Annotated in this window: 46 protein-coding genes, 1 pseudogene and 1 riboswitch (1 of these 48 running past the window's edge); of the genes and pseudogenes, 37 read left to right on the forward strand and 10 right to left on the reverse strand. The window is 38.9% G+C overall.

Going from position 1 to position 57,671, the window contains the following annotated elements; translation table 11 throughout:
* A pseudogene (locus BM163_RS06255) lies at positions 1-194 on the reverse strand (IS5/IS1182 family transposase); the annotation flags it as partial.
* A 315-nt stretch (positions 195-509) separates the two neighbouring features.
* Positions 510-676, forward strand: a riboswitch (M-box (ykoK) riboswitch).
* Positions 677-882: 206 nt separating this feature from the next.
* On the opposite strand from BM163_RS06255, the gene mgtE reads away from it, so the two are divergent.
* The 3 genes from mgtE to BM163_RS06270 all read left to right on the forward strand — a co-directional run bounded on the left by mgtE (position 883) and on the right by BM163_RS06270 (position 4,080).
* Positions 883-2,244 carry a magnesium transporter gene (mgtE, locus tag BM163_RS06260; RefSeq protein WP_089801304.1) on the forward strand — a complete coding sequence of 454 codons (1,362 nt, stop codon included), beginning with the start codon at positions 883-885 and terminating at the stop codon, positions 2,242-2,244.
* A gap of 259 nt (positions 2,245-2,503) precedes the next feature.
* Positions 2,504-3,130 carry a YczE/YyaS/YitT family protein gene (locus BM163_RS06265; protein ID WP_089801306.1) on the forward strand — a complete coding sequence of 209 codons (627 nt, stop codon included), beginning with the start codon at positions 2,504-2,506 and terminating at the stop codon, positions 3,128-3,130.
* Positions 3,131-3,165: 35 nt separating this feature from the next.
* The gene (locus BM163_RS06270) at positions 3,166-4,080 is read left to right on the forward strand and encodes a diacylglycerol/lipid kinase family protein (RefSeq protein ID WP_089801307.1); all 915 of its coding nucleotides are present in this window, start codon (positions 3,166-3,168) and stop codon (positions 4,078-4,080) included.
* A gap of 49 nt (positions 4,081-4,129) precedes the next feature.
* On the opposite strand, the gene BM163_RS06275 is transcribed toward BM163_RS06270, so the two are convergent.
* Positions 4,130-5,776: a GGDEF domain-containing protein gene (locus tag BM163_RS06275; protein WP_089801309.1), complete on the reverse strand. Its 1,647-nt coding sequence runs from the start codon at positions 5,774-5,776 to the stop codon at positions 4,130-4,132.
* A gap of 208 nt (positions 5,777-5,984) precedes the next feature.
* Between BM163_RS06275 and BM163_RS06280 the strand changes: the two genes are divergently transcribed.
* The 11 genes from BM163_RS06280 (at position 5,985) to BM163_RS06330 (ending at position 23,942) form a co-directional block, all read left to right on the forward strand.
* Complete coding sequence (locus BM163_RS06280) at positions 5,985-6,995, forward strand: LacI family DNA-binding transcriptional regulator (RefSeq protein ID WP_089801310.1); 1,011 nt, start codon at positions 5,985-5,987, stop codon at positions 6,993-6,995.
* A 51-nt stretch (positions 6,996-7,046) separates the two neighbouring features.
* On the forward strand, positions 7,047-8,765 hold the full coding sequence (locus BM163_RS06285) for a methyl-accepting chemotaxis protein (RefSeq protein WP_089801312.1): 1,719 nt from the start codon (positions 7,047-7,049) through the stop codon (positions 8,763-8,765).
* A 398-nt stretch (positions 8,766-9,163) separates the two neighbouring features.
* On the forward strand, positions 9,164-10,480 hold the full coding sequence (locus BM163_RS06290) for an ABC transporter substrate-binding protein (protein ID WP_089801314.1): 1,317 nt from the start codon (positions 9,164-9,166) through the stop codon (positions 10,478-10,480).
* A 66-nt stretch (positions 10,481-10,546) separates the two neighbouring features.
* Positions 10,547-11,449 carry a carbohydrate ABC transporter permease gene (locus tag BM163_RS06295; RefSeq protein WP_089801316.1) on the forward strand — a complete coding sequence of 301 codons (903 nt, stop codon included), beginning with the start codon at positions 10,547-10,549 and terminating at the stop codon, positions 11,447-11,449.
* A gap of 12 nt (positions 11,450-11,461) precedes the next feature.
* The gene (locus tag BM163_RS06300) at positions 11,462-12,310 is read left to right on the forward strand and encodes a carbohydrate ABC transporter permease (protein WP_089801318.1); all 849 of its coding nucleotides are present in this window, start codon (positions 11,462-11,464) and stop codon (positions 12,308-12,310) included.
* Positions 12,311-12,338: 28 nt separating this feature from the next.
* Entirely contained in the window at positions 12,339-12,971 is a 633-nt protein-coding gene (locus BM163_RS06305) for a YesL family protein (protein WP_170243639.1), read from the forward strand.
* A gap of 25 nt (positions 12,972-12,996) precedes the next feature.
* Entirely contained in the window at positions 12,997-16,149 is a 3,153-nt protein-coding gene (locus BM163_RS06310) for a hypothetical protein (protein WP_089801322.1), read from the forward strand.
* A 170-nt stretch (positions 16,150-16,319) separates the two neighbouring features.
* Positions 16,320-20,051, forward strand: a complete 3,732-nt coding sequence (locus BM163_RS06315) for a carbohydrate binding domain-containing protein (RefSeq protein WP_089801324.1) — start codon at positions 16,320-16,322, stop codon at positions 20,049-20,051.
* A 172-nt stretch (positions 20,052-20,223) separates the two neighbouring features.
* Positions 20,224-20,604 carry an ArsR/SmtB family transcription factor gene (locus tag BM163_RS06320; protein WP_089801326.1) on the forward strand — a complete coding sequence of 127 codons (381 nt, stop codon included), beginning with the start codon at positions 20,224-20,226 and terminating at the stop codon, positions 20,602-20,604.
* 4 nt (positions 20,605-20,608) lie between these two features.
* Positions 20,609-22,729: a heavy metal translocating P-type ATPase gene (locus BM163_RS06325; protein WP_089801410.1), complete on the forward strand. Its 2,121-nt coding sequence runs from the start codon at positions 20,609-20,611 to the stop codon at positions 22,727-22,729.
* A gap of 283 nt (positions 22,730-23,012) precedes the next feature.
* Complete coding sequence (locus BM163_RS06330) at positions 23,013-23,942, forward strand: hypothetical protein (RefSeq protein ID WP_089801328.1); 930 nt, start codon at positions 23,013-23,015, stop codon at positions 23,940-23,942.
* Between the two features lie 144 nt (positions 23,943-24,086).
* Here the strand turns inward: BM163_RS06330 and BM163_RS06335 are convergent, their stop codons facing one another.
* Positions 24,087-24,581: a hypothetical protein gene (locus tag BM163_RS06335; protein ID WP_089801330.1), complete on the reverse strand. Its 495-nt coding sequence runs from the start codon at positions 24,579-24,581 to the stop codon at positions 24,087-24,089.
* Positions 24,582-24,815: 234 nt separating this feature from the next.
* Between BM163_RS06335 and BM163_RS06340 the strand changes: the two genes are divergently transcribed.
* On the forward strand, positions 24,816-25,541 hold the full coding sequence (locus tag BM163_RS06340; protein ID WP_089801332.1) for a GntR family transcriptional regulator: 726 nt from the start codon (positions 24,816-24,818) through the stop codon (positions 25,539-25,541).
* A gap of 93 nt (positions 25,542-25,634) precedes the next feature.
* On the opposite strand, the gene BM163_RS06345 is transcribed toward BM163_RS06340, so the two are convergent.
* Complete coding sequence (locus tag BM163_RS06345; protein ID WP_089801335.1) at positions 25,635-26,201, reverse strand: NADPH-dependent FMN reductase; 567 nt, start codon at positions 26,199-26,201, stop codon at positions 25,635-25,637.
* 1 nt (position 26,202) lies between these two features.
* A complete protein-coding gene (locus BM163_RS06350) occupies positions 26,203-27,267 on the reverse strand; it encodes an LLM class flavin-dependent oxidoreductase (RefSeq protein WP_089801412.1) in 1,065 nt (354 codons plus the stop codon).
* 447 nt (positions 27,268-27,714) lie between these two features.
* Between BM163_RS06350 and BM163_RS06355 the strand changes: the two genes are divergently transcribed.
* From BM163_RS06355 to deoC, 6 genes are all read left to right on the forward strand, one after another.
* Complete coding sequence (locus tag BM163_RS06355) at positions 27,715-29,019, forward strand: pyrimidine-nucleoside phosphorylase (RefSeq protein ID WP_089801414.1); 1,305 nt, start codon at positions 27,715-27,717, stop codon at positions 29,017-29,019.
* A 95-nt stretch (positions 29,020-29,114) separates the two neighbouring features.
* Positions 29,115-29,282: a XapX domain-containing protein gene (locus tag BM163_RS06360; protein ID WP_089801337.1), complete on the forward strand. Its 168-nt coding sequence runs from the start codon at positions 29,115-29,117 to the stop codon at positions 29,280-29,282.
* Between the two features lie 106 nt (positions 29,283-29,388).
* Entirely contained in the window at positions 29,389-30,567 is a 1,179-nt protein-coding gene (deoB, locus tag BM163_RS06365; protein ID WP_089801416.1) for a phosphopentomutase, read from the forward strand.
* A gap of 38 nt (positions 30,568-30,605) precedes the next feature.
* A complete protein-coding gene (locus tag BM163_RS06370; protein WP_089801339.1) occupies positions 30,606-31,424 on the forward strand; it encodes a purine-nucleoside phosphorylase in 819 nt (272 codons plus the stop codon).
* Positions 31,425-31,505: 81 nt separating this feature from the next.
* Entirely contained in the window at positions 31,506-31,928 is a 423-nt protein-coding gene (gene cdd / locus BM163_RS06375; RefSeq protein ID WP_089801341.1) for a cytidine deaminase, read from the forward strand.
* On the forward strand, positions 31,921-32,592 hold the full coding sequence (gene deoC / locus BM163_RS06380) for a deoxyribose-phosphate aldolase (RefSeq protein WP_089801342.1): 672 nt from the start codon (positions 31,921-31,923) through the stop codon (positions 32,590-32,592). The genes cdd and deoC overlap by 8 nt, the downstream gene beginning before the upstream one ends.
* 104 nt (positions 32,593-32,696) lie before the next feature.
* On the opposite strand, the gene BM163_RS06385 is transcribed toward deoC, so the two are convergent.
* Complete coding sequence (locus BM163_RS06385; protein ID WP_170243638.1) at positions 32,697-33,485, reverse strand: Nif3-like dinuclear metal center hexameric protein; 789 nt, start codon at positions 33,483-33,485, stop codon at positions 32,697-32,699.
* Between the two features lie 273 nt (positions 33,486-33,758).
* Between BM163_RS06385 and BM163_RS06390 the strand changes: the two genes are divergently transcribed.
* A complete protein-coding gene (locus BM163_RS06390; protein WP_089801346.1) occupies positions 33,759-35,303 on the forward strand; it encodes a response regulator in 1,545 nt (514 codons plus the stop codon).
* 92 nt (positions 35,304-35,395) lie between these two features.
* Here BM163_RS06390 and BM163_RS06395 read toward each other — a convergent pair whose 3' ends face one another.
* Genes BM163_RS06395 through BM163_RS06405 form a run of 3 tightly spaced genes read right to left on the reverse strand, consistent with a single transcriptional unit; the run spans position 35,396 to position 39,677 of the window.
* On the reverse strand, positions 35,396-36,994 hold the full coding sequence (locus BM163_RS06395) for a glycoside hydrolase family 43 protein (RefSeq protein WP_089801349.1): 1,599 nt from the start codon (positions 36,992-36,994) through the stop codon (positions 35,396-35,398).
* 18 nt (positions 36,995-37,012) lie between these two features.
* Positions 37,013-38,155: a family 8 glycosyl hydrolase gene (locus BM163_RS06400; protein WP_089801351.1), complete on the reverse strand. Its 1,143-nt coding sequence runs from the start codon at positions 38,153-38,155 to the stop codon at positions 37,013-37,015.
* 49 nt (positions 38,156-38,204) lie between these two features.
* The gene (locus BM163_RS06405) at positions 38,205-39,677 is read right to left on the reverse strand and encodes a GH39 family glycosyl hydrolase (RefSeq protein WP_089801353.1); all 1,473 of its coding nucleotides are present in this window, start codon (positions 39,675-39,677) and stop codon (positions 38,205-38,207) included.
* Between the two features lie 230 nt (positions 39,678-39,907).
* Between BM163_RS06405 and BM163_RS06410 the strand changes: the two genes are divergently transcribed.
* The 13 genes from BM163_RS06410 to BM163_RS06470 all read left to right on the forward strand — a co-directional run bounded on the left by BM163_RS06410 (position 39,908) and on the right by BM163_RS06470 (position 55,487).
* Entirely contained in the window at positions 39,908-40,180 is a 273-nt protein-coding gene (locus BM163_RS06410) for a hypothetical protein (RefSeq protein ID WP_089801354.1), read from the forward strand.
* Positions 40,170-40,721: a hypothetical protein gene (locus tag BM163_RS06415; RefSeq protein WP_089801356.1), complete on the forward strand. Its 552-nt coding sequence runs from the start codon at positions 40,170-40,172 to the stop codon at positions 40,719-40,721. Before BM163_RS06410 ends, BM163_RS06415 begins: the two co-directional genes overlap by 11 nt.
* A 37-nt stretch (positions 40,722-40,758) precedes the next feature.
* Positions 40,759-41,460, forward strand: a complete 702-nt coding sequence (locus tag BM163_RS06420) for a YesL family protein (RefSeq protein WP_089801358.1) — start codon at positions 40,759-40,761, stop codon at positions 41,458-41,460.
* A gap of 25 nt (positions 41,461-41,485) precedes the next feature.
* Positions 41,486-43,246, forward strand: coding sequence for a sensor histidine kinase (locus tag BM163_RS06425; RefSeq protein WP_089801360.1), 1,761 nt, complete (start codon positions 41,486-41,488; stop codon positions 43,244-43,246).
* Positions 43,247-43,529: 283 nt separating this feature from the next.
* The gene (locus tag BM163_RS06430) at positions 43,530-45,230 is read left to right on the forward strand and encodes an extracellular solute-binding protein (RefSeq protein ID WP_229675492.1); all 1,701 of its coding nucleotides are present in this window, start codon (positions 43,530-43,532) and stop codon (positions 45,228-45,230) included.
* A 219-nt stretch (positions 45,231-45,449) separates the two neighbouring features.
* Positions 45,450-46,430 carry an ABC transporter permease gene (locus BM163_RS06435; protein WP_089801362.1) on the forward strand — a complete coding sequence of 327 codons (981 nt, stop codon included), beginning with the start codon at positions 45,450-45,452 and terminating at the stop codon, positions 46,428-46,430.
* A 12-nt stretch (positions 46,431-46,442) separates the two neighbouring features.
* Positions 46,443-47,372, forward strand: a complete 930-nt coding sequence (locus BM163_RS06440) for a carbohydrate ABC transporter permease (RefSeq protein WP_089801364.1) — start codon at positions 46,443-46,445, stop codon at positions 47,370-47,372.
* Positions 47,373-47,440: 68 nt separating this feature from the next.
* Positions 47,441-49,486, forward strand: coding sequence for an alpha-glucuronidase family glycosyl hydrolase (locus BM163_RS06445; protein ID WP_089801366.1), 2,046 nt, complete (start codon positions 47,441-47,443; stop codon positions 49,484-49,486).
* Between the two features lie 12 nt (positions 49,487-49,498).
* Positions 49,499-50,572, forward strand: a complete 1,074-nt coding sequence (gene uxuA / locus BM163_RS06450; protein ID WP_089801367.1) for a mannonate dehydratase — start codon at positions 49,499-49,501, stop codon at positions 50,570-50,572.
* Positions 50,566-51,411, forward strand: coding sequence for an SDR family oxidoreductase (locus BM163_RS06455; RefSeq protein WP_089801369.1), 846 nt, complete (start codon positions 50,566-50,568; stop codon positions 51,409-51,411). The genes uxuA and BM163_RS06455 overlap by 7 nt, the downstream gene beginning before the upstream one ends.
* Positions 51,412-51,556: 145 nt before the next feature.
* Positions 51,557-52,870 carry a xylose isomerase gene (gene xylA, locus BM163_RS06460; protein ID WP_089801371.1) on the forward strand — a complete coding sequence of 438 codons (1,314 nt, stop codon included), beginning with the start codon at positions 51,557-51,559 and terminating at the stop codon, positions 52,868-52,870.
* Between the two features lie 126 nt (positions 52,871-52,996).
* Positions 52,997-54,490 carry a xylulokinase gene (gene xylB, locus BM163_RS06465; protein ID WP_089801373.1) on the forward strand — a complete coding sequence of 498 codons (1,494 nt, stop codon included), beginning with the start codon at positions 52,997-52,999 and terminating at the stop codon, positions 54,488-54,490.
* 16 nt (positions 54,491-54,506) lie between these two features.
* Positions 54,507-55,487: an endo-1,4-beta-xylanase gene (locus BM163_RS06470; RefSeq protein WP_089801376.1), complete on the forward strand. Its 981-nt coding sequence runs from the start codon at positions 54,507-54,509 to the stop codon at positions 55,485-55,487.
* Positions 55,488-55,685: 198 nt separating this feature from the next.
* On the opposite strand, the gene thiD is transcribed toward BM163_RS06470, so the two are convergent.
* Positions 55,686-56,480: a bifunctional hydroxymethylpyrimidine kinase/phosphomethylpyrimidine kinase gene (thiD, locus tag BM163_RS06475; protein ID WP_089801378.1), complete on the reverse strand. Its 795-nt coding sequence runs from the start codon at positions 56,478-56,480 to the stop codon at positions 55,686-55,688.
* A 414-nt stretch (positions 56,481-56,894) separates the two neighbouring features.
* Here thiD and BM163_RS06480 point away from each other — a divergent pair, with 414 nt between their 5' ends.
* Both BM163_RS06480 and BM163_RS06485 read left to right on the forward strand, forming a co-directional pair.
* The gene (locus BM163_RS06480) at positions 56,895-57,152 is read left to right on the forward strand and encodes a hypothetical protein (protein ID WP_089801381.1); all 258 of its coding nucleotides are present in this window, start codon (positions 56,895-56,897) and stop codon (positions 57,150-57,152) included.
* Positions 57,153-57,671, forward strand: partial view of a tripartite tricarboxylate transporter permease gene (locus tag BM163_RS06485; protein WP_089801383.1) — the start only. Its footprint extends 828 nt past the window's final position; the window shows 519 of its 1,347 coding nt (coding positions 1-519); it begins with the start codon at positions 57,153-57,155; its stop codon lies off the right edge, out of view. It begins immediately after the preceding gene.

Genomic DNA, 57,671 nt, shown 5'->3' on the forward strand with positions numbered 1-57,671 from the left:
TATCTTATAAAAACAGAAATAATCATAGCAGCGTAGTTAAGCTCCTCCGGAGCTCCAAGACGTGATTTTTTACTTACCTCACGGTAAATGTGGTCAATATCAATGACCGAAATAATAGCGTCATATCGTTGGGTAGGTTCCATTGCATATAATTCATTAATGCTAAATAAACTCTCTTGTCGTATAATAGGCATAGGGAGTTCTCCTCCAGTCTTTTGGTTTAGTTTGGTTACTTACCATTATACAAGACTTGGGGAGGTACTTCCTTTTTTATGCTTCAAAACCATTGGGCCGCAAGGCCTCAGAATTATGAAATTCATTCAATTAGAAAAGATTTAAACTTATTCTATGTTTAATTTAACTTTTATTTAACTCCTCGTGTAAAATTAAAACAGCATTTAACTTATTTGGCTGTAAGGATAGCAGTGGCAAAAGAAAAGTCAATGACTTAGTCATTGTACGATTTGACAAGAGGTTCCATCCCCTTTAGAATGAACGTGTCAAGATAAGTTATACCTCGTTAGGTGAGGCTCCTGTGCAGGAGATACGCTGCTGCCCAAAAACGTCCAAAGACGCCAATGGGTCAACAAGAATCATCGACATAAGGTGATTTTTAACGTAGCTGGATAATGTCCTATGCCGCACAGTGCTAAAGCTCTACGAATGGAGGCGTTTATTTAGTTTAGTCTAAAACCTGTCTCCTATATGAGATGGGTTTTTATTATGGACTTGAAAATGGAGAAAAAAGGAGTGAAGATGCTGTGGATAGTTATTCAAGTTATCAAGATGACGCTGAAATATATAGGTATAATATTGAAGGCTTCCCTCATTTGATTCACTCTAAATGTATAGCCTTCTAAATAATGAAGGGAGTACGATAGTATGATCGCATTCGATGAAGTAAACCGTACAGATTATGCCACGGACGTATTACAAGCACTAAAGCAAGGTGATAAAAAGACGTTTCGTGAATTGTTTTTAGATTTACATCCAACAAATCAATTAGAGATTTTTGTTCAACTCAACCGACAGTTACGACAAAAGTTATATGAGTTAATGACAGGTAATGAATTTGCAGAAGTGTTTATAGAGTTAGAACTTGAGAAGCAAAAGTTAATAATTAATGAGCTCACCGATCAATACATGAAGGAGCTTTTTGACACAATTCCTACAGATGACGTAGCAGACTTTCTAGCTGAACTTGATAAGGCAGAGAAAGATAAGATACTGCATGCAATGGCGCCAGAGCGAGAAATGATCATTCGTGAACTACTCAGTTACCCAATTGAAACAGCTGGGGGGTTGATGGCGAAGGAGTTCATTACAGTAAGTAAAAATGAAAAGGTTAGTGAAGTCATTGATAATCTCCGTTTTCAAGCACCTGACGCTGAAACGATTTACTATTTATATGTATTAGATGAACAATCTAAACTTGTTGGTGTTGTGTCTTTGCGGGATTTAATTATTTCACCTGCCTTTGAGACTATTGACAATATTATGGGGACAGATATTGTGTCTGTCACAACCGAAATGGATCAGGAAGAAGTTTATAAAATTATGAAACGATATGACTTTTTAGCTGTGCCTGTTGTAACCAAAAAAGGAGAGTTAACTGGTATCATCACTATTGATGATATGATGCATGTAATGGAAGAAGAAGTAAATGAAGATTTTGATGAGTTTATCGCTGCTAAAGGTGGTACAGATATTAATATCAGTTCATTTGCAGCAGCTAAAAAAAGAGCGCCATGGATTGTGATGCTGATATTCTTTGGTTTTTTAACAGGTGGTGTTATAGGCTCATTTGAAGAAGCTTTAGAGGAAATGGTGATTCTGGCAGTGTTTATTCCATTAATTATGGATTCAGCCGGTAATGCAGGAACACAATCGTTAGCGGTTGTCGTGCGTGCAATTGCGACAGATTCATTTGAAAAACGTGGGCTACTTTCTGCGATTCGTCGGGAACTTGGAACAGGCCTATTGCTTGGTGCTATTACGGGCACAGTTTTACTTATTGTCATCCCGATCGTTTATGGAAGTTTTGCTCTTTCGTTAATTGTTGCTTCATCACTTTTCATCACGCTTAGCTTTTCTACCATCACGGGCGCTGTTGTTCCAGTAATTATTACAAAGTTAAAATTAGACCCGGCGATTGCTTCAGGCCCATTTATTACAACTTTAAATGATATTTTAGGTCTCATCGTCTACTTTACGATTGCCACGACATTTATGGCATATTTGTAAGTGATGAAATATTAGCATATATTATTTAAGTCGCATAGACAAAAGCTCTCTTAATAGCATAAGAGGGCTTTTTGCATGGTTGTTTGAGGGTTAAATAAAGACCACTCATCTACTCAGTCATAGGTTATCTGCATAAGCTCTTTTTAAGAGACTTCGAGAAGGACAATAGTTTCATATAATTTCTAAGCAGAATTCCTAGTTAAATTATGGTATAGTTTAATAAGAAATAGATAGATAAAAGAAGAAAAGAGGCGACGAGATGTCATTAATACATAAACGAATAATCGGCATGCTGGTAGGTAATTTATTATTGGGTATCGCAATTGGTATTTTAAGAATTGCTGAGCTTGGAACAGATCCCTTTGCAACGATGAACTTAGGGGTAAGCTCAACCATTGGTTTAACTTTTGGTTTTTATTCTGTTATTTTTAATTTGCTGTTGTTTGTTTTTCTCTTTATTAATAGTCGCGAACTCATTGGGTTTGGTACATTTATAAACATGTTTCTATTAGGGTATACCGCAGACCTTATTGTTTATGGCTATGAGACACTCGCCTTAAATGGTTTTGATTTAGGTGTGCGCTTTATTCTCGTCTTTGTGGGAGTCTTCATATCATCTGTAGGGTTATCGTTATATGTAACGGCTAATCTAGGTGTATCACCTTATGATGCGCTACCGTTAATTCTCCAAGAACTAACAAACAATAGAATTCCTTTCGGAATAGCTCGTTTGATCGTTGATGCTACGGCTGTTGTGATTGGCTTTTTATTTGGTGCGGTTGTTGGCTGGGGGACGTTAATTGTCGCTGTCTCGTTGGGGCCATTAGTGTCCGTTTTTAATAAATATTGGTTTGAACCGATATTAAAGCCAGAGGTGCTGAAGTAAGGCTGATGTTAATAGCTTTAAAGTGAGGTGTAACCATGAGTGTAGCGTTTATAGTTAATCCGACTTCCGGTAAAGGAATCACAACGTTTAACCGTTTTAAACAAAAATTGACTATTTCTTACCGTTCCTATATTACTGGTTATCAAGGGCATGCAACAAAGATTGTAAAATATTTGGTTAAAGAAGAGAAAGTGACGTTAGTGATTGTTGTTGGTGGTGATGGAACAATTCATGAAGTGCTGAATGGACTTGATGATGAAAAGATGACTTTAGGTGTTATTAAGAATGGGTCGGGTAATGATTTTTCTCGCTATTTTAAGACGTTTCAAGATCCGAAAGAAATCGAGCACTTTATGCGACAACCTAAACGTACATCTGTTGATATGTTGAAGGTGAAGCACGGGAGCTTCAACCGTTGCATGATAAATAATGGAGGAATTGGTTTTGATGCGTTTGTTTGTGAGTATGTAAATCAATCAAAGGCTAAAAAACACTTGAACAAGTTACGACTGGGAAAGTTAGTGTATCCCTTGTTTGTATGCAGAGCTTTTAAAGTATTTAAGCCTTTTTCAGTTACAGTGACCATTGATGGAGAGGTCACGCTTTATGAACGTGTATGGTTTATAACGGTGAGTAATCAGCCTTATTTTGGTGGAGGGATGAACATAGCGCCAAAGGCAAAAGCGACGGATCGTTTACTTGATATTACGATTGTGCATGGGCTAGATGCTAAAGGAGTTTTTAAGCTATTCTGGCAGGTCTATCGAGGGACTCACGAAAAGTCACCATATGTTTCTCAATGTCAAGTGCATGATATGACTGTGAAATTAGCTGAGCGAGTGGTTTGTCATAGTGATGGTGAAACCTATTATATGAATGGACATTTTCCTATTCATTATTCAGTTAGTCCGCAAAAATTAAAGTTGGCTGAAACATGTCAAAACAAATGAAAAGGTTATCAGGTCATCGAGTGAATATAAAAGAGAAGCCTGTTAGGTCTTAGCTTCTCTTTTTTCGTTCTATTTTATTTTTGTACATAAGTTGGTCGACGTGATGATAAAAATGGGTATATTTTGGCCATTCTTTTTCGTTATAGAGGTCACTGCCAATCGCTACATCGAGCGTATAAGGTAACGTTTCAGAATGATCTTTTAATGCTTTTCGCATGGCGATGACTTGGTTTTGATAATGGTGTTTATCTAAACGGTCACTTAATATCACAAATTCATCACCGCCAATACGGTAACAGCTTGACCCAATAAAAGCATCTAACAATATTTTGTATACAAGCATAATGGCCTGGTCCCCGCTCGTATGACCGAAAGTGTCATTGATAAATTTTAAATCATTCAAATCAACAAGAATTAATCGAAAATGCTTATTGCCATTAAGGCGATTATTTAAGTCTCGCTCATAAGCTGTACGATTTAATCCGTTTGTAAGAAGGTCCTTATAAGCAAGTGTTTCAAGCAATTGGTTTCTTCTAGCTTGTTCGGCGCTTTGTTTAAGGTATCGATACGTATCGATGAAAAGAAGGCTAAAAAAGACCAGTACCCCAATGAGAAGCATGCTTGAAATAGCTTGAAAGCTTCTTGTGAAAAAAAGGACAATTTCAAAAATAACTGCAATCACGAAGATAGATAAATAGCGTGAGAATTGACGTATTTCGCTGCTTCTGTCAAGGTGATATTCATAGGTAAGCGCACCTATTTGTATGATAGATAAAATAAGAATGATAAGTAAAACAAAGGCTATTAATTCAATGAAATTAAAGTAGTTAAATTGTTGTAAAAATAATATGGCAATTGAAGTCATAGCAAAGATTAACGCGACGGACCTAAATAAGGTAATAAATCGTTTCGTTACGGATTCTTTAATATATAGTGCAATAAAACCTGCGATAAGAGGGACCATTAAATAGCTCAGGCCTCCAATAATAAATGGATTTCCAGTAATAAATTGAAGAAGCTTGGACTCGCCAAAAATCCATAAACTTGTAGTTAAACTAAGCAACCCTAAGTACAACAATCTGTTATCAATAAATTTTCTTTGTGACAAGGCGATAAGTAAACAACTCATTGCTAATATAAACAGAATAAGACCAACGACAAAGTTTAAGCCCTGGTTCTTAATAATATGAAAAAGTAAAGCATCGCTTGAACCGATTTGAATAGGGTTGATTGTTCCAGCGAAGGCATTAGTTTCAGAACGAATTTGAAGCGTTAGTTCTTTGTCTTGATATCCGTAAGGTAAGTAAACCAATTCCCAGGAACTTGTGAGTGGTGTTCTTAGTCTGCCGTTTTGGTTGTTTACCTTTTGGTGAATCATCTCGCCATCTAAGTACACCGTAATATCTTGTAGTGACGCTCTAATCAACACATGATCATAACTATCAGGTGTTTTGGGTAGTGTCGTTGTGGCAAAATATGTTGTGTTTTTCCCTACATTAATTTCCGCTGGTAAATCAACGGTTTTGACATGCATATCCCCTAAAAAGATGGCCCAATCATCGTTAAGAGAAGTTAAACGATCGGGTAGTAATTTATACTCAGTAGTATGATGTATATATGAAAAAAATGTAAATAACAATAAGAAAAACAAGCTAAAGCTCAAAACGATCCATCGGTTTCTCATATAATTCTGCATAGGCCGTGGCACCTCATTTTATGATAGGTCTTTAGTGTTATTTTAGCATAATCTTAACTATTTGTATCGACAAATATATTATTAAGGGCATATGGAGTATTTCGTAGGGATTTCGAAAACTTTCGAAAAAATAGTAAAGAGCTACTTGACCGGTTAATAATAAGTCGATATAATTAAAACGAAAACGCTTTCGAAGGAGGTGTAAATAATGGCGGTAACCATTTATGATATTGCAAAGGCAACAGGTTTTTCGATTACGACCGTTTCGAAAGTACTTAATAACTACCCGGATGTCGGACAAAAGACGCGGGAAAAAATATTAAAAACCGTTGATGAAATGGGGTATTTCCCAAGTTCATACGCGCGAACGTTGACGACGAAAAAATCCTACACTTTAGGCGTGATTTACATGGAATCACTAGGTATAGGTCTTAAGCACTCATTTTTTAGTGGTATTATACAATCATTTAAGCAAGTCGTTGAATTGGAAGGCTATGATTTATTATTTATCGCGAATAAAATTGGTGATGAGAAAAAAAGCTATTTAGATCACTTTAAATACCGTGGTGTCGATGGTGTTGTTGTTTTCAGCTCAGAAAATGATGATGAAGAATTAGATAAGGTGATTGATGCTGATTTACCCTCTGTTATTATTGACTTAGATAGCTCGAACACTAACGTTGTGCACAGTGATAATTATCAAGGGACAGAGTTAGCGTTACAATACTTAACGGATTTAGGACATAAAAAAATTGCTCATATTGCCGGACATCAAAATACCTTTTCTGGTATTGAACGGATGAAAGGGTTCTTAAAAGCAATGAAAAGGCTAGACTTAACGATTCCGCCTTCGTATATTGTCAACGGTGGTTTCTTCTCAATAGAAGGTGGTAGAGAAGCCATGCAGCAGTTGCTTGTATTAAATGAACGGCCAACGGCTGTCTTTGCTAGTTCAGATACAATGGCCCTTGGAGCAATACAAGTGATACAAGAAGCCGGCTTGCGTGTGCCAGAAGACATTTCAGTGATTGGCTATGATAACGTGGATTGGTCAGAATATATAACACCAAGATTAACAACAATCAGACAAGATGTTGATAAGATCGGGGCTGATGCGGCTAAAATCTTATTAAATAGCATTAACGGGAAAACGAAGAAGTATGTTAAAGAAGTCATTCCAGTCACATTAGTTAAAAGAGATTCATGTAGCGAAAGATAACTCGCTACATATTTTTTCAATAAAATAGAAAGCGCTTTAGGTGGTGGACGCATGTTATGGAAAAATAGGAGTATTGGGTGGAAGTATTCGCTAGTATATGTTATTACGATTGGCTTATTTCTAACTTCTGCAGGCATTATAACGTTTTATTTAGGTGATGTTGAAACAAAAGTGAATGATATGAATGAGGAAGTTCAACATATTGATAAACTAAATGCAATGGAGATTTTAATTCAGGAAAGATTTGTCTTACTTAGCCGTTTTATGGTAGCGCCAGATACAACGCAAGTGAACCAGTTCAATGCCACTGTTGAAACTTTCGATCATCTTGCTGAGGCTGTGAATCAGCGTCTCTCAAAAGAAGAAGAACAACAACTTTTTAGTGTGGTTGTCGCTCAAGACCAAGCGATTAGAGCGTTATACCAAGACTATATCCAAATAAGAGAACGAGATAAAACCGAGCAACTTAATTATATTACGCTAAGGGATGCTGGGCGTAACTACAATCAAGCAAGTTTTGCTTTAAATCAGTTAAAAGCCATTGCGGATGAAGATTTGGCGCATGATTCAGCTATGATATTCACACGTTTTACGGATACGCGCTTTACTTTCTTAATAGCCATCATGGTGTCACTGGTGATTGGTACAGTTATTTTAGTGGTGGTTAATCGGGAAGTATCGAAAAAGATGCGGCGGATTACACGTTTTGGTGATGCATTAATGAGAGGCGATTTGAGCTCTACACCAATTAACGTGAAAGGAACAGATGAATTTTCTCGATTAGGTACTATTTTAAATAATGTACAAACAACATTCAAAGGGATGATTGAGAGACTGTCATCAGTAAGTACGCATCTTAATGAAGAAAGCACAATGTTAGATGAAGGGGCAAGGAAGCTTCAAACGAAAAATCAAGATGTCAAATCGCATGTGAGTGAATTAAAAACCGCAGTCCATCATCAAGCTAACTTAACGGATGATATTGTGAAGTACTCTCAAACTTTCAATGAGACAATAGGTTTAATTGAAGAAGAAAGTGATGCGATGCGTCACAAGTCTAAAGATGTATCAAATCAAACCGCACAGGGCATTGAAGTCATGCATACATCTGTTGCTCAAATTAATACGATGTATGAGCTCATCGCCCAATCAACGAAGGAAATTATGAAGTTGAAAGACAATATTGGTCAAGTGGCGGATTTATCGGCGCTTGTAAATGATATTGCTAAACGGACGAATCTGTTATCGCTGAATGCCTCAATAGAAGCAGCGCGTGCTGGGGAAAAAGGGAAAGGCTTTGCGGTTGTTGCAAGCGAGATTCGGCAACTCTCACAAGATGTCAACGCTTCTATTACAGATATGAATGAGGTGTTAACATCGATTCAATTAGGTGCTGAAGAAGTGAGTGAAGTGCTTGTTCAATCTAGTGAGGGAATTGCCAAAGAAAAAGAGAACATGGGATACAATATTGAGGTTTTACAAAAAATGCAACAATTTATCGATCAGCTAATCCATCATGTTGATACAAATTATGCTAGCCTTAAAGTGATGGTTAACGAAAATCAACAACTGTATCAAGCGATTGAAGAAATGCAAGCATCCTCTGAGCAGACGTTTGAACAGCTTCAATTATCTGATCAGGCCATTAAAGAACAACGTTATGGTGTAGAGGGGATTGCATTACAGTCTGAAGCGCTGAAAGCGGAATCAGTACAATTAAGTGAACTCATTCAAACATTGCACCGAAAAAATGAAAAAACAAGCGAATAACTGTTGACAAACGCTTGGAAGGTCTTTAATATAGTAATTACTAAAGCGGTTTCGGAAACGCTTCCACGAAGGCGAAGAGTTAAGCGTTCCAAACAGCGAACCGCTGATGTACTATCATTAGATAAAAGCAAGGTAAATTTAATAAGACTATGCAAGTGAATGGCTGGACCGTCAAACTTAGAGGGTGAATTTGAACGATGTAAAACATTTCTTTTTTTAATTAATTTATAAAGCGCTTTCGGTAACAATGGGTACGCTTTAAAAGTGAGAGGAATCTGAGGCGGTTTAAGTCGAAAAAAACAGGGAATCTTAAGGAGGTGAGTCAATAATCACATTACGTTAATAGTTGAAAATGCTTGAAACATTCGATTGCTAATTAAAATTAGGGGGAAACAAACATGTCAAAATTATTTAAAGTATTTTTAGTAGGGTTACTTAGTGTATTATTGATGACAGCATGTGGCAGCGATGATACATCGACTGAAGACACATCAACTGACGACTCAACAACAGAAGATACATCAGCAGATACTGGTGATGACAAAGAAGCGGTAACATTAACGTTTTGGGAATTCGGTAACACAGGCTATGACGTACTAATTGAAGAGTATATGGAAGCAAATTCACACGTAACAATTGAACTACAAAATATGGATATGAATGATTTACACGATAATCTATTTACATCATTATCTGCAGGATCAGGTGCACCTGATGTAGCAATGGTTGAAGTAAACCAATTAGAACGTTACCGTGATGCAGAAGACAGGTTCCATAATCTAATGGATTTTGGTGCTGCTGATGTTGAGGGGAACTTCTTAGACTGGGTATGGCGTACTGGTGAAAACGCTGATGGATCGTTCATGTTTGGTTTACCAACAGATATTGGTCCAACAGTAATGTATTACCGTACAGACGTATTTGAAGAGGCTGGATTCGATCCATCTCCTGAAGCAGTAGGTGAGTTAATTCAAACATGGGATGACTTTGAAAGAGTTGCTCAAGAAATTTATGCTGAAACAGGTAAAATTATGACTGATGGTGCAGAACTTGTCTTTAATGCACGTCGTGATCAAGCACCAGAACACTTCTTTAACACAGAAGATGAATTAATCGTTGAAGAACATGACCACATCCGCAACGCTTATGATTATACTGTTAGCTTAATCGAACAAGACTTAATTGGTAACATTCAATTATGGACACCGGAATGGTTTGCAGGTATGGATGAAGGTACTTACGCAACATTATTAGGTCCAGCTTGGATGCAAGGTGTAATTAAAGATAATGCAGAAGCTGGTGTATGGTCTATTACTACATTACCAGAAGGTGCCGGTAACTGGGGTGGTTCTTACTTAACAGTACCAGCAGAATCTGATTATCCTGAAGAAGCCTATGCATTTATTGAATGGATGACAGCACCAGAACAACAATTAAAATCTTTCTTAGATTATGGTCTTTTCCCTTCAGCGCCAGCTGTATATGAAGATCCTGAGTTCTTAGATTACTCTGATGAATTCTTCGGTGGCATCAAAACAGCACAAGTATTCTCTGAAGCTGCAGAAGCTGTAATCCCTGTTTATAAAGGAAAAGGTTACTATACAGTAAACGATGCATTACAAGAAGCAATTTCTAACGTGAATGCTGGAGCAGATCCAGATGAACAATGGAACCAAGCACTCGAACAAGCGGAAAGTGCGTTAGCACGTCAATAAATGAAGAGAAAGGGTAAAGAATATGGCAGTGCCATATTCTTTACCCCATATTAAGGAGGGACACTCATGAAAAAAAGCCTCGATGAAAAAAAGAAGACTGCTCGAACCGCCTACTTCTTTATCTCCCCGTTCTTTATACTTTATGCTGTATTTGGGTTATTCCCGATGCTATTTAGTTTTTACTTAGCCTTCTTCAAATGGAACGGTTTAAGTGATATGACTTTTGTTGGCATGGAAAATTTCAATTTTATCTTTAGTGATCCAATTTTCTATGAAGCCATTAAGAATACCTTTATTATCGGGTTGTTAGGTACAGCGCCACAGATTATCGTTGGGATTTTACTTGCATTTGCGTTAAACTCAACACTGATTCGCTTTAGAAATGTTTTCCGTACGATGATCTTCTTACCTTATGTTACATCTATTGTAGCGGTAGCCATTATCTTTGGTGTTATTTTTAGTAATCAAGAAGCTGGATTTATCAACTATATATTAAGTTATTTCGGTATTGACTCAATTAATTGGAACATTCAAAACTGGCCAGTAAAAATCACTATTTCAATCATGGTATTCTGGCGTTGGGTTGGTTATAATACCATCATCTTCTTAGCCGGTATGCAAAGTATTCCAAATGCTCTGTACGAAGCGGCAAAAATTGATGGAGCAACAGTTTGGCAACAAATTCGTTTAATTACAATTCCGATGCTTAAGCCAACGATTACGTTTGTTGTATTTACTGCGACAATTGGGGCATTACAGCTCTTTACAGAACCACTTGTCTTCTTAGGACGTAACCTAAGACAAGAAGGTATTACAATGGTGGCTTATCTATGGAAGGATGCTTTTGTTTTTAACGCCTTTGGTACGGCATCTGCAGCGGCGATTGTGTTATTCTTTATCATTATTATTATCACAGGAATAAATATACTGTTAACCAATCGTATTGATCAGACAAAGAAAGCACGATAGGAGGGGAAAAGAATGAGTAAATCAGAGAATCATAAAACAAAAACCACTATACAAAAAGCTGTTGTGTATCTCTTTTTAACGGTCGGTTCATTGTTGTCGCTCTTTCCGTTTTATTGGATGTTCACTATGGCAACACGCACCAATCGTGAAATTAATTCGTTTCCACCCCCATTTACACCAGGAGCGGACTTAGTTGGAAACTTCCAAAAAGTTTTAGACAACATGGATTTCTTTGGCTCAATGGCCAATTCTCTGTTTGTATCAACGAGTATTACGGTAGGTGTTTTATTCTTATGTTCACTCGCAGGTTATTCTTTTGCAAAATTAGAGTTTAAGGGTAAAAAGTTCTTATTTTCAGTTATTTTAATTACGATGATGATTCCACCACAATTAGGGCTAATACCTCAATACTATATTATGACACAATTACAGTGGATCAATACATTCCAAGCTGTCATTGTACCTGGCCTTATTAATGCCTTCGGTATTTTCTGGATGCGACAATATATTCAGGATGCTGTTCCAGATGAACTCATCGAAGCAGCTAAAATAGATGGTTGTTCAACATTTAGAATCTATTGGAACATTGTTGCACCAACAGTATTACCAGCTTTTGCGACACTAGGTATTATCGTCTTTATGCAAGCGTGGAATGATTTCTTATGGCCACTAACTGTTTTAAGAGAGCCATCTATGCACACATTACAAGTTGCTTTACGTACATTAAATGATGCACGTCAAATGGATTACGGTATGATAATGTCTGGTACGTTCTGGGCAACGGTGCCACTAATCGTTATCTTTTTAATGTTCAATAAACTCTTTATTCAAAGTCTTTCAGAAGGTGCGGTAAAGAGCTAATTTTTTAAAAACTATGGGAGGAATAAACATGTCAAACAAAATTCATGTCGTTGCTGGATGGTTATCGCAGTTTATTATATTGAATGTGCTATGGGTGACCTTTACGATCCTCGGCCTCGGTATTTTAGGTGTTATGCCAGCAACGGTTGCTGTTTTTAGTGTCTCAAGAGACTTGATTCATCGCAAAGAAGATGTGTCACTACCTGTTTATTTCTTCCGCTACTATAAACAATCATTTTTGCTTGCAAATGCTTTTGGTGCATTATTTCTTGCATTAGGTTATATCGGGTATGTTAATTTTAGGTTTATCCCATTCTTTTACCCGGATTATTTACACGTTTACCTCATAAGTATTGTCATTGCTTTAGGTGTTGTACTAGGGCTGACGTTTATTAATTTGTTTTCGGTCATGGCGCATTATGACTTAAAAGGATTTCAATATGTAAGGAATGCCTTTAGCCTCGTATTTGCTGAACCAGGATTAATGCTAATGCAACTTTTTTGGTTAGTTGCGTATGCGCTTATTCTCATTTTCTTACCAAGAGTAGCTATTTTGATTGGTGTCAGTATGTTTAGTTATTTGATCATGGCAATACATTTATCTCGCTTTGAGCGGATAAAGCGGAAAAGTGACGCGCAAAAATTACTTGCTAATATGTAAAGAATTTTGAAAGTGAGGGGTCCAATTGTATCAACTCGATGAGAATCATCATTTTAATATTGAAAATTATCAAACCCTACCGACGTTCTCCAGTTTTTTACCGGGTGTAGCCGGTGAAAGTGGTTTACCGATTTGGGCTTTTTATGTCAACCGTGGTCAAGGGATTGCCAGTTTTGGTGTACAAGATAAAGACCATGCGATTATGGAGTTTTTACCAGCTGACAAATCATATCAACTCGTTCAAACGCAGGGATTTCGTACATTTGTAAAAATTATTGATGGAACTTCTAACCAAGTTGTTGAGCCGTTTGCAGCTCATGACACAACTGGACATACAAAGATGGAAATAGCGGAGAACATGCTCACGTTGCATTACCATCATGAGGTTCATGAATTCAGCTTAACCGTTAACTATTTTGCCTTACCAAACACGCCGGTTGCTGGTTTGGTACGACAGGTTACATTTAAAAATCATGCAAAAGATGAGCGGACTTTTGAGTTATTAGATGGCTTACCTAGTATTTTTCCAAGTGGTGTAGACAATGCGGCATATAAAGAGCTAGGCAATACATTAAAAAGTTGGTTTGATGTGAAAAATCTAGAAAATCAGCTACCGTTTTATTTCCTGCGAGGCAGTACGGCAGATTCTGCAGAAGTGACACGTATTACTCAAGGGAATTTTTACTATAGTACAGTCTATTTTAGAGGTCAAGAATCGATTGTTAAGCCAATTATTGATAAAAAACTAATTTTCGGCTCGGATACAACGTTACAAACGACCTTCCCATTCAATCATACCCCATTAAACCAACTTAAAAATCAGACAGAACAAACAACGAATCGTGTATCTGGCGGTTTTACACCTATTGATGTCACACTTCAAGAAAGCGAAGAGATCAACTGGTCAACGGTTGTTGGTTATGCGACAAGTCTAGATCATGTAAATAGTTACGTAAAACAAGAGCTAAGTTATACTATACTTCAAGAAAAAAAACAAGAAGCATTAACTATAACAAATCATATTACATCACCTATCACTAGCGAAACTAATGAGGCGCTATTTGATGCGTACAGCCGTCAAAGTTATTTAGATAATGGTTTGCGAGGCGGTTTTCCACATGTGTTTGTGCATGGAGATAAGGAGACTATTTACTATTTATACTCGCGTAAACATGGCGATTTAGAACGAGATTATAACTTCTTCTCATTAAGCCCAACGTATTATTCTCAAGGGAATGGAAATTATCGTGATATTAACCAAAACAGACGATGTGATGTTTTCTTTGAACCAAAAGTAAAAGATTATAACTTAAAAATGTTTATGAACCTCATTCAATTAGATGGATATAATCCACTTGGTGTGAAGGGTGTTCGTTTCACGTTGAAAACAGAGGATTTCGACTTTGACATGTATCTTGATAAAGATGATATTGTCTCACTTAAAGCTTTCTTTGATAAAAGTTATACACCAGGAGAGTTAAAGCACTACATTGAAGAGGAGCGTATATCTTTAAAGACAGATTTTGAGCTGTTTTTAGCACATGTACTGAGCGAATCTGATGAGAATTTTGAAGCGGAATATCACGAAGGATTTTGGGTAGATCATTGGACGTATAATCTGGATTTAATTGAAAGCTATTTAGCGATTTATCCGGATCTGACGAAGGAACTATATTTTGCTAAAGATTATCGTTTCTTTAATAGCCCAGCAGAAGTAAAAAAACGTGAGGATAAATACGTTTTAGTCGGGGATGACTTACGTCAATACAATGCCTTGCATATGAATAAAGATAAACCACAATCAGATTGGGTAAGAACATTAAAAGACCCTGATGTTGTATATGAGACAACCCTTTACAGCAAATTATTAACGCTAGGCCTTGTCAAAACAGCTACCTTAGCACCATTTGGCTTAGGTATTGAAATGGAAGCAGATAAGCCAGGTTGGAATGATTCACTCAACGGGCTACCGGGGATGATTGGCTCATCAACATCGGAACTGTATGAAGTGAAGCGGTTATTTGATTTATTGTTAGCTGTAAATCATTCTGAAACGGTCGCTATACCGGTGGAAGTGGATGAACTTTTAACACATGTTGTTGCAGCTATTCAAGAATACACTAAGGGTGAACAGTCTGAACAAGCTTACTGGCATGACGTGGCGACCCATCGTGAAAATTATCGTCACAAGATTTATAAAGGTCTTTCTGGTGATGAAGTTATGTCTTCAACAGATGATTTAAGAGAGAAGCTACAGTTATTAAATTCTCGCATTAAACAAGCGATTAAGGCTGTAGAGAGCTTCGATTCTGAACTCATACCGACTTACTTCTACTTTGAATTAGCTGATAAAGTGAGTTATACATCAAATGAAAAAATAGATGTCGAAAGCTTAACGTTTAAAGCTAAAGCGGTGACGCCTTTCTTAGAGGGATTAGTCAAAGCATTGAAATTAAAAGAGGACAAGGAAGCAGCAAAAGCATTATACAACCAAGTGAAACAGTCAAATATTTATGATCAAAAGCTAGGAATGTATAAAACGTCCATGTCCATTAAGGGCGAGAAAGACGAGCTTGGACGAGCTAGCGCGTTTACGCCGGGTTGGTTAGAAAATGAATCTGTTTTTCTTCACATGGAATATAAGTACTTATTAGCCACATTAAAGTCGGGTTTAACAGAAGAATTCTATGCGGATATGAAACAGGCCCTTATCCCATTCTTAGATCCTAAAATGTATGGGCGTTCAACGCTTGAAAACAGTTCATTTATTGCAAGTTCAGCAAATCCAGATCCTGATGTGCACGGTAGAGGCTTTGTTGCGAGATTAAGTGGCTCGACAATTGAGTTTATGAATATGTGGTTTGTTATGATGACAGGTGGTAAACCTTTTGTGATGGCAGATGATACATTAACTTTAGCCCTCCGCCCACAATTACCTGGTTGGATGTTTAAAGCTAACGGTGAAGTAAAAGTCAACTTCTTAGGTCAAGTAAACGTAGCATATAGTAATCCTAGCCGTACCGATACTTTTGGAGAACGAGGCGTTGGCCCGGTACGTTATACGTTAACGATGAAAGACGGTTCTATAGAAATAATAGAAGGCCCTTACATTAAAGGTGATCGTGCGTATGATGTTCGTTCTGGTAACGTCATAGATATTCAGTGTGAGTTAGCTTAAAGGTGATAGAGAAGAGATCGAAAGGTCTCTTTTCTTATAACCAAAAAAGAAAGCGCTTTCGTAATTTTCGCTCGTTTATTTGGAAAACTTTCGTTACTTCAAAGGAGGTGTTGCTAAATAAAAAGCTTCATTTTAAATACCTGTATTACTAATCTTAAGGAGGAACGTAAATGAAACAAAAAACAGCAGCTTTAATGATTATGGTCTTTATGATGTTCTTATTTATTGCACCATCTCCATCCATGACAAAAGTAGAGGCATCAGAATGGGAGCTTACGTTCGAAGATAATTTTGATGGAGATTCATTAGATAAATCAAAGTGGTCATATGATATAGGAAATGGTTTTTATCAAGAGGATGGTTCGTTTATTTCCGGGTGGGGTAATGAAGAATTACAATCTTATCAAAAAGAAAATGTTCGAGTTGAAGACGGTAAACTTATACTCGAAGCGCGTGAAGAAGAAGTATCTGACGACCAGGGTACATACAATTACACGTCAGGAAAGATTCATACAAAAGGGAAGTTTAAGCAGACATATGGTCGATTTGAAGCGAAAATGTCTTTACCTGAAGGACAAGGTTTTTGGCCTGCATTTTGGATGATGCCAGAAGAGGATATTTACGGTGGTTGGGCAGCTTCTGGAGAAATTGATATTATGGAAAATGCCGGTGGTACACCAACTAAAATTGGTGGCGCTATTCACTACGGTTCACAGTGGCCTAATAATACTTATACAGCAAAAGATTATTACTTCCCAGAAGGACAAGATATCACTGATATGAATGTCTATGCTGTTGAATGGGAGCCAGGAGAGATTCGTTGGTATGTGAACGATCATCTTTATCAAACGCTAAACAATTGGTCATCAAAAGATGGCAGTAATCCAGCAAAATTTGCTTATCCAGCACCATTTGATCAGGACTTTTATTTGATATTAAATTTAGCAGTAGGTGGCTGGTATGGAGGAAAACCTAATGATGATACCGTCTTTCCTAGCGCTGTTGAAGTAGAGTACGTAAGGGCGTACCAAAGATCAGGTTATCCTGAACCAGAAGAGCCTGCATTTGAAGCAGAAGAACTACCTGATGATGCAAAGGAAGCTATCGACGGAAACTATGTCTACGATATGACTTACAGTAAAGGATTCCAAAAACATATGACGCATGAGGATGTCGCAAATAAATGGGATGCGATAAACTGGAATTTTTTAACTTTAGGTGATTTTGGTGGAGAAGGTTCGATTAGTACAGAGGCGATTAACGAGGATACATTTGCTCGTATAGATATCTCAAAACCAGGAAACCAAACCTATTCGCTCCAACTCATTCAAAACGTCCCATTAGGTAAAGGACGCTATTATAAATTGAGTTTTGATGCGAAGGCTGAAGCTAATCGTTCAATAAACGTTAAAATTGGTGGGGGCGAAGCGAGAGGATGGACAGCTTATTCGCCAAATGCGGATTACGCATTAACGACCGAGGCAAACAGGTACGAAATGGTCTTCCAAATGCAACACGAGACAGACGCAGCAGCACGTCTAGAATTCAATGTTGGGAATAATGGACAAGGTGTTTCGATTGGTAATGTTGTATTAGAAGAAGTGTCTCCAGTGGACCCGTTTAATGAAAATGATTCAAAACGTCCGCTACCCAATGGTAATCATGTGTATAACGGCACATTCGACCAAGGGACAATGGACCGGTTAACTTATTGGCATGTAGATACGAATGATGCTGAAGTCAATGCTTATGTGCCGGCAGATATACGTCAATTTGTAGCAGAAATCATCGATGGTGGTGATAACAAAGAAGCGATAACGTTAAGACAAAAAGGTATTCAATTAACAGCAACAGATGAATACAAATTAAGCTTTAAAGCTAAAGCCAAAGCAAGTCGTGAGATTCAAGTAGGGTTGATGAGTGAAGATGGTACTGTTGAGTATGCGTTAGAGCCTGTCACATTAGCTGATGAATTTTCTGAATATGTCGTGAATTTTACTATGGCACAGCCGGAAGATTTAAACAGTCAACTTGTCTTTTTCTTAGGTGGCAATGACCAAGACGTGGTGTTAGATAATATTGTGTTAGTGCGCTTAACCAATAATAATACGCGCCTTACTTTAGAGGATCGTTTCCCGTTGCGTAACGGGAAATTTAATGAGGGGCTAAAATACTTTGACGTGCATAACCATGGTCTATACGAGCCATCATCAGATGCAGCACTAGGTGTCGAAAATGGTATGTTTGTAGCCGATATTAAAGCGACTGGCTGGGAGCCTTGGCATGTGATGTTGATGCAAAATGCTATGCAGTTTAAAGGCAATCAAACCTATACGTTATCATTTGATGCGCAGTCAACGATTGAACGTCAAATAGATGTTTCTATTGAAAATATTAGCTATCATCGCTATTTATCAGAAATCGTTACAGTCACACCAGAAGAAGAAACATTTAGTTTTACATTTACGATGCCTCAAGATGATAGCGTAGATATTAAGTTTTTACTAGGTGCTATTGAAGAGGTTACAAATCTTCCAGAGCATCAAGTGAAAATAGATAATATCTTATTAGAAATAGAAGGGTCAAGCGCAGAAGCCTTCCTATTGACTAATGGTGACTTTGCCGCTGATTTTGCTGATTGGACCACACATAATCAAGGTAACTATGGTGATAATCCATCTCAAGCGCAATTTACTGTTGAAGACGGTATGGCGAAGATTACAGTCGAACATGCTGGCTTGAATCCTTGGGATATTTCACTATCACAAGAAGAAAAAGTAGTCAAAGAAGGCGGAAATTATACGATCTCATTTGATGCTTATGCAACGACGGCACGTGAGATCGAAGCTGTAATTGATAATGGAGCACCGGGAGGCTATCACCGTTATCTTAATGAGAAGGTAGCATTGACGCCAGAGCGTCAATCTTACAGCTTTGATATAACAATACCAAAAGATGATATTGTTGGACTTAAATTCTTATTAGGTGCTCTTACCGGTGTACCAGAAGATGCGCACGATATCATTATCGACAATGTACGTTTTGAAGTTTCAGGAGTACGGGAGTATCTATATGGATTGGAGGCTTCAAGTGAAGCGCCAGGAGAAGATGACACCGTTAGCGTTGAAGATAATGACGTTGACAAAGTAGAACAAACCCAAAAGCTTGTCATTGTTATCACAGATGAAAAAGTGACGAAGGTGACCCTTTCTTCTCAACAAATTGAGCAATTACAAGCAAAAGATGCCACGATTATTATAAAAAAATTAGGGGTTGAAGTAGAGTTATCGTCTCATAACTTAAATGGTGACATTATCATTGAATTATCACCGAGCACTGCTGCAGGATTGACGCACCAAGACGTTGCGTTGAGTGATATTGTTAGTTTTACAATCAGTGAAAATGGCGCACCTAAAACAACATTTACGATGCCTGTGACGTTACGTTTTGCTCTGAACACTGAAGATTTAGATACTTCAACACTCGGTGTATACTATTTTAATCCTGAATCAGCGACATGGGAGCTTGTCGGTGGAACATATAGTGAGGGTATGGTGGTCGTTGACGTTGATCATTTTAGTACATTCGCTGTGTTTAACGCAGGGGCATTTGATCAAGATACACCAGACGAAGATCTAACAGGTGATACACCAGGTGAAGAAGGCCAAGGTGAAGACCCAACAGGTAATACACCAGGTGAAGAAGGTCAAGACGAAGACCCAACAGGTGATACATCAGGTGAAGAAAACGAAAGCCCATCAAATGAAGATGTGACAATGAATGAAGTATCAGAGATGGGTGAACATCAATTACCGAGTACAGCAACAAATATTTACCTGCTCCTTCTTGCAGGTGCTATGTTATTAATGATGAGTGGTACGGTGCTTGTTTTTCATAAGTAACGAGAAAAATAGTCAAGACCACATGTATCAATAGTTACAGAGTGATAAGCGGCTACTTACATAGTAGTCGCTTTTTCACGTGATTAACATAGACTAACAAGCCATTGACAAACATTCAAATGAAGATTAAAATGACATTAATCAAATGAACGTTTGAATAAGGAGTGTAACGATGACTGAAAAAACAAAAGAGATCTGTGATGTAGCTGTTTTTAATGAAGATAAAGTATATCGGGTAAAGGAAATGGTAGAGAGTGAGAATATATTAGCGGTGAGTGAAATGTTTAAAGCACTATGTGATGAGACGCGACTAAAAATAGCCTATGCCTTGACGCAAGAAGCTAAACTGTGTGTATGTGATGTTGCTCATATCATTGGCTCATCAACAGCCACAGCCTCACACCATTTAAGACACCTAAAAAAACTGGGGCTCGCAAAAAGTTCTAAAGAAGGCAAACAAGTCTATTATCAGTTAGATGACGATCATGTTAAGACGCTCATTACGATTGGTTTAGTACATCAGAAAGAGGTAGAAAAACGTGAAGACAGCTGATCAAATGGAAAATCACACATACCGTGTCAAAGGTTTTTCTTGTGCCAGTTGTGCCAAGACTTTCGAGAATAATGTTAAGGATTTACCTGGTGTGATCGATGCACGTGTTAATTTTGGTGCATCGAAAATTACGGTCACTGGTCATACGTCGCTTCAGGCATTAGAAAAAGCAGGGGAATTTGAAGGGCTTAAGCTCACAGTGGATGGAACGAGAAAAGATCAGGTTTCTGCTGATGAAAAAGAAGTGGTCCCGTGGTTTAAGCAATATGAAACGGAGCTATTTGGTCTCATATTTCTATTGTTAGGTATTGTGTCGAGTGTAATGAGTGGTCATAGTCATCCAATGACGGCTTTATTAGTTGTCATTTCGAGTGCTGTTTTAGGTTTCCAATTATTTAAAGTAGGGATTAAAAACTTGAGGCGCTTTGTTTTTGATATGCGCACATTAATGACGGTGGCCGTCTTCGGAGGGGTATTAATTGGTGAATGGCTAGAAGTGGGTATTGTCGTTATGTTGTTTCGTGTAAGTGAATTACTTGAAGGATATTCTATGGACCGCGCCCGTAAATCCATAGCCTCTTTGATTGATATGGCACCATCTAAGGCACAGATTAGGCGAGTAGATGGGGATGAAATGTTCGACGTCGATGCGATTAATATCGGTGATGTGATGGTCGTTAAACCAGGAGAAAAACTTGCGATGGATGGCGTGATTATTGAAGGGCAATCCTTGATTAACCAAGCAGCTATTACGGGTGAAAGTCTTCCAGAAGAAAAGTCTGTGGGTGATGATGTTTATGCTGGGACGCTAAATACAGATGGGTTATTGTTAGTAAGTGTCACAAAGCGCGTCGAGGATACAACGTTACAAAAAATCATTCATTTAGTAGAAGAAGCACAAGCGGAAAAAGCGCCAGCTGAGCGCTTTATTGACGGTTTTGCCAGAGTATATACACCGATTATTATGCTCATTAGTTTATTGGTGATGATTGTGCCGCCATTGTTTTTTAGTCAAGACGTTTCTTTATGGTTTTATCAAGGACTTGCTATATTAATTGTCGGTTGTCCATGTGCTCTTGTTGTTTCAACACCTATTTCTATCGTTTCAGCGATTGGAAATGCCGCAAAACAAGGTGTATTAATTAAAGGTGGTGTGCATTTAGAAACGCTCGGTAGAATCAAAGTAATGGCCTTTGATAAAACAGGCACATTAACCAAAGGTGAGCCGTTTGTGACGGATGTTCACCTTATAGACCAAAGTGTATCAGAAATTGATGTTATGACGCTTATTTATGGATTGGAGAAGGACTCAACGCATCCGTTAGCCAAAGCACTTACAACGAAAGCCTCTGAGTATACGCTCAGTAAGACGGGTATGACAGAGATGACAGAGATTATGTCTTTACCCGGTCGCGGTATTCAAGGAAAGCAAAACGGCATCCCGTGTGCTGTTCAAAGTCCTAAAAATGTTCTATCAGCTTTAACGCCTGAGATTAAGACGGCGATTCATACATTGGAATCAAAAGGCAAGACAGTTGTCGTTGTGACGAAAGATTCTCAACCCCTGGCCTATCTTGCGATAGCTGATGAAATAAGAGACACGGCAAAAGAAACTTTGCGACATCTACACAACTTAGGTATAAAAGATACGATTATGTTAACAGGGGATAATCACCGAGCTGCAGAAGATATTGCTTCACAGCTAGGTATTGATCAGGTACGGTCTGAATTATTACCTGAAGATAAATTGACGGTTATTGATCAGCTAGTAAAGGATTATCACTATGTGGCGATGGTAGGTGATGGTGTTAATGATGCGCCTGCCATGGCGAAAGCTAGTGTAGGGATTGCTATGGGGGCTAAAGGAACAGATACCGCCCTTGAAACAGCCGATCTTGCTCTTATGGCTGATGACTTAACCACTTTACCTTTTACTGTTCGTTTAAGCAGAAAAACTTTGCGCATCATAAAAGCAAATGTGACCTTTTCACTGTTAATTAAGCTATTGGCTCTTATGCTAGTGATCCCAGGTTGGCTGACGTTGTGGCTTGCTATTATATCTGATATTGGAGCCACTTTATTAGTGTCTCTTAATAGTATGCGATTATTAAAGCTAAAGCCGTAGATATGGCAATATAAATAGCTCTTAGTTAGTTTTTAGGCGGGGTCTTTCAATGAATTAATGCTTCTAAGATTATGCAATTTTGTATAAGACATTTAACTATAGCGGAGGCATTACTTTCCTGAATCATGTCCACCTAAAACTATAGGCTTATTTCCGGTAGTACGTACTTTGAAGAAATGTGTCAATATTCCCTCCTTATACCGGTGTATGTCATTTAGAAAAAGGGAAAAGTATAAGTAGAATATGGAGTATATCGTATTCATTTAAAAAGGGGGGCTTATAAATGAGAAAGCTAGGGATAGCATGTCTGATGTTACTGATAACACTTGTTGCATGTAATACGACAGAAGATACAGATGACCCTGCGACAGATACACGACCAGATGAGGCGATTGAAGAACCTGAGGACGGCGGATCAATGGATGAAGAAACAGGTGAAGACAGTAGCAATGATGACCCGCTCTATACAGAAGTTAGTTACGACACAGTAATACCCGTGGTCACCTATGTTTTTAGTGACGACGATGAGATGATGCTGATAGCTTTAATGACTAAAGAAGAGGTTTTAGACAATGAATCCGCATTGATGATAAGTTTAACTGAAAGTGACCAAACAACGACCAACGCGTTTAGTCAGCTAGATGCGGTGGAGATATCAGGCGGTGAAGCGACACTTAAATTTACTGGGCCACAACCATTTGTCTCGCTTGCTTCAACCGAACATATGATATTAGATCACATGTTCAAGCAACTGGGTGCCTTGTACAATATCGCCACGTTTAATTTCGTGGTTGATGGAGAAAGTGGGATTGATTATGGTCAAGTTGGCTTTATAGAATCGCTTCCTGTTGAATCTTTAGATGTTACTGGAGTGGTTCAAGTGACAGACGAGGCGTTATTAGAAGGACTTGACGGGCCCATCTTTCGTCCAATGCGTGATATGGTCACACTCCAGTTAGCGACATTTAAAGCAGCTGTTGAGAAGACGGTTAATTTTAAAGGGCCACAAGGTTATCGGAACGTATTTGAGGGAATTGAAATCATCGATATACAGGAAGATGGTTCAACAGTAGATGTGCTCATCAAGGGCGAAGTGGCAGAGGAAGAGGCATTATTTCATGCGTTAGCTATTATGGCCGCGCCATTTGATTTTGAGACAGTTAACGTTATTGATGAGGTTGCCATGACAAAAACAATGATAGCGCTCTACTAAACAAAAAAAGCCACAAGGCAGAGGGCACTCTAAAATGGACCCTAAAGATGGAGACTTTTTAGTGTGTCCATTCTTTAGGGGCCATTTTAATCTGTATCTTGTGGCTTTTTCAAAAATTATCGGAATGTATAAAAACACCAGTTGTCAATTAAATAAATCAGTGATAGCGCCTGTTTCTGGATCAACGAGGTACCAACCATATGTTGCGGTGTGGGTAGCTCCTTCACCGTTATCAACGACTTCAAAGACTTGAATTCTGTAGTGACCATTGTCATCAGTCCCATCGAAAAGGTAATTCATTTCCATGTAGAGCCCTTCAGCTTCTAAATACTCTTTTACTAAACGAACGGCATCATCTGAAGAATAACGGCCACCTTCTTCTGAAGTGGGTTGATCTGAAGTGTCATCTTCAGTTTCGTCATGTGAATCGTTACTGTCCTCAGTTACACTGTTATTACCGGTGGATGTCTCATTGGATGTGTCGCTTTCATCGCTGTTGGTTGATTCATTATCCGATGGTGTCTCTGTGTGTTCATCTGCTATTTCGTCAATAGATTCATCAACGGTATCGGTATCTTTGTTGCAGGCAGTTAGCAGTAAACCGAAAATAATTAATATGTAAGTTAGGTGTTTCATCATCGTAGTTCCCCCATTTCATTAGCTTATTTCATCGTAAGGTGATGAGGAGTGAAAGTCAATATGTATAAGGGTGGATTTCAAAAAGACTGGCTGAAAGTCTTAGAATGAATAATCACAAAGTAGTAAAATCTGTTGTTCTGTTAACAGAAGGTTCGTGCTATAATTAAAGTGGTGATGCCGTGAAAGCGCCATCAATAAGAGTGTAATTAAATTGACAGAAAAGGAGGCACTTTTATGGAGTATAACTACCAAACCCCGCGCTATCTTCTCGTGATTGAACAGATTAAAGAAAAAATTCAAAGTGGTGAACTAGAACCAGGAGAAAGATTGCCTTCTGAAATGGAATTTTCAAAACAATTACGTGTGTCTCGTAATACATTGCGAGAAGCGTTACGTATATTAGAAGAGGAAAATATCATTTTAAGAAAGCATGGTGTGGGTACGTTTGTTAATCGAAAACCACAATTTAAAGGCGGTTTAGAGGAATTATTTAGTATTACGGATATGATTAAGCGAGAAGGAAAAGAGCCCAGTACAGAGTGGTTATCGACAGGTTATGCCGAACCACACAGTGATGATCGTGAAGAATTAGAGCTTAATGAAGACGAACGTGTTTACTTGGTTAAGCGCTTGCGTAAAGCTGATGGTGAGCCACTTGTTTATTGTATTGACAAAATGCCTGAACATAAGCTATCAAATGATTTTGAAATTAGAGGCGAATCAATTTTTGATGCATTACAACGTGATGCGGGGATTATAATTAGTTACGCAAAAGCTGATATTAACACGATTGGTTACCATCAAGAGATATCGAAAATATTAGACTGTGACCGTGATATACCTTTGCTCGTTTTAAAACAAATACATTACGATTTAGATGATCATCCTATCCTTTACTCACTGAATTTCTTCCGATCGGATCAAGTAAGTTTTAATGTGTTTAGAAAACGCATGGTATAGTATAAGTCAATTGGTTGGACGTCAGAGGATGGTCCTCCATCAATCTAAAGATGCCATCAACGTATAGTGTTGATGGTATCTTTATGTAGGCTATTAAAAGTCGTACTTAGCCTCTAATTTTTGCCGCATCTCATTATATGAGTCTTTGAGTAAGAGTGTGTCTTCTACCAATGCTTGGAGCCGGAATTGGACATCATCATTCACAATGGTTTGGAAGTGGAAGTCGCGCTCTTCGATAAATACGTATTGACTAGACACAATGGCTTTCATATAACTAAGAATTGGTTTAAGTTGTTGTTCAACAACGAGATAGTGCTTTTGTGAACCTGCGGTGACCACAAGCCCCACGACTTTTTCTTTAAAAGCATGTGTTGGCAGTAAATCGAAAATATTTTTAAGTGTTCCTGGGATAGATGCTTGAAATATAGGTGTACCAATAAAAATAAGGTCTGCCTGCATGATTTTTTCTGTTACATACACCGTATCGCCATCATAATCTAAATAATGCCGTCCGTCACTAAAGACGAGCTGATAATCTTTTAAATCTATCATGTCAACAATCAAGTGGTCATACTGGTTGCGCAACTTAGCCTCAATGACGGACATAGCTGTTTTGGTTTTTGATCCAACTGTTGAGCCGGAAAGAATCACAACGTGCATATTAATTTTCCTCCTTAGGGCGCGTATACTGACGTATTTTAGGGAGGATTTTCTCACCAATTATGTCAATGTTTCGCATGAGTTGATTGAAAGGAACCCCACCAAAATCCATTTGACCTATATAACGTTGATGCTTAAACACATCATGTTGATAGAGTAACTTTTCAATGACTTCTTCTACACTGCCGATATTCATGACGTTATGCTTATCTTTGCCATGTGCAAAAGCTTGCTTAGAAAAACCTTGTCCATTCGTTCGTTTCATTCCTTCATTAATGTAGGAATACATCTCTTTTTGAGCCTGTGTCGTTGTTTTTGCGACATGGAAAAACCCAGCAGTACCAACAGGATAATGGGTAGGGTCAAACCCAGATTGGTGAAGTGTCTCGCGGTAAGTCTGAATAACTGATTTGAAGGTTGAAACTGGGCCGCCAAGCATCGCTAAATGCATAGGAACCCCGTGACGTGCTGCTTTAATGGCACTTGCCGATGTGCCACCTACAGCTCGCCAAATCGGTAAGGGATTTTCCGAACGTGGGAGCACATGTGCATGATGGAGTTTTGGTCGATACTGCCCTTCAAATGTAACATAGGCTTCGTTGTTAATTTGGTTGAGTAAAGCAAATTTTTCTTCGAATAAACCTTCATAATCACTGACGTCATATCCAAGTAACTCAAAAAGACCTATTCTTGAAGCACGCCCTGCGATAATTTCTACGCGGTTATTTGAGATTAAGTCAATTGTCGCAAAGTCTTCATATACGCGAACAGGATCTGATGTGGAAATGATAGTTGCTGATGATCCGAGTTTAATCTGTTTGGTTACTTGGCTTATAGCAGATAAAACAGTGGTATGTGCTTGAGTAACAAAGCCTTCTTGATGGCTTTCACCGACGCTGAAAAAATCTAGACCCGCTTCATCGCTTAATTTTGCTAGTTCAATGATTTCCTTAAGACGCTGCTTTGCAGAAATTTTTTTACCAGTCTCGGGGTTCATTAAATGATCGCCCAATGTATAAATGCCGAACTCTAATCCGTTTTTGTTGTTGATACGATAATCGTGCATAGACATAGTCATCGCTCCTTAAAATAATCTGTGATCGCCTCTAATGTAAAATGTTCCACCGGAAAATGCAATCAATAAGTCTTGATTTCGAGATAATAACGTGTGGCAATGCAAAAAGTATTAATCAAAAGGATGAAAGAACGGATAATTAATTATTGACTTGTTGGACGTCTTACTTATATAATGGAGATGTAAGTATTTTGTAAGGGATTTCATAAGGCAACCGAGAGGTTGGACGTCCTATCAGAAAAAAAGAGAAAAATAAAATATATAAATAAGTTTGTATTAAAACGTTTTGCTTGTTTTATGATAAAACAGGTGATAATCAGGGTATACCTTTAATACGGACTTACACTCTCCTAGCACACTATATATAAAGCGTTAAACAATGCTCGTGTAAAAGTTGTAAAACAGAAAATGTAAGGAATAGAAAGGATGGATGAAACGATGCGTATGGTAGACTTAATTGCCAAAAAACGAGATGGTGAAGCTTTAACTAAAGAAGAGATCAACTTTATGATTGAAGGATATACCAAAGGTGAGATTCCAGATTATCAAATGTCAGCAATGGCAATGGCTTTGTATTTTCAAGAAATGACAACAGAAGAACGCGTGAACTTAACGATGGCGATGGTGGATAGTGGAGATACTATTGACTTAACAGGTATCGAAGGAATTAAAGTAGACAAGCATTCAACAGGTGGTGTTGGTGATACAACGACATTAATTTTAGCCCCGCTTGTCGCAAGTGTTGGTGTACCTGTTGCTAAAATGTCTGGCCGTGGACTGGGTCACACAGGTGGTACGATTGATAAACTAGAATCATTTGAAGGATTTCAGGTGGAGTTAGATGGAAAGACATTTAATGATCTTGTCAATAAAAATAAAGTAGCAGTAGTAGGTCAAAGTGGCAACTTAACACCTGCGGATAAAAAACTCTACGCCTTACGCGATGTAACGGCGACAGTTAATTCTATTCCTTTAATTGCAAGCTCAATTATGAGTAAAAAGATTGCCTCAGGTGCGGATGCGATTGTATTAGATGTTAAGACAGGTTCAGGTGCCTTTATGGAGAACTTAGATGATGCTAAAGCACTTGCTAAAGCAATGGTAGCCATTGGTAATGGTGCCGGTAGACAAACAATTGGTGTTATTTCTGATATGACTCAACCGCTTGGTTTTGCGGTTGGGAATGCATTAGAAGTAAAAGAAGCGATTGATACGTTGAAAGGTCAAGGACCAGAAGACTTAACAGAGTTATGCTTGACACTCGGTAGCCATATGGTGTATTTAGCTAAAAAAGCAGCGTCGATTGATGCAGCTAGAACTATGCTAGAAGACGCTATCACTTCTGGACATGCGTTAGAAACTTTTAAGGTGTTTGTTGCTGGTCAAGGTGGTAATCCCGATGTGATTGATGACCCAAGCCTTTTACCACAAGCAAGTATAGTAAAAGAAATTGTAGCAGATCAAGCGGGCTACGTTCAAGAAATCATTGCCGATGAAGTTGGTATCGGGGCAGGTATGCTTGGTGCTGGTCGGATGACGAAAGAATCAGAAATTGACCTTGCTGTTGGTTTGGTATTAAATAAAAAAGTTGGCGATTACGTAGAAAAAGGCGCGTCGTTAGTTACGCTCCATGCTAATACAGAAAACACACAAGAAGTTGAAGATAAAGTTCGACAAGCCTATCGTATAAGCGATGAAAAACCAAAAGCGGGTGTATTAATTTATGACGTCATTACTGAATAATGATGTTTCGTAAAAACCAGAATTGTAACCAGATAAACTAGAGATAACGATGGTGAATGAAAATGATAAATACATTAAAGATAAGGAGATCAATCATGAAAGAACTCTTTCTAGCGCTAATCGCAGGCATGCTTGTAGGGATTTTATTTAAATTTTTAAAGTTACCTTTACCAGCACCACCCGTATTTTCTGCTGTGGTCGGTGTGTTCGGTGTCTACTTCGGTGGAGTCGTAGCCGAGTATTTACGAGCCTTTTTTAGTTAAGTATAATATCAGTCGTTTAACCGGTGTTATCACCGGTTAAACACCACTGATATGTTTTTGTGTTCAAATAAATGAAATTAAATAATAGGAAGGATGAATGAATGTGATAGAGCAGTTCAAAAGAATATTCTTAGTTGTAATGGATTCAGTCGGTATTGGAGAAGCGCCAGATGCCGCGCAATTTGATGATGTGGGGTCAGATACACTTGGCCATATCGCTGAACATATGAAGGGCTTAAATATGCCAACAATGGGCGCGTTAGGTCTAAGTAATATCCGTGAAATTAAAGGGATAGAAAAAGCAGACAAACCATTGGCGCATTACACAAAAATGGCAGAAGCATCAAACGGAAAAGATACAATGACAGGTCATTGGGAAATAATGGGCCTCCATATTGATCAGCCGTTTCAAACATTCCCAGATGGATTTCCAGATGATTTATTAGATGAGCTCAAGGAAAAGACAGGTCGTGGTATCATTGGTAACAAACCAGCCTCAGGTACGGAGATTCTCGTTGAATTAGGAGAAGAGCACATGAAGACGGGGGATTTAATCGTCTATACATCAGCCGATTCCGTTTTGCAAATTGCTGCGCATGAAGATGTTGTACCGATTGATGAATTATACGCTATTTGTGAGACGGCACGTAAAATGACAATGAACGATAAATATATGGTTGGCCGAATTATTGCGCGTCCATTTACTGGTGAACCGGGTGCTTTTGAGCGGACGTCTAATCGCCATGATTATGCCTTAAAGCCTTTTGGTCGAACCGTGATGAATGCTTTAGAAGATGGCGGCTATGATGTTGTCGCTTTAGGTAAGATTGCTGATATTTATGATGGTGAGGGTGTTACGCAGTCGATTAGAACAAAAGATAATGATGATGGGATGGAGAAACTCATTCAATCCATGGATGAAGATTTTCATGGCCTTAACTTCTTAAACCTCGTTGATTTTGATGCGAAATACGGTCACCGCCGTGATCCACAAGGTTATGGTGAAGCGCTGGAAACATTTGATAAGCGGTTGCCAGAAGTGTTAGAAAAATTAAACGATGATGATCTATTAATTATTACGGCAGACCATGGTAACGATCCTGTCCACCATGGAACGGACCATACTCGCGAATATGTCCCACTTATTGTGCATCATAAAGGCATTAAAGAAGGTAAACATTTACCAATTCGTCAAACTTTTGCAGATATTGGTGCAACAGTAGCTGACAACTTTAAAGTTGATATGCCACAGTATGGTAAGAGTTTCTTAGATGAGATAAAATAATAAAAGACGTATTATGAAGAATTATAAGGAGGATAAAAATGACAACACAACTACAAGAAGCAACAGCATTTATTAAAAAACAATTAAGTGAAAAGCCACAAGTCGGCCTTATCTTAGGTTCAGGTCTGGGTATGTTAGCAGATGAGATAGAGCAACCGGTGAAGATTAAGTATGATGTGATTCCAGGATTTCCTGTGTCGACCGTTGAAGGCCATGCAGGGCAACTTGTCATTGGTGAATTAGAAGGTGTAAGTGTCATCGCGATGCAAGGGCGTTTCCACTTTTATGAGGGTTACGGTTTAGATGCGGTGACTTTCCCTGTTAGAGTAATGAAGCAACTCGGTGTTGAAAAACTCTTTGTGACAAATGCTGCCGGCGGTGTGAATGAAGCGTTTGAGCCTGGTAACTTAATGCTGATCACTGACCATATTAATAATACTGGACAAAATCCACTCATAGGACCAAATGATAATGATCAAGGTGTTCGCTTCCCAGATCTTTCACAAGCTTATGATAGAAACTTACAACGTCTTGCAAAAGATGTTGCAAAAGAACTATCATTAGACCTAAAAGAAGGTGTTTACGTATGGAATACAGGTCCAACTTATGAAACACCAGCGGAAATCAAAATACTTCAAACAGTCGGTGGCGACGCTGTCGGTATGTCAACAGTCCCAGAAGTGATCGTTGCTCGTCATGTAGGCCTAGAGGTCTTAGGTATTTCATGTATTTCAAATATGGCCGCAGGAATTCTTGATCAACCACTTAACCATGAAGAGGTTATCGAAACGACAGAGAAAGTCCGTGAAGATTTCCTTCGATTTGTTAAAATGATTTTAAGTAAAGTAAGTGCTTAATTAGATACGTAAAGCAGGTAAAAAAATGCTGCGTATTCAAGTATATTTGGGGGTTAATGCGGATAAAGGAGCTAGATGTTAATGGATAATCAAACATTGATTCAAGAAGCAAAAAAGGCTAGAGATAAAGCGTACGTCCCGTATTCAAAATTTAAAGTTGGTGCGGCTTTAAAAACAACGTCAGGTAAAGTATATCATGGGTGTAATATTGAAAATGCTGCTTACTCAGCGTGTAACTGTGCGGAACGTAGTGCCCTTTTTTCAGCGTATAGCGATGGTGAACGTCAATTTGAATCATTAACGGTTGTTGCAGATACAGATCGACCAGTATCACCTTGTGGTGTCTGTCGACAAGTAATCAGTGAACTTTGTGAACCTAAAATGCCAGTCATCTTAACGAATTTACAAGGCGATATTTTACAAACAACAGTAGATGCTCTTTTACCAGGGGCATTCTTATCCAATGATTTATACAGTGACGAGGAGGCAAAAAAACATGAGTAAAGATTTAGCGCAATATATTGACCATACAGCTTTAAAAGCTGATACAACAAAAGAACAAATTATGACATTATGTAAAGAAGCAAAAGACTATCATTTTTATTCGGTTTGTGTGAATCCAGCATGGGTAGAAACGGCGGCGAAAGAATTAAAAGGTTCAGACGTTGATGTTTGTACAGTCATTGGCTTCCCATTAGGTGCAACAACATCAGAAGTAAAAGCATTTGAAACGAAAGATGCCATTGAAAAAGGTGCAACAGAAATTGATATGGTCATAAATATCGGTGCACTTAAAGATGGACAGGATGATTTGGTCGAAGCAGATATTCGTCACGTCGTTGAAGCAGCAAAAGGTAAAGCGTTAGTTAAAGTGATTATTGAAACAAGCCTCTTAACCGATGCTGAGAAAGTAAAAGCATGTGACTTTGCGGTAGCTGCTGGTGCTGATTATGTTAAAACATCAACAGGCTTCTCAACAGGTGGGGCAACAGTAGAAGATATTAAACTGATGCGTCAAACAGTTGGACCTGATATTGGGGTCAAAGCAAGTGGCGGTGTACGTGACCGTGCGGGGGCTTTAGCAATGATTGAAGCAGGTGCTACGCGTATTGGTGCAAGTAGTGGTAAAGAAATCGTGTCTGGTGGAAAAGCAGATTCGGATTATTAAATATATCAATACGTAAAAATAAGATAAAAGCCATTCTTTCTCGTGTAGAGAAAGAATGGCTTTTAGTATTACATTAATCAACAGCAACTTTTAAGCATATAATGTTAATCATATGAAAACGGTGAAGAGGAATCTATGTAGTGAACTTTTAAATCGTCAAAAGCGGCGGAAATTTTAGCGGTAAACAATTTCATCCCGGGCGCTTCTGATTCATAGTGACCTAGAACGATGCCACTTGTTGAGCGCGAAGTAAATGATGAATCACGGGAATACTCCGGTGTTTCCCATTCAAAACCTTCACCATAAATAACAAGATCCAGTTGATCATGAACAATCTTAGGAATCACATGTTCTCCATTGCCGCGGTAACCAACAAAGATACCAATTCGTTTAACAAGATGATTGTCTTCTCCAACATAGCGACAGACAGGAAGAGATAGTGTCTGTTTAACATGCTGCCGAATTGTACCGAGAGTTTCTTCCTGGACCAGCTCTACCACTGTATAGGTGGGGTGCACTGTCAGTTGATTTGGATGTGGAAAGAGTACATCCGTTAACCCGGCTGTAATCATATCTGGTGTATACATATGAATTAAGTCGTGTAAGCGAAAGATATTTAGGGATAAGTTGTTTAAGAAAGCCTCTTTTTCTTTATGCACAGTATCTAATGCGTATTTTTTTTCTGAGTGATTAAAAAATAAGCCCTCATGTGCTAGAATTAAGTTACAGTTTAGTGTCGCGGCTTTTTTGAGTGCCGCTATAGTTGGCATAAACATGACAGCAATGCCAGTAACTATATGGTGATTTTCACCGTGTAATAACGTATCAACTGTATCTTCGGGAAGGGAAAAGTCTTGTTTTAAATAAGTTAAAATCGTTTGAACAGAGTACATCATCATCCCCCTTGGTTACTGGTGTAACTCTAGTGTACAGAATGTACCCCGAGTATGGGACTGAAAAGGTATAGGAATCGTTGTAAAAAGTAAAGATTTATCCCAGTGAAACTAAAGGAGATGCGGCGTTTTTAATGGAATTATTGAGAAAGGATTGACGTTACTTTGTATATCGACTAAACTAATGGTACTAAAGACTATCGAGACGAGGAGAAAAGTCTCTTTTTTAAAGAATAAATTGGTAACGCTTACAAAAAGGATGGGGGTTATACGATGCATAAGCTAATCATTGTGGATGATGAACACTTTGTTAGGAAGGGTATGCTGGCTTTGATTGATTGGAAGTCGATTGATTATCGTGTTGTTGGTGAGGCTGATAATGGGGAGGATGCACTAGCGCTTATATTAAAAGAAGAGCCTGAAGTTGTATTCACCGATATACGGATGCCTGTCTTTGATGGTATTGAGTTAATCAAGCAAGTAAAAAAACATGCGAAGCATCAACCGAAATTTGTATTGATTAGTGGCTATGATGATTTTCAGTATGCCCAACAAGCGGTTCGGCTTGGTGTTGTTGATTTTATTTTAAAGCCTGTCAATAAAAAAGAAATTGAAGAAACTTTAAATAAGTTATCGCGAGAAATTTATGAAGAGCGTATGGAAATCCAGACAAATCAAGCCTTTATTAATCACCGCATTTTTAAACGTATCATTCTTGAACACCACGAGCCAACCAAAGAAGAATCAAGTACATTATTAAACTCACCTGAGGCTGAATTGCGATATGTAATGATTGATATTCGAGAACAATCGACAAGCACGTCGATTGATGAACAAATCCAGCATGCGATTACGCACTTTGTGGGGGCAGACCAACTCTTTATCCATCCAATTGATCGAGAGGGATATGGCCTAATTTTAGAACAAAGCTACTTACCGAAAAATGATAACGAGCTGACGTGGTTTTTCGATCATTTCAAAAATATGATTGAAACAGTCATAGGCCATGAGGTTTTTATTTATATCGGTAATAAAGCAAAGGGAATGGAAGGGATTAAAAAGTCTTATCATGTGGCAAAGCAGTTAAAAGAACATCGCTATATTAGAGAAGATGATGCCCCCCTTCTTATGACCAGAGACATTGAGCAGCGCTTGAACGAAAAAAACGAACTAGATCCACGATTATTCATCGACTTGATAGAATATGTCGAAGAGAATAGCCCCGAGAAAATAACGACGACACTTCATCGGCTAAAAGTAGCGATACAACAAGAAGGTATTATGATTAAGCAAGTCCAGCTATTTTTATATCAAATTGATCAGGCTATTGAGCAACGATTTAAAAAAGCAATGGATAGTGCCACTTCGACTGAACCTCACTTTTTAGATAATGTTGATGATTCTTATACGCTAAATGGACTTATTGAGTCCTTGCAACAGTTCTTAATCATTCGCGCAAAGCAGTTAGCAGCTTTAAATAAAGCTAAGTATAATGGTGAAATTTATAAAGTTAAACGCTACATTGATCGGCATTTTGATGAGAATTTGACTTTGAAACGTTTAGCAAATCAATTTTATATGAACCCCGTTTATTTAGGGCAGCTTTTCAAAAAAACATATGGTATCTATTTTAAAGATTATTTACTTCAAGTGCGCATTGAAGAAGCAAAACGCTGCTTGCGTCAAACGGATTTAAAAGTATACGAAGTAGCAGAAGCGGTTGGATTTGGAAGCTCCGATTATTTTGTGACCCAGTTTGAAAAGATTGTCGGTGACACCCCCTCAAAATATCGACAGAAAATCACTGTGAATAAATAAACTAACAGAAACAGCCGAAGGCTTATAGCCTTCGGCTGTTTCCATTTGGGGTATGATTCAACACAAAGGCGGTGTTTCTTTGTGTGAGATCCTTAATTAGAATATCTAAAATAATCAAAATCTGCATGTAGGCGTTGACCAGAGTTATCTTGTACACACATACCTACAAACGCTCCAGTAAAGAACCCACCACCACGGATATAATCATCTGAAAGTTTATATGATTTAAATGTTGGGCCAATTCTTTTGAACGTTTCGCCATCGAGACTATAACTATAGTAATAGTCATTTACCTCAACGTTCACGCGTAAATATACCGCTTCAGAATTACCTAAGACAATTTCTTCACCTTTTATTGGTTGACTAAAGCTGAGATTATCTAAGACCATTAAGTCAAGAATACGGCCTTTCTCTTCATGATGAGTGATATTTAAATATGTCCAGTTATCGGTATTGTAGTAATTCACAAGCCCGGCTTGTTGCTGGAACGTGACCGGATTAAATTCTACTTTTGTTTCTGCTTCAAAAGTAAAGTCTTGCCAACGTCTAGCAATAAGTGCTTGCGTAAAGAGTGATGTAAGGGACTCGCGACCTTTTAAGCGTAAGTACCCTGGGCGCTCACTTAAAGATAAAATATCTTCACCTAACGGGATGCGCAATGATTGAAAATCAAGAGGCAATATTGATTCATCAAAATCCACTATCTCCGCAGCTTTAGCCAATGGTTGTTCCTTGATAGCTGGTCCATCGATTTTGTCTTGTGGGTAGTTACCACCAACGATGTACGGCCAGTTATCGTGCCATTCGATTCGTTGGATGGCTGTCTCTCTTCCAAGAGGGCAAAACCCACGTGGGTCGAGTAATGGCTCGTTCTCTTTTGGAAGCACACGACCAGTTAAATGAACAAAGAACCATTCATCGGTATGTGTTTTAACAAGTGAGCCATGACCTGCTTTTTGTAAGAGAATCCGCGGGTGGCCAAAAGATGAAATAAGCGGATTTTCTGGATGAACCTCATATGGCCCATCAATATTTTTCGAGCGGGCGATTGTTGCCTGGTGATCAAATTTAGTTCCGCCTTCAGCTGTTAATAGGTAGTAATAATCATCGATAAAATAAAGGTGAGGGGCTTCGGTTAACTTTACGTCCGTTCCTTCAAAAATAATTTTTTTATCGCCAACAAGCTTTTCTTGATTGTGATCATACTCTTGGAGTACGATACCATAAAAATTATGGTGACCTTCTCTAGGATCCCATACCATGTTCACGAAATACTTCTTTCCGTCCTTAGGGTTATGGAACAGTGATGGATCAAAACCAGATGAATTCATATAAATCGGTTCGGACCACTCGCCATCAATTGTGTCACATGTTGTTAGATAGTTATGAGCATCTTTCCACTGTCCATCTGTTACTTTAATATCAGAATAGATAAGCCAGAACTTACCGTCGTGGTAGGATAACTGAGGTGCCCATACCCCTCCGGAATTTGGATTTCCTTTCATATCAAGCAAAGAAGTACGATTTAAAGGACGAGAAACGAGTTCCCAATGCTTTAAGTCTTTTGAGTGATGAATGCTGACACCGGGGAACCATTCAAATGTTGATGTTGCAATGTAGTAATCTTCACCACTGCGGCAAATACTAGGATCAGGGTTAAAACCAGTTAAAATAGGGTTTTGAATTTTCATGTTGTTACCTCCAGTTAATTAAGTGTTTTTCGGAAAATATATATTAAATTGTCCAGCTAAAGCAAGCAGACTAAAGAAATATAAACAGTTATCATAGTAACGACGATCACCTTGTCTCAAAGGCATTTCGAAGAAACTTGTCACATATTTATTTGCCAGGTCTGTATTACGCGCTAAACCACCAGCGGCTAGCGTTGCGAATAAGCCGACCGGGTGTAATGCCGGTTCTTCAAAAGGCGTCCCATCGACTTTGTAGCGACGATAATCTGTCATTGGGATATCTTTAAAAAAAAGCTGTAGACGATCAATCACCTCTACGGGTGTTTTTTGGTCATTAAACCATTCTGCATCCAAGGCAATATTGGTGCTGACACGATAGGAATCACTAAAGAAATCACCAAAACCACGGATATGGTTAGGTGTCCCGTCATAAAAGGCATACTCTGGCGAAAGTCCGGTGATAGGGTGTGCGGCTAGGTCAATATACTCCCGACTCCGCTTCGCTGCTTCCTTCCAAAAGGAACGGTCTTCTTCATTTGCCCACTCACCAAATAGTTCGTAGAAATGTGGTAAGTGATAGGAAGGGTCACTAAAATCGACTTCTGGTACAAACTTAATCAGATGGTTGTCTAAGTCCCACATTGTGTGCCCATCATTTGTTGTACCTTTTGTTAGACAGCGGCGCAGAATGGCTTTTGCTTGTTCACTATAATTAAACGGTGCTTCACGATCGCCGAAGCGGTGTGAGGCAAAAAATAAACTCATCGCAAAATATTCTTCGCCGTCCGGAGCTGGTCCATAAGCATTTTTTGTCCCATTCAATTGACATGACCAAGCAAAATAACCTGCGTGTATACCTTGTTCCATATACATATGCGTCTTGGTCCAATGCCAAATACGATCAAAAACGTTTTGATTATTCATTTGAACGGCCATCATCATGCCATAAGACTGCCCTTCCGTACGAACATCGTTGTTGCCGGTATCAACAACATAACCCATCCCGTCAGCTGTCTCAAAATAAATTTGTAAGTCGGGGTCTTTGTCAGTGAATAATCTTTCCCACGTATCTATAATCTTTTCATTGATGGCTGCTTGAGTGATACCTAAGTCAAGCAAGCGATTTGTGTAACGATCTGTATAGTAGGCGCCTGTAGTCATATGAATGCTCCTTATATAATAAGTTTTGTAGTTATTAACTTGCTATTGGTTAATATGAAGTAATGAGACGGTCGTCTAAACCTGGATAGCTATCGGTATTATCTGTTATAGGTACAATTGTGAGTAAGCGAACTTCGTTCTTACTAAGTGTGACAGATAGCGATGGCCCATGGATTTGTTCAGTCTCAATACAAGGGGTATCTGTTTTTTTAATGAGATCAATCTGCTGTTTTGACGGGAAGCGAGGACGGCCAAGTTGTTGCCATGTACGCCAAGGGTTCCCGGCTGTCTCGGTCAACCGTTCATGTTGGATAAAGTAATCTGTTTGTGCTTCTTTTAAAGTGACTGTTTTGGTTAAATGATCTACCTCCCCTTTTTCGTCTGTATAGTGCCATAAGAGACAAGTTATGCGCCCGTCTTCTGTTTTTGTTACTAACATGTTGTCATCTTGAGCTAAAATCGTCTCCCCTAGTTGTTTAAAAAAACGATATAAGTGATAAGTAGGCTTTCTAATACCGTGAAAAGCCATCATCCCAAAACCACCATGAAAGAGTGCTTTAGGTACACCAAACTCTTCAAAAACATCACTAAAAGTCCAGTAGCTAAAACCGTCAACATATTGAGGTGCTTTAGCTAGTACGCCAGCTAAATAACTTGCATTAACAAGTGTATCGTGAACGGGGTTAATCGGTGAATAGGACGTGTTAAACTCGGTAATATAAAATGGTAAATGGCTAAAGCCTTGTTGGTCAATTCGGTTTCTAACTGACTCGAGTTGATTGAGCATATCTTGAGGTGGCTCTAAGTCTTGATAATAATAGTCAAATGTGACCTTTGGTGGCTTTGATGTGTAGGCATGACGGGTAAAGAAATCGAGTGGGACATCATGTTTTTTTACATAGGTTAAAAAGTCATCTACCCAGTGATCTGAGCCCCCACAAATAGCAGGTCCACCAACCATTAGTTTTGAGTCAATCCGTTTAATACAAAGTACTGTTTGGTGATAGAGTTCGAAGTAAGCTTGTTGGTCTTTATCTTTCCAGAAATTTGTTAAGTTTGGTTCGTTCCACACTTCTATTGGCCATGTCCTAACTTCTAAAAGACCGTACCGATCAATAAAGTGGCGAATCGTCGCATCAACTAATTGACACCATTGACTCATCTCTTTAGGTGGGGTGATGTTACCTTCCCAGTAGAAAACGGTCTCATCACTGGAGCTTAGCGACTTGGGCATAAAACCCAATTCGAGAAAAGGTTTAATCTTTATCTCCAAGAATCTATCAAAAATGCGGTCGATATATGTAAAGTTATAAAAAGGTTTGCAACCGCTTCTTGTCTTATGTTCTTGGTAAATGCCAATATCTTCATGGAATAACCCGTGACCACGAATATATGTAAATCCGATCTCCTGTTGTACTTGTTCTAAATGACGCATGTACTCCTCTTGTAAAGCAAGGCCTAAACGTCCGGTTCCAACCGAGTAATGAATGACTTGCTGTCGCGTCTGTTTCGACTGTTTCATCGTCTGTTCACTCCTTTAATTAGCTATTGTCTATAACGTTAGATAATCGATTACGTTCATCTTACAAAAGAAAGCGCTTTAAATTAAGGGGAGGTTCTATAGGTTTTGGTGAAAAAACTATAGAAAATCACATAATCTATAGTTTTTACAGTGAATCATATAGTAAAATCAGATGAAAGCGCTTCAAATTATGATAGGATAAAAGTGAATTTAGTAAAGGAAGTGACAACATGAAGCCAAATGTCGCCCAGATAATCGTTGTAGTTATCTACGTGCTCGTTTTACAATTTTACTTTAATCAACCAGATCGACATCTTCTGCACTTACTATTAGGTGTTGCACTTAGTGTGTTTCCTTTTAAAGTATATAAAAATTTAAAGCAGCGCAACAAAAAAAAAGGCCCAGCTACCTTTTATCGTTTTTTGTTTCATCATCTATACGTTGTTTATTTGGTACCTGCAGCCCTTTATTGTACGTTTGATGGTGTAGAAGATGAAACATAGCCGCTTATTAGTCAGTAGTATAGTTGGATTGTTATTAATAATGACAGGGTGTTATAACAGTGAGGCCAATCATCATAGCGAAGATGTTTTTAACGTGAGTTTTATTTCAAGTGTCCCAACAAATATAAGTGAAGACATAGAAGAGTATATTGCTGATTTTTTATCAAATGATTTACCTGAAGGGACACGTGTACGTGTGAATATGTTTTTACCTTCGCATGACCGTTTGACGATTGAAATGATTGATAGACAAGCGGACGTAGTCATTGTTGATGAAGGGCTAGAACAATTAATGCTAGATCCATATTATTTAGTGCCACTTGATAAGTATGAGGAGCGTGTTCTTGAAGACGTCACACCTTATATGACGATAGATGACCGCATTGATGAACAGCATTTATATTTAGTGCCACTTAGAAGTCAATCACCCTTTATCCAAGCCCTTGGCTACCGTTTACCCTATGATTTAATCATAGGTGTCGTAGAATCGAGTCCCCATCAAGAACTAGGTCATAAATTAGTTGATCAATGGTTAGAGTAGAAAAGGAGGTGGAGCTAGACGTTTCGTCTAGCGACTAATGGGAAGTAATTACGGCTTTGTATCGACATCTTTTTATCGCGCCTTAGAATGGGTATGGTATTTTGTTTATGTACAATTACTTTTTTTGTTTTCGTCTTTGTTTGGTATGATTATTTTTGGCTTGTTTCCAGCCTTTTATAGTGTGAACGTGGTAATGGACCGCTGGATTAAAGGAGACAAACAATTTTCAATTTTCAACGTGTTTATGACGAGCTTTAAAAAACATTTCTTTATAGCAAATGGCTATGGTTTAGTTTTTTCACTAGGGCTTTATATATTGATGTTTAATTATCGTTATCTAGAAGTGGTGACAGGCTTTGAACATAGGATATTGGCTGTTGGATGGGTAATAACTATTGTGTTATTTGGCGTGGTGAGTTTATACTTATTTCCAGCACGTATTTTAACAAAAACCAGAGGGAAAGCGGTAGTAAAAAACAGTGTCATTTTAGCACTAGCAGCACCGCTTTCTTTGATCCTCCTCATAGTCTCAATACTAGCTTTAATGGCTGTATTGTATCTAGTACCTGGCATGATCCCGTTTTTATCCGTATCACTTTTTAGTTTTCTCATCATTGGGCAACTACAACTCGTGGTAAAAAGGCTACAGTACAAACAAATGCAACTTGAAGATCGAGATGAGGCCTTGCTTGTCTCTGAAACGACACGCACATACTTAAAAGAATCAACGACTTCATGAGAAATAAGGCAAAGAGGGATGATCGATGAAGAAAATATGGCAATCATTTAATGATTTAAAAATACGTAATAAGTTACTGATTGTTTATATGATTACTGTCCTGTTACCTATTATCATCTCTAATATTGTCTTTTACCAAACGACAAGTGATAATTTTATTAAGCAGAAGAGGCGAGACGTTGATTTGATGACAGAAGAAACAAAAGACAACGTCAAACAGTTGATTGATCAAGCCCTTGGGTTATCAACTACCTTGTATATGGACATGCGATTGTATGACTTTTTTGATATGACTTATATCGACTTGGTTGATTACATTCAAGGCTATACTCAAGTGGTTCATCAATATCGAAAAACGATTCCCTTATATAACGCCGTTCAAGACATTCAATTTTACACAACGAATCCAACGATGCTTTATGCGGGTGGTGTCAATGAGTTAGGTGGCAATCAAGGAATCCCTTTATGGTATAAAACATTAGAACATGACGGTACCCCTCAAATCATTGTTTCAATGGAGGAAGAGGGCGTCTCATTAGATGTCTATCGTAAACTGAATTATTTTTCACTGTACACCAAGTATTTACATGTTGTCCACTTCAGGCTTGATGAACGTATGTTAAAAGATGCCTTGCATAATGCCTCTATTCAAGGCCATGTCTATTTGTTAGATAGTGAAGATCGCATCCTTTATGCGACAGATACTGATTATTTAGCTGGAGAATATTTTATTGATATGGCACAGTCTAGCGATAGTTATATTTCGAGTCAACACTTTTTAGATCAGTATGTAGAAGATTGGTCAATTGTAACGGTTGTAGATGAAGCGATTTATAAAAATGAATTAGCTGATTCAACGACCTATATTTTATTACTCGGGTTAATGAATTTTACTTTGCCGGCTTTTCTTATTATTTATTTGTCACGCTCATTTCATACGCGATTAAATAATATTCTTGATCATACGAAACATATTGCGAAGAAGGATTTTGCTGAATATCCACACGTGAAATCTAAAGATGAAATTGGCCAACTGGCGACACAAATAAATCGGATGACACGCAAAATGAATCAACTATTCAATGAAGTGTTCAAAGCGAATCTGGAGAAAAAAGAGTTAGAGTTAAGGGAGAAAGAAGCCCAACTCAGTGCACTCCAGAGTCAAATCAACCCACATTTCTTGTTTAACGCGCTGGAAACGATTCGCATGCGCAGCGTGATGAAAAATGAGGATGAAACGGCAATGATGATAGAAAATATGGCGGGAATTTTTAGAAATGCACTCAAATGGGGAAGTAATTGGGTGACGATTTTAGATGAAGTGCGCCTTATTTATGCTTTTTTAGAGATTCAGAGCTATAGGTTTGGTGAGCGTTTGCGCTACAAAGTCTATGTAGATGAGGCTTTAGCTGATTTTGAAATTCCTAACTTAAGTTTTTTACCTTTTGTTGAGAATGCTTCGCTTCATGGGATTGAACCTAAAAAGGGAACGGGTGAGATAACAATTACCATTTCAAAAACAGTGTTAGGTATCCGTTTTGTTATTGAAGACAATGGTGTTGGTATTCCTGAGGAGCGACTGGAGAGTTTGAGAAAAAATATGACCGAAGGGGCGTCTATGGGTGACAGTGTGGGCATTGAAAATGTCTATTATCGATTAAAGTTATACTATAAAGATCAATTCAGGATGAAAATTGAAAGTGAGGAGGAAATCGGTACAACGGTAACGATTGATATACCGGAGCAGGATTCGAAATTGCAAGCTTATTTAAAAGTGTCAGAGTGAGTCACACCAATGGTGTGACTTTAACTTTACCCATTAAAGATAGTCAGGTCTTTAGTTCTTTTGAAAAGAACTAAACTTTGTGAGTGATAAGCTAAGTGATAGTATAAGACCTTTAGTCTGCTTATCTTATAGCTAAAGTTAGCGGAACTGTAAGCGTGTTCATGTAAAGTTTTTATAGTTTTGAGCTATAGTTTGTCCTGGTGAGTTTCATCCACGCCCGGGATATAATGAAAGTGCTTTCAAAGAAGGCGAATAAAAGTAAAAGTTGAAAGGGGTTAGTCAAGTGTTTAAAAAGAAAGCATTACTCGCATTAATTTTATCCAGTTTATTTATTTTCCTGATGGCATGTGGAGGCAATGATTCTGACTCGTCTGCTGGCGATGATTCTGGATCGTCAGATGATGCAAGTTCAGGTGAAACATCGAATGAACCTGTGACGTATCATTACTTTATTGGTACAGCCGGTGATGATATTAACGCAAATGAAACTGAAATTGGTAAGATGCTTGAAGATGAAACGGGCGTTAACTTCCAAACAGAATACCTTGTGGGCGATTTAATGGAGAAAATCGGCGTTATGGTTGCCGGTGGACAGTATCCTGACGTTGTCGTTCCTGACCATGCGATTGAAATGATGTTAGATGCTCAAGCGTTTATTCCATTAAATGATTTGCTTGAAGAACACGGTCAAAATATTTTAGCTATGTATAGCGAATACATTGATCGTTTTACAATGCCGGATGGAAACATTTACTATCTACCGTTAGGTCCAACGATTAATGAACATGTTCCCAATCCGAATATTGATCAAGGTGCGTTCTGGATTCAACGAGGTGTCTTAAAAGATGCAGGATTCCCAGAAATCAATACACTTGATGAATATTTAGCGTTAATTAAAGATTATGCGGATAAAAATCCGGAAATAGATGGTGCTAGAACTGTACCATTTACAGGATTAACTTATGATACAAGCTTCTTTACTTTTTCAAATACACCTAACCACTTAGCTGGTTTCCCTAACGATGGTTCTGTCCAAATTGATATGGATACTCATGAAGCAACAGTGTATGCCGATAAGGACGAGGCAAAAGCTTATCTTAAAGCTTTAAATGAACTAAATGCAGAAGGTTATTTAGACCAAGAAATGTTTGTTATGAACAATGATGATTTCTTAGCAAAAATATCTTCAGGTCGTGTACTTGGCTTTTTCGGATATGGCTGGCAATGGGGTACTGCTCGCCAAACATTAGAAGAAGCAGGTAACCCAGATAGAGAATTTATGGCACTACCTGTTGTATTAGAAGAAGGCATTAAAGATCAGTACTTAGAACCAGCAGCGTTCACTCAAAACCGTGGGGTAGGTATTACTGTTAATGCAGAAAACCCTGAGCGTATTATTCAGTACTGGGATAAATTAATTCAAGAAGACATGCAAAGACTTGTGATGTGGGGTGAAGAGGGCCGTCATTATACAGTAAATGAAGAAGGCCGCTTCTATCAAACACCAGAACAAGTTGAACTTGTTGCAAACCAAGACGAACGTAAAAACTTTGGTATGACGTTATTCGAGTGGAACTGGCCACGTGTTAATGGAACCTTCTCAGATGGTAATGCGGTAGAAGCGCGTCGTCAGCCAGAAGTAGCGCTTGAAACATACGATGATGATGATCGTGAATACCTCGATGCCTATGGATTAAGTACGTTTGCTGAACTATTTAGTCAACCAGAAGATCGCCCATGGTACCCGGCATGGAGTGCAAATATCGAACAAGGATCAGATGTTGCGTTATTTGCTACACGTGCAGAAGAATTACAAAAACGCTACTACCCTCAGATTGTACTTGCAAATCCAGATAACTTTGAAGCTGAGTGGAATAAATTTGTTGATGAATACCGTTCACTTGATGGTTTGGAAACATATGAAAACTTCTTTACTGAAACAATAAAAGCACGTTTAGAAGGTAACTGGCAGTACCGTAACTAAACATGAATCAAAGGGTGAGTAACACTCACCCTTTGATTCTCTTCATACTACAACATGAATAAAAACGACACACTGTTTATCCCGATAACTAGCACTTAGTTTAGAAGAGTAAACGGGATTGACATGCTAAAGGATGAGTAAGCAGTTTAATTTATTAGACGTGCTGTTGATCTGGCGGTTTACTGTTCTAAATTAAGGTAAAAAAAGGAGGAAAACATTATGGCAGATGCAGCCAATGTAGCAGGCACAATTGTTAAAAATAAACCAAAGATAAAGGCACAAAAAGGCTTGCGATACTTTGTAAGAAAAAGTATTGAACAAAAAGAATTGTTACTCATGAGTATGCCATTTTTAATTTGGTTATTTATTTTTAAATATTTACCATTGTCAGGTTGGTTGATGGCATTTCAAGACTATAAGCCAGCTCGAGGGTTTCAAGAATCGGAATTTGTCGGATTTGATCAATTTAAGTTCTTATTCCAAGACGATCGCTTCTTACAAGTCATGCGTAATACACTTGCTATGAGTATGATTAACCTTGTATTAGGTTTTGTTACAGCAATTACACTAGCTATTTTACTAAACGAGTTACGTAACGTAGGCTTCAAGCGGATTGTCCAAACAATCAGTTATATGCCCCACTTCCTTAGTTGGGTAGTTGTAGCTGGTTTAGTATCATCAGCACTTTCTGTTGATGACGGAATCATTAATATTTTACTTATGAATTTAGGTATTATTGATGAGCCAATTATGTTCTTAGGTGTTGGGCAATATTTCTGGGGTTTACTTGGGGCATCTGAAGTATGGAAAAGTGTTGGTTGGAACTCAATTATCTATCTTGCGGCTATCACGATGATTGATCAAGAACAATATGAAGCGGCTGAGATTGATGGGGCAACACGTCTCCAACGGATTTTCTATATTACATTACCTGGTATTAAACCAGTCGTTGTTATTTTAATGATTATGAACATTGGCTACATCTTAGAGTCAGGTTTTGAAGCACAGTACTTACTGATGAATCCAATGAACATGGACTATGCTGAGAACTTAGATATATTTGTTTTACGCTATGGTTTAAGGCAAGCTAACTTCTCATTGGCCACAGCTGCGGGGATGTTTAAAACTGTTATCTCATTTATTTTCTTATTCGCGGCTAACAAAGTGGCTCATAAACTTGGCGAAGCACGCTTATTCTAAAGGAGGGATCTTATGCAACTGATTAACCGTTTAAAAGGAAAACGCCGTAGTGTCGATGATTTAATCTTTGATACGATCAACGTAATATTCATGATCCTTCTTGTGATTGTGATGCTGTATCCACTACTTAATACCGTTGCCATTTCACTTAATGCATCAACAGATACCGTTAAAGGTGGTATTCGTCTTATACCGCGCGTCTTCACTTGGTATAACTATGAGCACGTCTTTACTGAGGCCACAATTATGCGTTCGGCTGTCACGTCTGTCCTTCGGACAGTGATTGGAACAGGGCTTGGGGTTATGGCATCAGCGATGGTCGCTTATACAATTTCACGTCCGCACTTTTTCTTAAAGAAATTTGTAACTATCGCGTTTGTTTTAACGATGTATATGAATGCTGGACTTATTCCAACGTATTTATTACACCGTGATTTAAATCTAATCGGCTCTTTTTGGGTCTATATTTTACCAACATTAATTGGCGTGTTTAATATCATTGTCATTCGGTCATTTATTGAAGGCTTACCTGAAACACTGTTTGAATCAGCAAGAATGGACGGTGCAGGTGAGTTTACCCAATTCTTTAAAATTGCCTTACCACTTTCACTACCAGTCATCGCCACCGTATCACTATTTGTTGCGGTTGGTCAATGGAATCAATGGTTTGATGTTTTTATCTATAATTCATCGATACCAGAGCTGAGTACATTGCAGTACGAACTCATGAAAGTACTTAGTAATTCTAATGCGGCCTTTGGTTCAGGTGCTGGGGCAGCCAGTCAATTCGCGAATGCTCAAGGTGGGGTCGTTGATGTCGTCACACCACAATCTGTTCGGGCAGCGATGACGGTCGTTGTATCCGTTCCGATTATTATGGTCTACCCATTCTTACAGAAATACTTTGTTAAAGGATTAACGATTGGTGGCGTGAAAGGTTAATTTATAAAAAAACGAAAAGCGTACCGATGAACAGTTGGTACGCTTCTTTTATAGAAAGGATGACAGAAATGCCGTTAAGGAATAACGAAAGATTAATTGATCAATTAACAGAACAAGACGTCTTAAGTTATCGGGCCTGGTTACAATATTGTCCGGTTAAAGATGAGGAATACAAACAACAAATAGAAGCTGTGCTGTCAGTTGTGACAGTAAAAGAAACATCCATCATTATTGATGCCGCACTATCAGAATTATCGCTAGGCTTAAAAGAAATGTGCGCCTTTCAACCAGCAATTACAACACAATCGAACCAAAATGGTTTACATATTACGATAGAGGACACTCAAGGAAAAGAGACGTTTCATATTACATATGATAAGTCACAACTCTATTTATCAGCAGGGGATGATCGAGGTGTGCTCTACGGGGTGTACCATTTATTAAGGCAGATCCAACTTAAAACACCACTTGAGCAGTTTGGGGTGAAAGAAGCGCCTAAAAACCCGATGAGAATGATCAATCAATGGGATGACATGAATGGTGAAGTTGAACGTGGTTATGCGGGCAAGTCGTTCTTTTATGATCAGTATCAATTTATTAAAGACCGTACACGTGTAAAAGATTATGCGAGGCTACTCAGTTCTACCGGCATTAATGCGATCAGTATCAACAATGTGAATGTGCACGAGAATGAGACCGACTTAATTTTTGATCGTTATTTAGCTGATGTCAAACAAACGGCTGATATATTTAGTATGTATGGGATTGATCTCTATTTAAGCATTAACTATGCAGCGCCAATGGAAAAAGGTTTAACAACCGCAGATCCGCTTGATGAAGATGTTAAAGCGTTTTGGAAAGACCGCGCTAAAGTCATTTATGATAACATGCCGCACTTTGGTGGTTTTTTAGTGAAAGCCGACTCAGAAAACCGTCCAGGGCCATTTACGTATGGCAGAAACCATGCTGAAGGGGCAAACATGCTGGCGGAAGCACTCGCACCTTATGGTGGGAAAGTTATTTGGCGTTGTTTTGTGTATAACTGTAAACAAGACTGGCGTGACCGCCAAACAGACCGAGCCCGGGCTGCGTATGATCACTTCTTACCGCTTGACGGCGAGTTTTTAGATAATGTGATTTTACAAATTAAAAATGGTCCGATGGATTTCCAAGTCCGCGAACCGGTCTCACCACTGATTGGTGGCTTAGAAAAAACAAACTATTTACTCGAGTTTCAAATCGCCCAGGAATATCTTGGCCAACAAAAACATCTCGTTTACCTCGTCCCGCAGTGGAAGGAAGTACTTAACTTTGATACGTATCAGAAAGGTGAAGACACACGGGTGAAGGACCTTGTTTCTGGTAAAGTATTAAATCAAAAACATAGCGGGATTGTCTCTGTATCAAACGTGGGTATTGATGTTAACTGGACGGGTCACTTAATGGCTCAGCTGAATCTTTACGGTTATGGCCGCATGATTTGGAATCCGGATCTTTCGGCTGAAGCGATTGCCTTAGAGTGGATCAAACAAACCTTCGGTCATGATGAAGCATTGGTTCAAACATTACTGAACATTGTCATCCCGTCATGGGAAACGTATGAAAATTATACGTCTCCACTTGGAATTGGTTGGATGGTCAATATTTCGCATCACTACGGACCAAATATTGATGGCTATGAGTACGATAATTGGGGAACGTATCACTTTGCAGACCGAGACGGTGTTGGTGTTGACCGAACGAAAGAAACAGGTAGCGGATATAGCACGCAGTATCATAAGGAAAACTTTGAATGCTATAACGATGTCACCACGTGTCCGGATGAACTGTTACTGTTCTTCCATCATGTACCGTATACGCATAAACTCCATAGTGGTAAAACAGTGATTCAACATATTTATGATACCCACTTTAAAGGGGTAGAGGAAGTGGAAGAAATGATAGCGCGCTTTACCACGCTCCGTACTTTGATTGATGACGCGCGTTTCGAATCAGTCATGGAACGCCTCAATCATCAACTTTATATGGCGAAAGAGTGGCGTGACATTGTCAATACTTACTTCTATCGTAAATCAGGCATTGATGATATACACGGGAGAAAAATTTATGCGTAAGAGGTGAAGTAAATGAAAATGACGTTACGGTGGTTTTATACCGCTGATACCATCCCGCTTCAGTATATGAAGCAAGTCCCTGGTATTTCTGGTGTTGTCGGTGCGTTGTATGATGTACCAGTGGGTGATGTATGGGAAAAAGAAAAGATTGAACCGATGATTAAAAAAGCAAAATGTGCCGGCTTACCGGTAGAAGTGATTGAGAGTGTCAATATACATGAAGAAATTAAGCTCGGCTTACCAACGCGTGAGGTGTACATTGACAACTACAAACAAACAATTAAGAATTTAGCTGAATATGGCGTGAAAGTGATTTGTTACAACTTTATGCCGATTTTTGACTGGACCCGATCGTCACTCGCTTTTCCACTTGAAGATGGTTCAACGGTCTTAAGCTATGAACGTGACTTCATCGATGGTGTCACACCAGATGAGATGATCAAGAGGATGAAAGATGATTCAGGTAGTTATCAGATGCCGGGCTGGGAGGCCGAGCGCTTAGCTGATATTGAACAGTTATTTAAACAGTACGAGACAGTCACTGAAACAGATTTATTTCATCACTTAGTCTACTTTTTAGAGTCAATCATGCCAACGTTAAAGGAGACCGGGATAAAAATGGCGATTCATCCGGATGATCCGCCTTGGTCTGTTTTCGGGTTACCGCGCATTTTAAAAAATAAACAAGATATCGAGCGGTTACTAGAGGCGGTACCGGAGAAAGAAAATGGTGTGACGTTCTGTACCGGGTCACTTGGTGCGAGACAAGACAATGATTTATTAGACATAGCGGAGTATTGTCTAAAACAAGACCGGATACCGTTTGTGCATATTCGTAATATTATCCATACCGGAGAAGGTAACTTTCACGAAGTGAGTCATTATGATAAGTCCGGATCGGTTGATGTGGTGGGATTAATAAAGTTACTGCACCAATATCAATATGATGGTTACGTGAGACCAGATCATGGCCGGATGATTTGGGGCGAAGAAGCGCGCCCCGGTTACGGGTTATATGACCGGGCCCTTGGGGCGATGTATATGACCGGCATTTGGGATAGTTTAGAGGAGGGGAAGACATGTTAGAAAAACATCGCGCCTTAAAAGGAAAAGTCGCAGTTGTGACAGGTGGCGGCGGAGTACTATGCGGTAATATGGCTCGCGTCCTTGGACGTCAAGGGATGAAGATCGCGGTACTGAATTACCCGAAAGAACCGGGTGATATAGTGGCAGATGAGATTAAGAAAGCGGGTGGTGAGTCGATTTCTGTTTTTTGTGATGTGACTCATCGCGAGGCTGTTGAAGCAGCAAAAAAAGAGGTCTTACAAGCATTTGGTCAAGTTGATCTCTTAATTAATGGTGCTGGTGGTAATCATCCAGAAGGCTCAACGATGAATGAAACGTATCGGAAGGAAGATGTGACCGATGATGCGGTCAGAAGCTTCTTTGACTTAACGACGGAAGGCTTTGATTTTGTCTTTCGGTTAAATTTAATGGGTACCTTGATTCCCTCACAAGTGTTTACCGATGAATTAATCAAAACAGAAGGCTCGATTATTAATATGTCGTCGATGAGTGCGCCGTCACCAATGACAAAAGTACCAGCCTATTCAGCAGCGAAAGCTGGGATTGATAACTTTACCCAGTGGATGGCGGTGCATTTTGGTGAGACCGGTATTCGCGTCAACGCCATCGCACCTGGGTTTTTCTTAACCGAACAAAACCGGACGCTTTTAACGAATGAAGACGGATCATTTACAAAGCGAACAGAAAAGATTCTCTCACAAACACCGATGAAGCGGCTTGGTGAGGTGGATGACTTACTCGGGACATTACTCTGGCTTGCGGATAAAAACTACAGTGGTTTTGTGACCGGTATTAGTGTGCCTGTCGATGGTGGCTTTATGGCGTATTCGGGTGTGTGATACCGTATTTGGCTAACGATTGATATAAGAATAATGTAAGCGTTAAAAAAAGTTTAAATAAACTTTGTATATTCAATAGACTAACTAAGTTAAACGTGTTAGAATACAAGTATCGAAAATGAAAAATACAGGGAGGCTATTACACATGGCTTATTTTGATCAAATCAGTAAAGTAAAGTACGAAGGACGTCACTCAGACAATCCATATGCATTTAAATTCTATAATCCCGAAGAAAAAATCGGTGGTAAGACGATGGAAGAAATACTTCGCTACGGTATTGCTTACTGGCACACATTCACAGGTGACGGTGGGGATCCATTCGGTGCTGGTACAGCGAAACGTCCTTGGGATCATTTAAAAGGCATGGATTTGGCGAAAGCGCGTGTTGAAGCAGCTTTTGAATTCTTTGAAAAAATGAATGTCCCATTTTTCTGCTTCCACGATGTGGATATTTCACCAGAAGGTGATACATTGCGTGAAACAAACAAAAACTTAGATGAAATTGTTGCGATGGTAAAAGACTACATGAAAGACAGTAAGACAAAACTTTTGTGGAACACAGCTAACAATTTCACCAACCCGCGCTGGACACATGGTGCTGGGACTGCAACAAACGCAGATGTTTATGCATATGCAGCGGGTAAAATCAAAAAAGGTTTAGAAGTCGGGAAAGAACTCGGCTCCGAAAACTATGTTTTCTGGGGTGGTCGAGAAGGGTACGAATCATTACTGAATACAAACATGAAGCTCGAACAACAAAACTTAGCAAACCTTTACCATATGGCGAAAGACTATGCGAATGAGATTGGCTTTGATGCACAATTCTTAATTGAACCAAAACCAAAAGAACCAACGACACACCAATATGACTTTGATGTGGCAACAGCGATGGCTTTCTTACGTGAATATGATCTTCAAGATCACTTCAAGTTTAATATTGAAGCAAACCACGCAACGCTCGCAGGTCACACATTTGAGCATGAATTACGTGTGGCACGTGAAGCGGGAATGTTAGGATCTGTGGATGCGAACCAAGGTGACTTATTACTTGGTTGGGATACAGATGAATTTCCAACTGATCTCTATACGACAACACTTGCGATGTATGAAATCCTTAAAAACGGTGGACTTGGTCGCGGTGGTTTAAACTTTGATGCGAAAGTACGTCGTGGATCATTTGACACAGAAGATCTCTTCCACGCACATATTGCGGGTATGGATGCTTTTGCGGTCGGCTTACGTGTGGCTCAGAAGATGATTGACGATAACTTCTTTGAAAATATCGTGAAAGATCGTTACCAAACATTTGAAACAGGTATTGGTAAAGACATCATTGATGGTAAAACAAGCTTAGCTGCTCTTGAAGCACATGCTTTAGATATTAAAGATATTGATCTTAAGTCGGGTCAAGTTGAAAAAATTAAGGCGAAGATGAACCAATATCTATTAAATATCTAATGAATAGCTATAAACGGAATAAACGTTTAACATCCTATCCTAACTAGTTGAATAGAACACAAACCTATCATGCGAATTGTGCATCCCCCTGCGCCATTCGCATGATTTATATGGAGGCGAAAAACAATGGAATATGTATTAGGCGTTGACTTAGGAACAAGTGCCGTTAAAGTGTTATTAGTGTCAAAAATAGGTGACGTCGTTGACGAGGCATCAGAAAGTTATCCGCTGTATCATGACCAACCAGGCTACAGTGAACAAGACCCAGAAGATTGGGTTAAAGCGACTAAAACAGCGATTAAAATCCTAACGGATAAATTAGAAGATAACACGGCGATTAAAGGGATGAGTTTTTCTGGTCAAATGCACGGGCTTGTCTTATTAGATAAAGACAAAAAACCACTCAGACGCGCGATTTTATGGAATGATACAAGAACAACTGAAGAATGTCGTGAGATTGAAGCGATGGTAGGGATTGAGACCCTGCATAGTGAAACGAAAAATCCTGCCCTTGAAGGCTTCACGCTACCTAAAATTTTATGGGTGAAAAAACATGAACCAGATATTTTCGAACAAGCAGATGTCTTCTTATTACCAAAAGACTATGTGCGTTACCGTATCAGTGGTGACGTATCAATGGATTATTCTGATGCGGCAGGAACGTTACTCTTAAACGTTGAGAAAAAAGCGTGGAGTACAATCATGTGTGAAAAAACAGGCGTCGATATTAACCTTTGCCCGGCGCTTGTTGGCTCGTATGATCATACCGGTACAGTACGAGAAGAGGTTGCGTCAGAAACAGGCCTATCAACGGATTGCCAAGTTTTTGCCGGTGGTGCTGATAATGCGTGTGGTGCGATTGGCGCAGGAATCCTGCAAGATGGTTTAACGCTTGCGAGTACCGGAACGTCGGGTGTTGTTTTATCATATGAAGAAACAGGCGATAAAGACTTTGCTGGTCAAGTCCACTACTTTAACCACGGGGACCCAGAAGCTTATTACACAATGGGCGTCACCCTTGCGGCTGGCTATAGCCTAAGTTGGTTTAAAGACACGTTCGCTAAAGAGATTAGCTTTGAAGAACTTGTCGCAGAAGCACATGCATCAACAGTTGGCGCCAAAGGCTTATTATACACCCCGTATATTGTTGGGGAAAGAACACCTTATCCAGATAGTCAAATTCGCGCAAGCTTTATAGGAGCGCATGCCAGTCATACGCGGGGAGACTTTGCCCGAGCGGTGATTGAAGGAATTACGTTTAGTTTAAATGAGTCGGTGCATATTTTCCGTGCGAAAGGTAAAACGATTAATAAAGTCGTTGCCAGTGGCGGCGGAGCTAAGAGTGACTTATGGCTTCAAATTCAAGCCGATGTCTTTGATGCGGAAGTAGTGACGCTTCAAAATGAACAAGGACCTGGAATGGGGGCAGCGATTCTAGCGGCTGTTGGCACAGGCTGGTTTACTGACCTTAAGAGCTGTGCAAAGACCTTTGTTCATTACGGGAAGAGCTATCAACCGGTTGAGGAGAATAAACAAGCCTATCAACAATTGTTTAGCTTATATCAACAAGTTTATAATCAAACAAAAACAATCAGTCATGACTTAGCGGCCTTCCGCTAATAAAGGAGCGATAGAGATGACGACATTAAAGGATTATTTTCGCTCCGACTTTTTGATTGGAGCGGCGATTAACGAAGAGACGATTAAAGCTGATCAAGACTTATTAAAACAAACATTTAACTCTATTACGGCTGAAAATGAAATGAAGTTTGAAGAAATTCACCCAGAACCTGATCAGTATAACTTCGATGTGAGTGATGCCTTTTTAAGTTTTGCGAAAGCGAACGAAATGGGCCTAAGAGGACATACGTTAGTGTGGCATAATCAAACACCGGATTGGTTCTTTCAAGATGATGAGGGAAACGATGTGTCGCGTGAGGTGTTACTTGAGCGCATGAAAGATCATATTGATACCGTTGTCGGTAGATATAAGGGCGAAATTTATGCCTGGGATGTTGTCAATGAAGCCATTTCTGATGAAGCGGGTGTTTTCTTTAGACCGTCTAAATGGTTATCGATTATCGGGGAAGACTTTATTGATTATGCATTTCAATATGCTCATGCGGCGGACCCGGGTGCGTTACTGTTTTACAATGATTACAATGAATCAAACCCAGAAAAACGAGAGAAAATCTATGCGCTTATTTCAGGTATGAAAGCGCGTGGGGTACCGATTCACAGCATGGGTATGCAGGCGCATTGGAATCTCTATGAGCCGCATTTGGATGATATTGAACAAGCTATCCTTCGTTACAGTGAATGTGACGTTTTAATTCATATCACTGAAATGGATGTATCCATGTTTAAGTTTGATGATCAGCGCACCGACTTAACGGCACCAACAGCAGCGATGTTAGAAAAGCAAGGCGAACGCTACAAAGCTTTCTTCGATCTCTTTAAAAAACATGCCTCAGTCATTCATGCGGTAACGTTTTGGGGTGTATCTGATCGCTATACGTGGCTAGATGATTTCCCTGTCAGAGGGCGTAAAAACTGGCCATTTCTTTTTGATGAGAATAATCAACCCAAAGCATTTGTGAAAGATTTATTGAAATAATGACAACGAGCATAGGTGTCATAGTGGATAAAAACCAAGTCGAAAGTGACTTGGTTTTTAATCTTTAGGTGAACTTTAAGCCGTATTAGAGGACGTAAGTTCAACTGGTGAAATCAGAACTGTTCACATTGTCTAGGTATAAGTAAAAAGCCACTGCGAGGCAGTGACTTTGGTTTGACTATTCTTTTGGTTGAGTGCCTATTTTTGATTGTAAGCCCCGTGCATGACAGGACCGACAAAGTCATTTAATTTAAAACCGTGCGTGATGGCTGCATGAACGAAATCTTTTGCTTTAGTGACGGCTTCTTTTACGGAGTCACCATTGGCTAAGTTTGAGGTGATTGCTGCCGCAAACGTACAACCTGCCCCGTGATTATAGCTTGTTTGGAGTTTTTCTTTTTCTAACACAACAAATTCATGACCATCATAGAATAGGTCAATCGCTTCTTTATTCATAAAAGCTTTGCCACCTTTAATGACGACACTTTTCGCGCCTAGATCAACAATTTTTTGAGCAGCTTCTTTCATCTCATCTAATGTTTGGATTGGATCCATTTGTGCTAGTTGGCTTGCTTCAAATAAGTTTGGTGTTGTTACTGTTGCAAGGGGTAATAGTAACTCGCGCATCGCGTCAGTATTTTCAGGCTGTAATACTTCGTTCTCACCCTTACATACCATCACCGGGTCAATAACCACAAGGTCGATGCCGTGTTCTTTTATTTTTTTTGCCCCAAGTTTAATTATATCAACAGAACCTAACATCCCTGTCTTCATTGCATCAATACCAACAGATAAAATCGTATCTAATTGTTTTTCGACGATAGTGACATCAATCGCGGTAACGTCATGCGCCCATGTCTCAGGCTTCATCGCCACAATAGACGTAATGGCAGTCATACCATAGACGTTATGTTCTTGAAATGTTTTTAAATCTGCTTGAATTCCAGCGCCACCGCTAGAATCTGATCCTGCAAGTGTTAAAGTTTTTTTCATGTCATCTTCCTCCTTGGAATGATACCTCGCTTTAATACACAGAGTGTACCGCTAGGCATGTATTTGCCTATTGTCTTATCATAACACGATTTTCAAAAAATAAAAAAGAGTAAACACACATAAAACAAGTGGTATAGCCATGTACATTTAAGAAAGCGAGAACAACTTTAAATAGCAGGTAATAAGTGTTTACTCATAAAATATCATCGCATCGATTATTGGGCGTGTATTTTTTTAAAAAGGGAATACTAACATTCTTCATTGCCAAATTGGAACAAATTTATATCATTTTGATGAGAAATTTCGTATGATTAAGGTATGAATATAGTAAAAATCACGGTATATATTGAATCAACTGTCACATTCACTTATAATTTACTGCAGTGTGAGTCTTTTTTAGGAAGGGAACTTTTTATGACCACAAATCCATCAAATGAAACAAAAAAAGTATTTATTGAGGTATGGGAAGATGTCATTGCGATTCCCGATTTAGTTATCTCAGTTATCATCACGGTATCATTTACGATGATTTTATACGCATTAGCACCTGAAAGACCCCCGTTTCCACTTATATTCGGACTCATTGGTGCTCTTTTTGGTTTTGGTTTAAGTGTATTTTTAATCAAACCTAAACGGACGGTAACGCTTATTAAAAGTAAGGAGGACAAGTAAATGGATGTCTTTCTCCTTATGCAACTTTTAATTGCAGCTGTGGCAGGTGCGCTTTTATACACATTAATTGGTATTGCGCCAGGAACAGATGAAACGGCTGTCTTAGCACCAGTGACGCTCGTGTTGGTCTTGACCGGTCTATCGCCAATAATTATACTTACTTTTTTCATTAGCGCAATTGTTGCTAAGAAATTAACTGACTCTATTCCCGTAGCGGTTGCTGGTATTCCAGGCGGTGTTATGGCAGCGCCGATGGTGGAACATGCGCTTGTATTAAAAAAACACAACCGGGCTGATTTGGCCATTAGAAAGATGGCATCAGGCTCGGTTATTGGCACATTGATCAGTGTGCCGTTGAGCTTATTGTTAGCCCAGCAATTATTGCCATTTGCGGATGCGGTAAGAACTTATGCTAACCCGTTATTTTTCTTTGGCGCCATTTTTTTAGCCCTTATGTCACGGGAAAGGATAGTGAGTTTACTCGCGATTCTCCCTTTGGCTATAGTGATTCAGGGCTTA

Origin of the sequence: Halolactibacillus alkaliphilus (assembly GCF_900115465.1) — a bacterium.
GTDB classification, from domain to species: Bacteria; Bacillota; Bacilli; order Bacillales; family Amphibacillaceae; genus Halolactibacillus; species Halolactibacillus alkaliphilus.

Coding starts and splice junctions, on each gene's coding strand:
- xylA (WP_089801371.1), top strand. CDS start 51,557: ATGGCTTATTTTGATCAAATCAGTAAAGTAAAGTACGAAGGACGTCAC.
- BM163_RS06315 (WP_089801324.1), top strand. CDS start 16,320: ATGAAACAAAAAACAGCAGCTTTAATGATTATGGTCTTTATGATGTTC.
- mgtE (WP_089801304.1), top strand. CDS start 883: ATGATCGCATTCGATGAAGTAAACCGTACAGATTATGCCACGGACGTA.
- BM163_RS06360 (WP_089801337.1), top strand. CDS start 29,115: ATGAAAGAACTCTTTCTAGCGCTAATCGCAGGCATGCTTGTAGGGATT.
- deoC (WP_089801342.1), top strand. CDS start 31,921: ATGAGTAAAGATTTAGCGCAATATATTGACCATACAGCTTTAAAAGCT.
- BM163_RS06355 (WP_089801414.1), top strand. CDS start 27,715: ATGCGTATGGTAGACTTAATTGCCAAAAAACGAGATGGTGAAGCTTTA.
- BM163_RS06345 (WP_089801335.1), bottom strand. CDS start 26,201: ATGCACGTTGTGATTCTTTCCGGCTCAACAGTTGGATCAAAAACCAAA.
- BM163_RS06455 (WP_089801369.1), top strand. CDS start 50,566: ATGTTAGAAAAACATCGCGCCTTAAAAGGAAAAGTCGCAGTTGTGACA.
- BM163_RS06410 (WP_089801354.1), top strand. CDS start 39,908: ATGAAGCCAAATGTCGCCCAGATAATCGTTGTAGTTATCTACGTGCTC.
- BM163_RS06340 (WP_089801332.1), top strand. CDS start 24,816: ATGGAGTATAACTACCAAACCCCGCGCTATCTTCTCGTGATTGAACAG.
- BM163_RS06285 (WP_089801312.1), top strand. CDS start 7,047: ATGTTATGGAAAAATAGGAGTATTGGGTGGAAGTATTCGCTAGTATAT.
- BM163_RS06350 (WP_089801412.1), bottom strand. CDS start 27,267: ATGCACGATTATCGTATCAACAACAAAAACGGATTAGAGTTCGGCATT.
- BM163_RS06395 (WP_089801349.1), bottom strand. CDS start 36,994: ATGAAAATTCAAAACCCTATTTTAACTGGTTTTAACCCTGATCCTAGT.
- BM163_RS06370 (WP_089801339.1), top strand. CDS start 30,606: ATGACAACACAACTACAAGAAGCAACAGCATTTATTAAAAAACAATTA.
- BM163_RS06470 (WP_089801376.1), top strand. CDS start 54,507: ATGACGACATTAAAGGATTATTTTCGCTCCGACTTTTTGATTGGAGCG.
- BM163_RS06390 (WP_089801346.1), top strand. CDS start 33,759: ATGCATAAGCTAATCATTGTGGATGATGAACACTTTGTTAGGAAGGGT.
- xylB (WP_089801373.1), top strand. CDS start 52,997: ATGGAATATGTATTAGGCGTTGACTTAGGAACAAGTGCCGTTAAAGTG.
- BM163_RS06265 (WP_089801306.1), top strand. CDS start 2,504: ATGTCATTAATACATAAACGAATAATCGGCATGCTGGTAGGTAATTTA.
- BM163_RS06435 (WP_089801362.1), top strand. CDS start 45,450: ATGGCAGATGCAGCCAATGTAGCAGGCACAATTGTTAAAAATAAACCA.
- BM163_RS06445 (WP_089801366.1), top strand. CDS start 47,441: ATGCCGTTAAGGAATAACGAAAGATTAATTGATCAATTAACAGAACAA.
- cdd (WP_089801341.1), top strand. CDS start 31,506: ATGGATAATCAAACATTGATTCAAGAAGCAAAAAAGGCTAGAGATAAA.
- BM163_RS06275 (WP_089801309.1), bottom strand. CDS start 5,776: ATGCAGAATTATATGAGAAACCGATGGATCGTTTTGAGCTTTAGCTTG.
- BM163_RS06405 (WP_089801353.1), bottom strand. CDS start 39,677: ATGAAACAGTCGAAACAGACGCGACAGCAAGTCATTCATTACTCGGTT.
- BM163_RS06295 (WP_089801316.1), top strand. CDS start 10,547: ATGAAAAAAAGCCTCGATGAAAAAAAGAAGACTGCTCGAACCGCCTAC.
- BM163_RS06320 (WP_089801326.1), top strand. CDS start 20,224: ATGACTGAAAAAACAAAAGAGATCTGTGATGTAGCTGTTTTTAATGAA.
- BM163_RS06270 (WP_089801307.1), top strand. CDS start 3,166: ATGAGTGTAGCGTTTATAGTTAATCCGACTTCCGGTAAAGGAATCACA.
- BM163_RS06480 (WP_089801381.1), top strand. CDS start 56,895: ATGACCACAAATCCATCAAATGAAACAAAAAAAGTATTTATTGAGGTA.
- BM163_RS06420 (WP_089801358.1), top strand. CDS start 40,759: ATGGGAAGTAATTACGGCTTTGTATCGACATCTTTTTATCGCGCCTTA.
- BM163_RS06280 (WP_089801310.1), top strand. CDS start 5,985: ATGGCGGTAACCATTTATGATATTGCAAAGGCAACAGGTTTTTCGATT.
- BM163_RS06300 (WP_089801318.1), top strand. CDS start 11,462: ATGAGTAAATCAGAGAATCATAAAACAAAAACCACTATACAAAAAGCT.
- uxuA (WP_089801367.1), top strand. CDS start 49,499: ATGAAAATGACGTTACGGTGGTTTTATACCGCTGATACCATCCCGCTT.
- BM163_RS06325 (WP_089801410.1), top strand. CDS start 20,609: ATGGAAAATCACACATACCGTGTCAAAGGTTTTTCTTGTGCCAGTTGT.
- BM163_RS06400 (WP_089801351.1), bottom strand. CDS start 38,155: ATGACTACAGGCGCCTACTATACAGATCGTTACACAAATCGCTTGCTT.
- BM163_RS06290 (WP_089801314.1), top strand. CDS start 9,164: ATGTCAAAATTATTTAAAGTATTTTTAGTAGGGTTACTTAGTGTATTA.
- BM163_RS06335 (WP_089801330.1), bottom strand. CDS start 24,581: ATGATGAAACACCTAACTTACATATTAATTATTTTCGGTTTACTGCTA.
- BM163_RS06385 (WP_170243638.1), bottom strand. CDS start 33,485: ATGTACTCTGTTCAAACGATTTTAACTTATTTAAAACAAGACTTTTCC.
- BM163_RS06305 (WP_170243639.1), top strand. CDS start 12,339: ATGTCAAACAAAATTCATGTCGTTGCTGGATGGTTATCGCAGTTTATT.
- thiD (WP_089801378.1), bottom strand. CDS start 56,480: ATGAAAAAAACTTTAACACTTGCAGGATCAGATTCTAGCGGTGGCGCT.
- BM163_RS06415 (WP_089801356.1), top strand. CDS start 40,170: ATGAAACATAGCCGCTTATTAGTCAGTAGTATAGTTGGATTGTTATTA.
- BM163_RS06440 (WP_089801364.1), top strand. CDS start 46,443: ATGCAACTGATTAACCGTTTAAAAGGAAAACGCCGTAGTGTCGATGAT.
- BM163_RS06330 (WP_089801328.1), top strand. CDS start 23,013: ATGAGAAAGCTAGGGATAGCATGTCTGATGTTACTGATAACACTTGTT.
- BM163_RS06425 (WP_089801360.1), top strand. CDS start 41,486: ATGAAGAAAATATGGCAATCATTTAATGATTTAAAAATACGTAATAAG.